The organism is Pseudomonas sp. JL2, assembly GCF_031570495.1.
Lineage (GTDB): Bacteria > Pseudomonadota > Gammaproteobacteria > Pseudomonadales > Pseudomonadaceae > Aquipseudomonas > Aquipseudomonas rhizophila.
The window spans coordinates 1-44,540 of record NZ_JAKUDH010000034.1; the positions used below are offsets into that span (position 1 = coordinate 1).

Annotated in this window: 28 protein-coding genes and 1 pseudogene; 8 read left to right on the forward strand and 21 right to left on the reverse strand. The window is 61.0% G+C overall.

Annotation, left to right across the window (positions count from 1 at the left end; all coding sequences use genetic code 11):
- Window positions 1-77 precede the first annotated feature (77 nt).
- The 3 genes from MKS85_RS27070 to MKS85_RS27080 are packed head-to-tail and all read right to left on the reverse strand — an operon-like array spanning window position 78 to window position 5,286.
- Window positions 78-3,125: an efflux RND transporter permease subunit gene (locus MKS85_RS27070; protein WP_160894070.1), complete on the reverse strand. Its 3,048-nt coding sequence runs from the start codon at window positions 3,123-3,125 to the stop codon at window positions 78-80.
- Window positions 3,122-4,186 (reverse strand): efflux RND transporter periplasmic adaptor subunit, encoded by a 1,065-nt coding sequence (locus MKS85_RS27075; protein ID WP_107323104.1) that lies wholly within the window; start codon window positions 4,184-4,186, stop codon window positions 3,122-3,124. Before MKS85_RS27075 ends, MKS85_RS27070 begins: the two co-directional genes overlap by 4 nt.
- Window positions 4,183-5,286, reverse strand: coding sequence for an efflux RND transporter periplasmic adaptor subunit (locus MKS85_RS27080; protein WP_188251749.1), 1,104 nt, complete (start codon window positions 5,284-5,286; stop codon window positions 4,183-4,185). Before MKS85_RS27080 ends, MKS85_RS27075 begins: the two co-directional genes overlap by 4 nt.
- Window positions 5,287-5,428: 142 nt before the next feature.
- On the opposite strand from MKS85_RS27080, the gene MKS85_RS27085 reads away from it, so the two are divergent.
- Complete coding sequence (locus MKS85_RS27085; protein WP_188251748.1) at window positions 5,429-6,589, forward strand: AAA family ATPase; 1,161 nt, start codon at window positions 5,429-5,431, stop codon at window positions 6,587-6,589.
- 328 nt (window positions 6,590-6,917) lie between these two features.
- On the opposite strand, the gene MKS85_RS27090 is transcribed toward MKS85_RS27085, so the two are convergent.
- The 6 genes from MKS85_RS27090 to MKS85_RS27115 all read right to left on the reverse strand — a co-directional run bounded on the left by MKS85_RS27090 (window position 6,918) and on the right by MKS85_RS27115 (window position 15,851).
- Window positions 6,918-7,700 carry a MetQ/NlpA family ABC transporter substrate-binding protein gene (locus MKS85_RS27090; protein ID WP_047226803.1) on the reverse strand — a complete coding sequence of 261 codons (783 nt, stop codon included), beginning with the start codon at window positions 7,698-7,700 and terminating at the stop codon, window positions 6,918-6,920.
- Between the two features lie 177 nt (window positions 7,701-7,877).
- Window positions 7,878-12,608, reverse strand: coding sequence for an RHS repeat-associated core domain-containing protein (locus MKS85_RS27095; RefSeq protein WP_188251747.1), 4,731 nt, complete (start codon window positions 12,606-12,608; stop codon window positions 7,878-7,880).
- 28 nt (window positions 12,609-12,636) lie between these two features.
- A complete protein-coding gene (locus MKS85_RS27100; RefSeq protein WP_188251746.1) occupies window positions 12,637-13,581 on the reverse strand; it encodes a hypothetical protein in 945 nt (314 codons plus the stop codon).
- A 259-nt stretch (window positions 13,582-13,840) separates the two neighbouring features.
- Window positions 13,841-14,764: a sigma 54-interacting transcriptional regulator gene (locus MKS85_RS27105; RefSeq protein ID WP_076383250.1), complete on the reverse strand. Its 924-nt coding sequence runs from the start codon at window positions 14,762-14,764 to the stop codon at window positions 13,841-13,843.
- A 46-nt stretch (window positions 14,765-14,810) separates the two neighbouring features.
- Window positions 14,811-15,392 carry an alpha/beta hydrolase gene (locus MKS85_RS27110; protein ID WP_310663187.1) on the reverse strand — a complete coding sequence of 194 codons (582 nt, stop codon included), beginning with the start codon at window positions 15,390-15,392 and terminating at the stop codon, window positions 14,811-14,813.
- A gap of 213 nt (window positions 15,393-15,605) precedes the next feature.
- A complete protein-coding gene (locus tag MKS85_RS27115) occupies window positions 15,606-15,851 on the reverse strand; it encodes a DUF2789 domain-containing protein (RefSeq protein ID WP_076383248.1) in 246 nt (81 codons plus the stop codon).
- A gap of 144 nt (window positions 15,852-15,995) precedes the next feature.
- Between MKS85_RS27115 and MKS85_RS27120 the strand changes: the two genes are divergently transcribed.
- The 3 genes from MKS85_RS27120 to MKS85_RS27130 all read left to right on the forward strand — a co-directional run bounded on the left by MKS85_RS27120 (window position 15,996) and on the right by MKS85_RS27130 (window position 18,106).
- A complete protein-coding gene (locus MKS85_RS27120) occupies window positions 15,996-16,520 on the forward strand; it encodes an NfeD family protein (protein WP_047226797.1) in 525 nt (174 codons plus the stop codon).
- 1 nt (window position 16,521) lies between these two features.
- Window positions 16,522-17,283 (forward strand): slipin family protein, encoded by a 762-nt coding sequence (locus tag MKS85_RS27125; protein WP_047226796.1) that lies wholly within the window; start codon window positions 16,522-16,524, stop codon window positions 17,281-17,283.
- A gap of 427 nt (window positions 17,284-17,710) precedes the next feature.
- A complete protein-coding gene (locus tag MKS85_RS27130; RefSeq protein ID WP_188251743.1) occupies window positions 17,711-18,106 on the forward strand; it encodes a DUF6124 family protein in 396 nt (131 codons plus the stop codon).
- An 890-nt stretch (window positions 18,107-18,996) separates the two neighbouring features.
- Here the strand turns inward: MKS85_RS27130 and MKS85_RS27135 are convergent.
- Genes MKS85_RS27135 through MKS85_RS27155 form a run of 5 tightly spaced genes read right to left on the reverse strand, consistent with a single transcriptional unit; the run spans window position 18,997 to window position 30,428 of the window.
- The gene (locus MKS85_RS27135) at window positions 18,997-19,953 is read right to left on the reverse strand and encodes a sulfotransferase family protein (RefSeq protein ID WP_188251742.1); all 957 of its coding nucleotides are present in this window, start codon (window positions 19,951-19,953) and stop codon (window positions 18,997-18,999) included.
- Window positions 19,941-20,726 carry an aspartyl/asparaginyl beta-hydroxylase domain-containing protein gene (locus MKS85_RS27140; protein WP_188251741.1) on the reverse strand — a complete coding sequence of 262 codons (786 nt, stop codon included), beginning with the start codon at window positions 20,724-20,726 and terminating at the stop codon, window positions 19,941-19,943. The genes MKS85_RS27135 and MKS85_RS27140 overlap by 13 nt, the downstream gene beginning before the upstream one ends.
- A 12-nt stretch (window positions 20,727-20,738) precedes the next feature.
- Window positions 20,739-22,250, reverse strand: coding sequence for a TolC family protein (locus MKS85_RS27145; protein ID WP_076383244.1), 1,512 nt, complete (start codon window positions 22,248-22,250; stop codon window positions 20,739-20,741).
- Window positions 22,251-22,290: 40 nt separating this feature from the next.
- Window positions 22,291-29,529, reverse strand: a complete 7,239-nt coding sequence (locus MKS85_RS27150; RefSeq protein WP_188251740.1) for an Ig-like domain-containing protein — start codon at window positions 29,527-29,529, stop codon at window positions 22,291-22,293.
- Between the two features lie 53 nt (window positions 29,530-29,582).
- On the reverse strand, window positions 29,583-30,428 hold the full coding sequence (locus MKS85_RS27155; RefSeq protein ID WP_107321355.1) for a sulfotransferase: 846 nt from the start codon (window positions 30,426-30,428) through the stop codon (window positions 29,583-29,585).
- A gap of 307 nt (window positions 30,429-30,735) precedes the next feature.
- Between MKS85_RS27155 and MKS85_RS27160 the strand changes: the two genes are divergently transcribed.
- Entirely contained in the window at window positions 30,736-31,323 is a 588-nt protein-coding gene (locus MKS85_RS27160; RefSeq protein WP_139048783.1) for a phage tail protein, read from the forward strand.
- A gap of 45 nt (window positions 31,324-31,368) precedes the next feature.
- Complete coding sequence (locus MKS85_RS27165; protein WP_139048782.1) at window positions 31,369-31,680, forward strand: DUF6916 family protein; 312 nt, start codon at window positions 31,369-31,371, stop codon at window positions 31,678-31,680.
- Window positions 31,681-31,800: 120 nt separating this feature from the next.
- Here MKS85_RS27165 and MKS85_RS27170 read toward each other — a convergent pair whose 3' ends face one another.
- From MKS85_RS27170 to MKS85_RS27185, 4 genes are read right to left on the reverse strand one after another with little or no spacing between them, the layout of a single operon-like run.
- Window positions 31,801-32,292 (reverse strand): GNAT family N-acetyltransferase, encoded by a 492-nt coding sequence (locus MKS85_RS27170; RefSeq protein WP_139048781.1) that lies wholly within the window; start codon window positions 32,290-32,292, stop codon window positions 31,801-31,803.
- Between the two features lie 9 nt (window positions 32,293-32,301).
- Window positions 32,302-34,398 (reverse strand): biotin/lipoyl-binding protein, encoded by a 2,097-nt coding sequence (locus MKS85_RS27175; protein WP_188251739.1) that lies wholly within the window; start codon window positions 34,396-34,398, stop codon window positions 32,302-32,304.
- A 1-nt stretch (window position 34,399) separates the two neighbouring features.
- A complete protein-coding gene (locus MKS85_RS27180) occupies window positions 34,400-35,719 on the reverse strand; it encodes an efflux RND transporter periplasmic adaptor subunit (protein ID WP_047230439.1) in 1,320 nt (439 codons plus the stop codon).
- The gene (locus MKS85_RS27185) at window positions 35,716-36,495 is read right to left on the reverse strand and encodes an efflux RND transporter periplasmic adaptor subunit (RefSeq protein WP_047230440.1); all 780 of its coding nucleotides are present in this window, start codon (window positions 36,493-36,495) and stop codon (window positions 35,716-35,718) included. The genes MKS85_RS27180 and MKS85_RS27185 overlap by 4 nt, the downstream gene beginning before the upstream one ends.
- 465 nt (window positions 36,496-36,960) lie before the next feature.
- Between MKS85_RS27185 and MKS85_RS27190 the strand changes: the two are divergent.
- A pseudogene (locus MKS85_RS27190) lies at window positions 36,961-37,649 on the forward strand (NYN domain-containing protein).
- A 162-nt stretch (window positions 37,650-37,811) separates the two neighbouring features.
- Here MKS85_RS27190 and MKS85_RS27195 read toward each other — a convergent pair.
- From MKS85_RS27195 to MKS85_RS27205, 3 genes are read right to left on the reverse strand one after another with little or no spacing between them, the layout of a single operon-like run.
- A complete protein-coding gene (locus MKS85_RS27195; RefSeq protein WP_047230443.1) occupies window positions 37,812-39,179 on the reverse strand; it encodes an HlyD family type I secretion periplasmic adaptor subunit in 1,368 nt (455 codons plus the stop codon).
- Window positions 39,169-41,325, reverse strand: coding sequence for a type I secretion system permease/ATPase (locus MKS85_RS27200; protein ID WP_188251736.1), 2,157 nt, complete (start codon window positions 41,323-41,325; stop codon window positions 39,169-39,171). The genes MKS85_RS27195 and MKS85_RS27200 overlap by 11 nt, the downstream gene beginning before the upstream one ends.
- Before the next feature lie 38 nt (window positions 41,326-41,363).
- Window positions 41,364-42,713, reverse strand: coding sequence for a TolC family outer membrane protein (locus MKS85_RS27205; protein ID WP_139048780.1), 1,350 nt, complete (start codon window positions 42,711-42,713; stop codon window positions 41,364-41,366).
- Window positions 42,714-43,071: 358 nt separating this feature from the next.
- On the opposite strand from MKS85_RS27205, the gene MKS85_RS27210 reads away from it, so the two are divergent.
- Window positions 43,072-44,540: retention module-containing protein (locus MKS85_RS27210; RefSeq protein ID WP_310663188.1), on the forward strand; the 1,469-nt coding region annotated here is incomplete at its 3' end.

Genomic DNA, 44,540 nt, shown 5'->3' on the forward strand with positions numbered 1-44,540 from the left:
AAGTGTCCAAAATCATTAGGCCAGTTCAGCCTGCTCGCGATGGGGCTGCACCGCAGCCCCAATGATTCAACGCCTGTTCAGTCGCGCTTGGGCTCGCGAATCTTGTACCAGGCCACATACAGCGCCGGCAGGAACAACAACGTCAGCAGGGTGGCGATGATGATCCCGCCGATCATCGCGTAGGCCATCGGCCCCCAGAACACTTCCCGGGCAATCGGGATCATCCCCAGGCTCGCGGCGGCCGCGGTGAGCAGAATCGGCCGACGCCGATGTTCGGTGGCTTGCACCACCGCATCCCAGGGCTCGTACCCGTCACGTTCATACTCATCGATCTGGGTCACCAGGATCACCGAGTTGCGGATGATGATGCCGATCAGTGCCAGTATCCCGAGGATCGCCACAAAACCCATGGGCGTGCCCGTCGGCACCAGCGCCAGCACCACGCCGATCAACCCAAGGGGCGCGACGCTGGCCACCAGGAACATCTTCTGCACACTGTGCAGCTGGATCATCAGGAAGGTCGCCATCAAAAACAGCATCAGCGGCACGACGCTGGCGATCGGCCCTTGGGCTTTGCTGCTTTCTTCCACCGTCCCCCCGGTGGCGACCTTGTAGCCCGCCGGCAGACCGGCAGCGAATTGATCGATGGCCGGTTGCAGTTGCTTCACCAGATCGGTGGGCTGGATTTCATCGCGCACCGCGGCCTTGATGGTAATGGTGGGCTTGCGGTCGCGACGCCACACCAGGGGTTGTTCCAGTTCATAGCGCACTGTGGCGAACGCCAGCAGCGGAATGGAGGTGCCGCTCGGCGTGACGATCTGCAAGTTCTGCAGGGTCTGCGGCGAACCGCGCTCGGCGTCTTCGGCACGACCGACCACGTTGATCAGGTAGATGTCGTCATTGACCTGGGTCACCGGCGAACCGCTGACGATACTGTTCATCAGCCTGGCCACGTCCTCCGAAGACAAGCCCAGTTGCCGCGCCCGGTCTTGGGCAATGTCGATACGCAGCACCTTGCCCGGCTCGTTCCAGTCATAAATGATTTCGCCGATGTGGGTGTTCTTGTCCAGTTCGCTGGCAAGTTCGATGGCGTGCTTGCGCACCTGGTCGATGTCCTTGCCGCTGACCCGGTACTGGATCGGCCGCCCCACCGGCGGGCCCATTTCCAGGGCCTGCACGTAGCTGCCAATGCCGACGAAGTCCTCGCGCAGACGCTTTTGCAGGCGTTCGGTGAGGGCCGTGCGCGATTCCAGGCCTTTGCTGACGATCACCAGTTGCGCGTAGTACGGATTCTGCAACTGCTGGTCCAGCGGCAGGTAGAAACGAATCGCGCCCTCACCGATGTAGGTGCTCCAGCGCTCGATGTCCGGGTCGCCCTTGAGCGTCGCCTCCAGGCGATCGACCGCCTTGCGGGTCTCGTCCATCGAAGCGTTCTGCGGCAGGTTCAAGTCCACCAGGATCTCTGGGCGGTCCGAAGACGGGAAGAACTGGTTCTGCACAAAACGCATGCAAAACACCGACAACGCAAACAGCAGCACGGTGATGCCGATGGCCCACCAGCGATTGCGCATCGCCCACAGCAAGCCGCCATTGAATGCCCGGCCGATCCGTCCTGGCTCGTTGCTGTGGGGTTTCACATGGGTACTGAGGATGTGCACGCCGATCACCGGGGCGAACAGCACCGCGACGATCCACGACACCAGCATCGCCACGGCAATGACTGCAAACAGGGTAAAGGTGTACTCGCCGGCGGAGCTGGCGTTCAGGCCGATGGGCACGAACCCGGCCACGGTCACCAGGGTCCCGGTGAGCATCGGGAAGGCCGTTGAGGTGTAGGCGAAGGTCGCGGCCTGCTCCTTGGTTTCACCTTTCTCCAGGCGCGTGACCATCATTTCCACGGTGATCATCGCGTCGTCCACCAGCAGACCGAGGGCGATGATCAGCGCACCAAGGGAAATCCGCTGCATGGTGATGCCGCTGTATTCCATGAACACAAAGACCATCGCCAATACCAGCGGAATCGAGCAGGCCACCACCAGCCCGGCCCGTAAGCCAAGGCTGATAAAGCTGACCACCAGCACGATAATCACCGCCTCGAACAACGCGCTGGTGAAACCGCCGACCGCTTCCTCCACCACTTCGGCCTGGTCCGACACGGTATGCACGTCGACGCCCACTGGCAGATCGGCGGTCAGTTCGTTCATGCGCGCGTGCAGTGCCTTGCCGAATTCCTGGATGTTGCCGCCCTTCTTCATCGCAATCGCCAGGCCAATGGCCGGCGTGCCATTGAAGCGAAACATTGGGGTCGCGGGGTCGACATAACCGCGACTGATGTCAGCGATGTCGGCCAGGCGATAAAAACGATCATTGAGCCGCAGATTGACGTTGGCCAGGTCCTTTTCCGACTGGAACTGCCCGGAAGTGCGTACGGAAATCCGCTCCGGCCCGGCGTCGATCACCCCGGCGGGAGTCACAGCGTTCTGGGATTGCAGGCTCTGCACCACCTGGCGCTGATCAATACCCAGCGCGGCGAGCTTGCGGGTCGAAAAATTCAGGTACAGGACTTCATCCTGCTCGCCCACCATCTCGACCTTGCCCAGGCCCGGTACCTCACGGATTTCGGCGCGCACTTGCTCCACATAATCGCGCAACTGACGCATCGAAAGCCCGTCGCCGGTGAAGGCATAGACCGACCCGTACACATCGCCGAATTCGTCGTTGAATCCCGGGCCCTGCAGGCCCTGGGGGAAGTCACCACGGATGTCGTCGATCTTCTTGCGAACCTGATACCAGATCCCGGGGATTTCCTCGGCGTCGGTGGTATCGCGCAGGTACACGAACACCGTCGACTCCCCTGGTCGGGTATAGCTTTTGACATAGTCGAGAGAGTCGAGCTCTTCGAGTTTTTTCTCGATGCGGTCGGTGACCTGCTTGAGGGTTTCCTCCTGGGTCGCGCCAGGCCAACGAGTCTGGATGACCATGGTCTTGATGGTGAACGAGGGGTCTTCTTCGCGCCCCAGGTTCATGTAGGAAAACACCCCCATCAACAGGGCGACGAACATTAAGTACCAAACAAACGACTGATGCCGCAGGGCCCATTCGGATAAGTTGAAAGGCCCTTTCATCGTGCGTCCTCGTCGAGTTTCACTTTCTGCCCCGGCTGGAGGCTGTTCACACCGGCGCTGACCACACGGTCGCCGGGCTTGATGCCATTGGCCACCAGCACCGAGTCGGTGGAGCGGCTGAGAATCCTCACCTCTCGGGGGGAAACGGTCTGACTCTGCGGATCGACAAGCCAGATCCGCGTTGTGCCATCAACCTCTTGCAAGGCACTGAGCGGCAGCTCGATGCGCGGCTCGATGGTTGAGCTCAGGGTCACGCTGATGGCCGTGCCCAGGCGAAAGCCTGGCGGTGTATCGCCCAGGGTCAGCCGTGCGCGGCGCGTGCGGGTGGCGCTTTGGGCCTGGGGTTCGATCTCGCGCACGGTGGCGGTCGTGCGGATGCTCGGGTCCAGTTCCCCGGCAACCTCGAACACGACATCGGCGGGCAGGCGCTCAGCCAGGCCGGCCGGCAGGTCGATCACCGCTTCCTTGATGTCCGGGCGCGCCAGGGTCACCACTTGCTGGCCGGCAGTGACCACCTGCCCGGCCTCGGCATTCCAGGCCGTGACGACGGCATCGTGGTCGGTGTGCAACTGGCTGTAGTTGAGTTGGTCGCGAGCCTGCTCCACCGATGCACGGGCCTGTTCCAGGGAGGCCGCGGTGGTTTTCAGGTCGGTCTGGGCAATGTCCAGTTGCGCCTGGGCGCCGACACCACGGTCGAACAACTGCTGCTGGCGACGGGCATTGGCCTGGGCGTTGATGTACTGCGCCTCGATCCGCGCCAGGTCGCCCTGGGCGGCGCGCAACTGGTTCTGTTGATCGGTGGGGTCGAGGGTAGCGAGCAAATCACCCTTCTTCACTTCGGCGCCGACATCGACGTTGCGGCTGGCGATCCGTCCCGGCACGCGGAACCCCACATTGGTCTCGTAACGGGCCTGGATGCTGCCCGCGAAGCGCCCAAGGGCTTGCTGGTCGAGCGCGCGAACCTCGATGGACAACACCGGGCGCACCGGCTCAGGTGGCGGCTCTTCCTTCGAGCACGCCGCCAGCAACAGGCCAGCCGAGACCATCCATAAACGCTTCATGGCTGGACTCCCGTCGGGGATTTCTCATGGGTATTTTCAGCGATCTCTACGCGCACGCCGGGATGCAGCAATTGCCCACCTGCAGTGACCACTGTCTCACCCCCCTTGAGCCCGTCGCTGATGATGACCTTACCGGTGAGATACCGGCCGACGGTGACATTGTGCAACTGCGCCTTGCCTGCATCGTCCACCAGCCACACCGCTGGATCGTGAAGGTTCTTGGTCAGCGCCGACCAGGGCAGTTCCACGGCGGTCTTGCCGGCAGACTTGGCGGTGGCACTGACCACCGAACCCAGGCGCATGCCTTCGGGTAACTCACTGAGCGTCACCTTGACCTGCACGGTGCCGGTTTCAGCGGAAACCGCCGGGGTGATCTCGCGCACCGTACCGGTGGTCTTGATGGCCGGGTTGTCCAGCAGGCTGATGACGATGGCGGGATCCGAGGGCGGTTCGCGCAACAGTGACTCGTAGATATTGAACACGGCGTCGCGCTCTCCGTCCTGGGCCAGGCTGAAGATCGGTTCCGTGGCCTGCACCACCTGGCCGACCTCCGCCTGCCGTGCCGTGATGATGCCCGGAGCCTCGGCGATCAGCGCGGTATAGCTCAGTTGTTCGCGGGCGTTGGCCAACTGGGCCTGGGCAGCGGTCAGCGCACTCTGGCTGCTGCGCAGTTGCGCCTGGGCCGTGTCATATTCGCTCTGGCTGGTATAACCCTTGGGCAAAAGTTTTTGCTGGCGCACAAACGCCGCCGCACTTTGCTTGACCCGCGCCTGTTCGGCAGCCACCTGAGCCTGGGCGGAGTGGACACGAGTCTGCAGATCCTGGGGGTCGAGCCGGGCGAGCACCTGTCGAGCCGAAACCCGGTCACCGACATCCACCTTGCGCTCGACGATCTTGCCGGCCACGCGGAACGACAGATCGGTCTGCACCCGAGCCTGGACGTCACCGGTGAGGGTCACCGAGGCGGCATATTCGGTGGGCACGGCCTGTTGCACGAAAACCCTCGGCAGGGCCTTTTCCTCGGTTTTTTCATCACCGCATCCGGCCAACACCACACACAAGCCAAGGCCAACCAGAACTTTACTTCGAGGACCAGCCATGCAGACTCCTTTGCGTTGTACGGACGTACCAGTGACGATACGACTGTGAGCTTAGAACAGGGTTCAACACCTGCCACAGGATCACAATGGATACACCCATCAGGCAGACTAGTGCCTTTGCGGCAGCGGGAAAAATTTGCACATGCTCAAGACACTGGCGGTGGCCAACTACCGCTCGATCAACAAACTGGTGATCCCCCTGGGCCGGCTGAACCTGATCACCGGCCCCAACGGCAGTGGCAAATCCAATCTGTATCGTGCCCTGCGCCTGTTGGCGGAGACCGCCCAGGGTGGCGTGGTCAACGCCCTGGCCCGCGAAGGCGGGCTGGACTCGACCTTCTGGGCCGGGCCGGAAGTGATCAGCCGGCGTATGCGCAACGGCGAGGTGCCCATCGGAGCTACGGTGCGGCTCAGCACGAAACGTCTGCGCCTGGGTTTTGCCGGGGAAGATTTCAGCTATTCGATTTCCCTCGGCCTGCCGGAACCGAGTTTGTCCGCGTTTTCGCTGGACCCTGAAATCAAGCGCGAATGCATCTGGGCCGGCCCGGTGTTTCGTCCCGCCAGCATGCTGGTGGATCGCAACGGGCCCATGATCCGTGCCCGGGACGGTCGCACCTGGGACGTCCTGGCTCAGTACACGCCCACCTTTGACAGTTTGTTCGACCAGGTCGGCAGCCTGCGCACCTCACCGGAGGTGCTGCAGATGCGCGAGTTCATTCGTCGCTGGCGCTTCTATGACCACTTTCGCAGCGACGCCGACGCCCCGGCGCGCCAGCCGCAACTGGGCACCCGCACGCCGGTGCTGCACCACGACGGGCGTGACCTGGCCGCTGCCCTGCAAACCATTCTTGAGATCGGCGACGATCAAGCCCTGCACTCGTCCATCAGCGACGCATTCCCCGGTGCCCGGCTGCATATCGAGAAACTGCAAGGCGGGCGTTTCGGCATCGAGTTTCATCAGCATGGCTTGCTGCGCCCGCTGTCGGCTGCCGAACTTTCCGACGGGACCCTGCGCTATCTGCTGCTGATAGCCGCACTGCTCACCCCGCGCCCACCCTCGCTGATGGTGCTCAACGAACCGGAAACCAGCCTGCACCCGGACCTGTTGCCAGCCCTGGCACGGTTGATCATCCGCGCTTCAGCGCACTGTCAGGTCTGGGTGGTTTCCCACGCCCGGCGCTTGATCACCGCCTTGCAGCAGGACGGCGACTGCAATTGCATCGTGCTGGAGAAAGATCTGGGCCAGACCGGGATCGTCGGCCAGGGAATACTGGATGCGCCGGCCTGGAGCTGGCCGGATTGATCGACGGTATTTGCAGGGGCCAAGTAAGAAGGCTATTTTTCCACTGGCTGTAGGACGGGTCTATTTCTCGACGGACCTCTCCAAGGAACCGCAGCTTATGGCCAGACTGCCTGGCCCCCATCACAAGGAAGATCACAATGGCTGACGTGAAAGCCCCGCAACACCTCGACCCACGCGACATCGTCAAACTGCTCGTGGCCCTGCGCCGCGCATTAAAAAAGCCGCCTGCATAGCTACATCGATCAAGACGGGTTCTGAGCGTCGGCACAAAAAAACGCCGACGCTGGCAAAGCCGTCGGCGTTGAAACTTCAAATCCTTGCTGTTCGATCAGAACGCCGGCAGTACCGCGCCGCTGTATTTCTTCTCGATAAATGCCTTCACTTCCGGGCTGGTCAGGGCCTTGGCCAGTTTCTGCATGGCCGGGCTGTCCTTGTTGTCCGGGCGGGCCACCAGGAAGTTCACGTAGGGCGAATCCGAACCTTCGATCACCAGCGCATCCTTGGCCGGGTTAAGACCCGCTTCCAGGGCGTAGTTGGTGTTGATCATGTCCAGGTCGACCTGATCCAGCACACGCGGCAGCATGGCCGATTCCAGCTCCTTGAACTGAAAGTTTTTCGGGTTCTTGGCGATGTCCTTGGGCGTGGCCAGGGCGTTTTTCGGGTCCTTGAGCTCGATCAGGCCCGCCTTCTGCAACAGGATCAGGGCGCGACCACTGTTGCTGCCTTCGTTGGGGATGGCGATGGTCGCGCCGTCCTTGAGTTCGGCCAGGCTTTTGACTTTCTTCGAGTAACCACCGAACGGTTCCACATGCACGCCGATCACGGTCACCAGATCGGTGCCTTTGCCTTCGTTGAAGCTCTTGAGATACGGCAGGGTCTGGAAGTAGTTGGCGTCCAGGCGCTTCTGATCAACCTGTACGTTGGGTTGAACGTAGTCGGTGAACACCTTGATTTGCAGGTCCACGCCTTCTTTGGCCAGGGCCGGCTTGATCAGCTCAAGGATTTCAGCGTGGGGCACCGGGGTGGCCGCCACGACCAGTTTCTCCGCCGCCTGGGCCAGACCCGAGGTCAGGGCTGCTGCCAACGCGGTGAATAACAGAACCTTTTTCATGCAGTGTCCTTATCGAAGATCACCGTCGTCATGGACCACGGTCAAACAATGGAAGTGCCAGCGAAGTGCTATCGCTGGCGTGATGTGGACGATACCGATATTTTTTATGCCTTAACAATATCTTTTATTGAGGTGCTTATACCCAAAATCCATAAATGAGCAGGCGTAATTTCCTCGTCAGGCAAATCGGATATCGGCGCTTCGCTTCCTGACGTCACCATAGATTTCGTCCTGTGCCTGCCCAAGCGACTGGCTGCCGAAAAAATCGTCCGCGCGCTGGAGATACTCTTTGGCTTTTTCGATGTACCGATCTCTATCGATCGTGTACCTGACGCCGTCAACCGGATATTTGACATAACCGACCACATCCTTGGCTGTCAGTACATTCCTCAGGTCGTTTTGCACAGCGATGAAGTTACGCCGACCGCCTTCAGGAACCAGACGGCTCGCGGCCTTGGCATATTCACCAACACGTACCGCACGCAAGGCATTGCCACGATTCAATGTCACGGTATCACCGAGTGCCTCTACGGTTTTCTGCAACGCCACGCTTGTGCCTTTGCCCAATACCTTGCCCGCCAGGGAAGCCCCGCCGGACACAACACCCAGCGCAATACTGGTGTAACTGAGAATCTGCGTGGCGACGGCATCCGGGGCTGCCTCCGTCAACACCACCGATGCAATCGATGCCGCGCCTGACACCACTTCCAGCGTCAACGCCGTCGCGGCCGAAAATGACACCCCGACCAAAGGTGCGGATGCGCCAAGGGTCGCAAGGGTCAATGCGACGGAAGCCACAGCAAAAGCAGCCGTAAGACCTATCTTGACCCAACCCCAGGCAGAAATATGGCCTGTCGGATCACTGAGATTGATCGGGTCTCCCAGACAATAGGCATAAGGATTGAGGCCACCGCCATCGAACGGGCTCCAACTGTCGGGCCGGTGGAATCGCATCAGTACCGGATCGTAAGCCCGGTAGCCATTACCCAGCAGGTAACATCCCGTCACGGGGTCCAGCGGCTCGCCATTGAAACCGAACAGGCTACCCAACCCGTCGGACACCGGGCGTTGCCCATAAGGTGAATAAGCCTGCGTGGTGGTGTCTGCACCGGAAAGTGCCTGCAGGACGTTGCCATAAGCGTCGGTGCAAAACAGCGCCGTCTCCTGGCCTTGCAACAGGGCCAGCAACTGCCGCCCTTCGCGCACGATGCTGCGCCTCTCGTCACCCGCCACTTCGCTGCACAACTGCTCTTGATGGTGGAAACGCCGGTATGCCTTCTCCCCCGTCAGCTCAAAGGCATGGAGCCAATCCGAGGCGTCATACCGATAGCGGGCCAACGTCGATCTGGAGTCCGCCGACGTCACGCTTTCCAGGCGGCCCAACTCGTCATACAGCAGCCTGCGCCCTTGCCCATCGTTGAGCAGATTGCCGTCCGCGTCATAACTGAAGGTTGTATTGCCCGCCACATAGTCGGGATGACTGTGGATGACGGCACTGAGTTGCGTTTTGTCAGCCAGGTCATACCGATAGTTCGCAACGTTCTCGCCACCGACGAAACGGGTGGTGACCTGACGAATGTTATCGAGATAGTCGTAAGTGAAATCCTGGGAAACGATAACTTTTCCCTGCGTATCCACGGGCGCCTGCTCACCCTTGCAGGCGTAACGCTCCAAGCGGCCACGCAGATCATAGGTGAACGATTCCAGGCGCAGGAGGACGTTCCCGACCTTGAGCGTGCGCTGGCTGAGCTTATCGCCGGGGCCGAACGACTGGGCCAACTCCAGGACGTCTTTTTCCTGGGAGGAGGAACGTCGAAGAACCTCGCGGCCAAACTCGTCGTACACCAGGTCGGTGACCATCGACAGGCCCGATTGAGCGTCGGTGACGGTGATACAACTGAGGTGCTCTTGAGCGTTGTACGAGTAGGCGACGCGGACTCGGCCTTGGGTGATGCACGACAACCGTCCCGTTTCGTCATAAAGACAGGTGCGATCCGCGCCGTTGACGTCTGTATGGCAAATCGGCTTTCCCATCAACGAGTGGGTTTGCGAACTTTCGAACCGGTCGAGCGCGGTTACCCATTTTTCCTGCTTGAGCCGACCGGACGCAGAATATTCCATGCGTCGCTGCACCAGCGCGTTGGCCGACTCCTGGAGCAGGCCGGTGCGCGGATCAAAACGATGCCTTGTCGAAACCGGCGCCTGGCTGCCTGCGCGCTCGGTGACACAATCATCGAGCAACGGATCAAGGGTGAACCGCAGGACTTTGCCGGCCGCAGTGATCCTCTGTGAAGCGTTCCTGCTGGAGCCTTCATAGACCAATCGTTCAGTGCGACCACCTGAGCGATTGAGCGTAATACGCATCAGCCCATCGTAGGTTCGGCTACCCACCACGTAGTCATTGGCGCTGATTTGCGTGGGATGGTCACCCTGGCTGTGTACCGCGTACTGCTTCTTGATGACCGTACCGTCGGGCAAAACCGTACTCAGGACCCTCCCCGCCAGATCGTAGCTGTAGCGAGTCACCGCCCCGTCAGAAGCCCTTTGCCTGATGCACCGTCCCAGCCCATCGTATTCGTAGGCGGTGACCTCTCGAACAACGCCTGACAGGTCCACCCGTTCGATGCGCGACGGTTTGCCAAAAACGTTCGTGAACGTACGCGTCTTGCCGGCGCCTTCCACCCACTGTGTGCGAGTGAGCGCTACCGGGTCGACCTCATCATGCACGATCACCTGTCCACGGCGACGGACGCGGCTCTGATGTCCCCACGGGTCATACTCGTACAGGGTCTTCAGTGATTTCGCCTGGCCCTCGAACCAGTCGGTTTCTTCATCCGCCTTCAGGCGCCCGAGGCTGTCGTATTCGGCCTGATAGATCAGGCGCATGGGCGCGCCAGGCATATCGACATCCTGCTTCTGGACGCTGATGGTGCGGCCGACGCCGTCACTGCGGGTCGCTGTCTGGACACCCCGCGAATCCGTGACAATGACCGTGACAAACGGATCTTCGGGTGTGAACGGTTGATAGGTGAATTGACGCGACGCTGCGCTGTCGGTGCCTGGCATCACCGTTTCACGGATCAGTTGCCCCAGCGAATCGTATTCCATGCTGACGCTGCTGCCCCCGGATTCACGGGTCTTGATCAGCCAGTCACACTCGTCATGCCAGCTCTGTCGCAAGTGCCTCACGCCTTCGGCGCTAAAGGTCTGGTCGGTGCGGACATGCCCGTTTTCACGCTGGTAGGCATAATGGTATTCAGTCCGCACACCGCCTACCGTTTCAACCTTGCTTTGCAGCCTCGCATGGAAGACGTCATTGACGTCATTGACGTACTTTAATCGACAGTCCACCCGTGGCTCGCTGACGCCGTCTTCGTACAGTGTTTCACTGGCGAGCTGCACACAACGGCCGCCACCGGGACGTAACGAAGGCAGCTCAGCGTAGGTGTAACGGACCACCGTTGTAGGCGCGGCAGCGAAGTCAGGGGAAGCGAAAATCGACTTCTGTTTGAGCAAGGACGGCACGCCCAATGGACTGGCAGGACAGTCAGCATCCCCTTGTGCGGGGAAGTATTCATAGACTTCACGCACTCCGCTCGGACTGGTCTTTTCCAGCAGATTCCCATGTTCATCATAGGACGTGCGGGTGACCTCGCTTCTGATTCTGCTGCGCCCCGCATCCGCGGCATCGCTGCTGTCAAAGAAGCTGTCGCGCACCACGCGTTGCATCTGGAACTGTGGGGGCTGATCCTCGAAAGCCCTATTGGGGACATCGTGGTATTCGATCTCCCGCAGTTGCATCTTGCCGCCACTGATCGTTCTTTGCGAAATCATCGAATGAAAGCGGTTGTAGGTACGCGTGACGCGAGACGCCTCACGCTGACCACCTTCATCAAGGGCGATCTGTATCTGGGTGCAAGCGTACTCGTACTGCCCGCTCAAGCCATAAAGCACGTCACTGTCAGCGGTCCAGAACGCGCGCGAATCGAACCCGAGAAAGTTTCTGCGCGAGTATTCATATTTGCTCATCATGGCCGGCTGCCCCCCGCCGGGGGACATGACCGACTGGACGACAACCGGCAACGAAGAGACCGGCGCCCCCGTAGGCAAGCGATGTCCCTCAGGCCTGTAACTGAGCGTTTCCTGCGCGCCGCTTGGCTGTTGGACGTTGGTCATCAGCAAAAAACCATTGATTCGCCGATAACCAAAGGACCACATCAACTGATTATTTTCGGCCGTGACCAGAATGATGCGCTGGAGTAGTTCATTGTTGAGCGCGAACCGGTATTGGAGTCTTTTTGAAGGCATATCCGGCCACAAGGTAATGGTCGGTGGCGTTCCTCCGTTCTGGGCATAGTCGATACTCAACAGGCGGTGATGTTGGTGATAAACCTCCGTCAGCCGTCGCTGTCCGGAAATGAGCCTGTAGGCATAGCGCGTTTGCGTGCCATTGGGGCAATACGCATGCGTCAGCAGCCACTCGTCAGCCGTTGCAGAGGGGCGCGAGAGTATTTCGGTCCGCCCATCGATATGCTCAATGACAAGTTCATCGCCTTGCACCGTAACGTTCAGGTTATCGAGCTTTTTATCCTTGAACGTGGCCTGGCCTTCGCTGACCAGAAGCTGATAGGTCACGCCGTTCGACAGTGTCAGCTTGCGTCGGCGTTGCTCATAGCTGCAGGTGCGCAGGGACCAGCCGGTGCCTAAACCCATGTTTTGATTATTGAAGGAATCATATGAAAGGGTAAGCGGTAGCTTCGACCCGCCGGCTGCGTCAGTGGGCGCTGCATCCAGCGCCACGCTGCAACTATAACTACCGGTACGAGGATCAACACCCGAACGAATGAAACTATCAAACCTGAAGGCAGCCGAAGTTAACTGCTCTTTGAATGAAACTGAGCGACTCATCTATTCTTCCTTGAACATGGTTTCTGATTTACCGGGCGACCCAGACCGCCAACGTCTCTTCAGTTATCCCGACGCGCAGTTGATGGAAATTTCCAAATACATCACGCATTTCCAGTGCAGCACTGTTTCTATTCTCTCGGACCCACACCGGCCCACCCTTTTTTCCGAACGCCAGAACGAATGCAACCGCGCCCTTTTCGCTTAAATTCCTTCCTACCGCATCCGGCCGTTCCCAACTCAAATAGGCTGACGTTCGTATTGCGCGACCAGCGCCATAGCCCACCACGTAATAACCCGAGTATCGATTGTCCGAGCTTCCTATCTGAAGATGCGTCCTCATAAAAAAGTCCGCCACAAATTCCATTCGCTGCTGGTCAACGATCAACTCCAGGACAAAACCCTCGACTTTCGCGATATCAGGCGATTGGCTGGAATAGTAGGCGGGGATGGCGCGAACAGAGTACTGCTCACTTCGGTAAACAGCGGGCGCCAGTGGAATCAATACCAGAGAGCCAAACTCGCTGGCCTTGGAAGATAGAAATTTTTTGCCATCGGCCCGCGTGATGCACAGCTGTAAATCTATCGGTGTGTCGGAACGGGTCGTGACATAAAAATCTTTGGTGTAAACAAACTCACCCGACGGCACCGAGCCTTGGATAGGGCCATTCGGAGGAAGCTGGCGAAAACGGCTGTCCTCCCGCTCGGTGTACCTCCAGTCTTTGATGTCTTCGCGGTGCCGGTCTTTGGTCAATGCCAATCCGGTCAATGCATCGACCAGAACAATGGAGTCCAGCTCGGACTGGCTTAGAGCGACACTGCCCCAGAGCCAGTCTTCGACCTCGACAACCACTTTAACCTTCAATTGCTGATAACCGTTGCGGTACAACTGATTACCGCCCGAGACTGAAAAAATCTTAAAGGTCTTCAGGTCAGACCAGGTCGCCACACCAGGCTCATTATTATTAAGTTCCATTTTCAAATCCTTAGTCCGTTACTTGATTGATAAGTGGCAGCCTTCCAGTTTGGCAGCCACATTGCTTGCGCCATTTAATTAACCATCACCACGGCGCCATCAATCAAGATCAAAACCCAGACAAATTATTTGAATGACAACTTATAACTGGCCACACAATGAAACAGCCCCAACACTTACGGGATCCGCACAACAACAACGCCAACAATATAAAAATCATCAGCGCTCAAATGATTCAGTAACATTATTGACGCAGGCATCAGATCCCGGCGATCCACGTCTTTAGTCGCTCAAGTTGTTGCCGGTCACCTTGCCTGATCAACTCAAGAACCATTTGCTCAATCACCGTTGCGGGTGTCGGTTGATGCGGTAAATTGAGATGTTCCGGCAATATTTGATCGCCGGTGCTCACCAGCAACGCAAAATGAATGACGTTCTCCAACTCGCGGGTATTGCCCGGCCAGTCGTGCCGTTCCAGCGCGTGCTGCGCGGCTTCGCTGATCAGCGGCACCGCCAGGCCGAGGCGCTGGCTGTAGATGCCCAGGAAGTACTCGGCCAGGGACAGGATATCGCCCACCCGCTCGCGCAAAGCCGGCAACTCGAGTTGACCTTCACTGAGATAGTCATAGAGCCGTTGGTGGAATTTACCGGCAGCCACTGCTTGCGCCAGATCGATGCTGGTGGCCGCAACCAGGCGCACATCCACAGGGCTGGGCTGGTGGGCGCCGACGCGGATGACTTCGTGGTTCTCCAGAGCCGCCAACAATTTTAGCTGGATCGGCAGCGGTAAATCGCCGATCTCATCCAGATAAAGGGTGCCGCCATTGGCCGAGCCGAACCAGCCGGCGCGGCTACTGGCCGAGCCGTTGTGGCTGCCGACGGCATAACCGAACAATTCGGCGTCGGCGTAAGTCGGGCTGATCGCAGCGCAATTGACCGAAACGAACAGCCCACCGCGAGCGCTTTCACGATGCAGGTAACGGGCAAGCAACTCCTTGCCCGTACCGGTTTGGCCGCGAATCAGTACCGCGATCGAGCGCGGCGCCAGTTGCTCCAATGCGTGGCGTAGTTGCCGCGAACGCGGGTCGACGAACACCAACGCCTTGGCGCGAATGCTCAGGGGGCTTTTTTGTGCGTCGGGAAACGTCAGCAACGGCTGACCCAGTGTTTCATGCAGGCTCATGGCAGACTCCCGCCCCAACCGCCGGGAGACGGGAGGGCAAAAAAATTCAGGCGCGACGCAGGGCGTGGTGCTCCATGCGGGTTTGCAGACGATAGAGATAGGCGAAACCCTGCTCCCAACGCTGATGGCCAGACTTGACATTGATATGCGCCGCCCCGGCCAGAATCCCGGCCTCGGCGCCCCAATGACGCGCCAGTTCAAGCGCGCGCTCAACGCTTACGGCGGGGTCATTGTCGGAACTGACCACTTGGCTCGCAAATGGCAGCAGATCGGTGGGAATCGGCGCGAAATTGCGCAACGCAGGCGCGCAGGCCGGCCGTTCGACATCCGCCGGCGCCACCAGTAACGCCCCGCGCACCTGCTGCAGAAACTGCACCGGCGCGCTGGCCGCCCAATGGGCAACCGTGATGCAACCCAGGCTATGGGCAATGAGGATCACCGGCCTGCTGTCGGCGGCAATGGCTTCGGCCAGCGCTGCCACCCAGTCTTCACGCCGGGGGGTCAACCAGTCGGCCTGCTCGACCCGGGCACTGTTGGGCAGGCTGCTCTGCCAATGGGTTTGCCAGTGGTTTTGCGGCGATCCTTGCCAGCCCGGCACAATTAGGTAGCGAATCGATTCGTTGCGCATGGGTGCTCTCCCGCGTGTCTGTTGCAGGCGAGTATAGGGAGGTGAGCCAGATTGATTAAGGAATAAGAAGCTATTTATTAATAACAGTTAAGAATAAGTACTTTTCTCTGTGGGAGCGGGCTTGCTCGCGAAAGCGCTGGGCCAGTTGTCGGTGACGCTGGCTGATACGACGCATTCGCGAGCAAGCCCGCTCCCACAGGTTCCGCTTCCGTGTCACTCGTTGCGTCCCTTGCGCAGCAACACATTCAACTGGTCCACCACTTCCGCCCAGTCCGCGTCCTCGAGGATTTCTTCACGCAGTAACTGCTGCTGGCTTGTGCTCCAGAAAAACGCGTCAGCCAAGTGCAGTTCAGGCTTGAGGGGTGAATGGGTCGTGATGAATTTGTCGATATCAACGGGGTCGTCAGACAGGCCCAATTGTTTGAACAGCGCGGGCAGGCTGTGGATCGGGGATTCCATGCGGGACTCCTGAGCATAGATCGGATGGCTGGGTTACTCCCCGCAGTCTAGCCTCTTGACGACCGCCAGACTGATCAAAATTCGATCAAACCACGCGTGAACTAGACTCTAGATAGAGTTCCCAATCACATCGCGGAGGATCCAGTGAACATTCGCTGTTTGATGGTCGCATTGCTGGCCATGAGCGGGCCCGCATTGGCGGCCGACGGACTCGCGCTACTGACGGCCAATCCCTTGGGTTTCTGGCTGATTGCTGCGGGCGTGGCCTTGCTGATCGCCGAGGCCGCCTTGCCCAACTACGGAGTCGCCGGGTTGGGCGGCATCATTCTGTGCGTCATTGGCGCGATCATCCTGACCAACGCCGATATACCGGTCCCACTGATGATCGTCCTGGGTCTGATCAGTGGCTTTTTGCTGATAGCCCTCCTGGTCCGCGCATTGAAAACCCGACCGCGCCAACCCGTCAGCGGCGATGCCGCGTTGTTGGGCAGCGTCACGGCGGTGACAGCGTTACAGGCCGGCAATAACCATCATGGCTGGATCCAGCTGGAAGGCGAACGCTGGCAGGTGACAAGCGCGATGCCGCTGCGGCCTGGCCAGGCCGTGCGGGTCATCGCACGCAAGGGTCTGCTACTGGAAGTGGCCGCCGCTGATTCACAAGGAGCCTGATATGGGTATGCAAATCGGTTTCACGATGCTGTTGTTGCTATTGATAGCACTGGCGGCTTCAACGTTCCGGATCCTGCGCGAATACGAACGCGGGGTGGTTTTTCAGCTCGGCCGGTTCTGGCAGGTCAAAGGGCCCGGGCTGATCCTGCTGATTCCCGTGGTGCAGCAGATGATCCGCGTCGACTTGCGCACCATTGTCCTCGACGTACCGGCGCAGGACGTGATCACCCGCGACAACGTCTCGGTGAAGGTCAACGCGGTGTTGTACTTTCGCGTGCTCGATCCACAGAAGGCGATTATCCAGGTCGAAAACTTCCTCATGGCGACCAGCCAACTGGCCCAGACCACCTTGCGCGCCGTTCTCGGCAAACATGACTTGGACCAATTGCTGGCCGAGCGCGAGCAACTGAACAGCGACATCCAGCAAGTGCTGGACGCCCAGACCGACGCCTGGGGTATCAAAGTGGCCAACGTGGAAATCAAGCACGTGGATCTCAATGAATCGATGATCCGCGCCATCGCCCGGCAAGCCGAAGCCGAGCGGGAACGACGGGCCAAGGTGATCCACGCCGAAGGCGAGTTGCAAGCCTCGGAAAAACTCATGCAAGCCGCCGAAATGCTCGGTCGCCAGCCTGGCGCCATGCAACTGCGCTACATGCAGACACTGGGCTCCATTGCCGGGGACAAGACCTCCACCATCGTTTTTCCGCTGCCGATCGAGTTGCTCAAGGGGATGGCGGAGTTGTCGCCCAACAAGTCTTGATCAATTGCGCAGGGCATGGAATTCCAAGCGAAAGATCAAAGGATCGCAGTCTTCGGTAGCTCCTACACCCACTTCTGTAGGAGCTACCGAAGACTGCGATCCTTTGATCTTTTCCCCCGCCAAACCCTCGGACATTTCCTTCAATACGCAGCGTTGTTCATGAACTAGGCAGCGATCTCGAGCGCCGCTAACCTTTGTCCGTCATCGCAAAAAACGGTGACACGGACGTGCAAGTCCGATCTAGGAACGCATTCGTTATGGCTATTCGCCGAGTATTTTTCTATGCTCGCCGACTGTTATGGCGGCTGCGCGTGGGAGACTTTCGGGTCTGCCGGGTTCCTGGACCGGTCTTGCACACCTACGTACAGCTGCCACCTTTTTCGAAGTGCAATCGATGGGTGTCGGCTCCACCTCCAGGGAAATCATTATGTTCAAAGCAACACCGAATCCGCCGCAAAGCGGCCATAAATCCCGCGTCGAAGCCCTCGAAGAAAAAAAGCTCGAAGACGCCGCCACCCGCGCCCTCGATTACTACCTCAAACCCCAACCTTCCTCACCGCCCGAACCCGATAAAAACCAGCTTTTCATCGTCGCCCCCCACATTGACACCGAAACCCTGCTCGCCAATGCCTCCGAAGACCTGCTGTCCATCAGCACCATCGCCGCCGACCTGGCTGACGATGTCGATGACTCACGCCGCTGCGTCGCCCTGGCGATCAGCCGCATGGCCGATGGGGTTCAGTTGTTGGTTGAGCGGGCGTTGGATCATTTGGAAACGAAGGAGATGGCGGCGCCTGGGACCAAGGGTAGCGCTTTGCTTTGATGCAAACTGTGCCGACGCCATCGCGAGCAGCCTCGCTCCCACAATTGGATTGGAGTACGACCGGGAGAAACCAGGTCGGCTGTCAGGCCGCCTTCGCGAGCAAGCTCGCTCCCACAATTGGATTGGAGTACACCCGCAAGAGCCAGGTCGGCTATAAGGCCGCCTTCGCGAGCAAGCTCGCTCCCACAATTGGATTGGAGTACACCCGCAAGAGCCAGGCCGGCTATAAGGCCGCCTCGCGAGCAAGCTTTGCTCCCACAGGTCCTGCTCAAACAAGTCTGATGGGTGTACACCCGCTAAAGCCAGGCCGGCTGTCAGGCCGCCTCGTTTCGGCTTTTGATCTAGGGGCCCCGTTAACCACGCTGGCCGAACGCTGGTATTGCGTAGTGGGCAGCCCGGCATGGATGCCGGGATAGCCGCGCTGGGCCTTGGATGGCCCTGCGGGGGGGGCCCACGGAGCAATGCCGGAGTGAGGGCACACCGAGCCTAAGCGAGGTGCCGAGTGGTGGGGCAGAAGCGCTGTGGTTACTTTCGCGCTTTTCGAAAGTGACCCGCCGTAAGGGCGGAACCATAAGCCGCCATTACCACAGCAACGGATATGTACCCAGTCAACCAAATCCTGGCCGGCTATCGGGCCGCCATCGCGAGCAGGCTCGCTCCCACAGTTTGATCGACGTACAACCGAGAGAGCCAGGTCGGCTGTCAGGCCGCCTTCGCGAGCAAGCTCGCTCCCACAGTTTGATCGACGTACAACCGGGAGAGCCAGGCCGGCTGTCAGGCCGCCTCGCGAGCAAGCTTTGCTCCCACAGGGAATTGAGGGTAGTCGCGGATACTCAAACCAGCACAAAACAAATGTGGGAGCGAGCCTGCTCGCGATTGCGCAGGGTCAGTCAACATTGATGCCGGCCAACGCGCCAGGTTTCGAGCGCCTCATAGGCCCCCTGCGCCCAATGCATCACCTGATTGCGCAGCCGTGACGAAGCCTCCCGACGCTTGTCCTCGCTATCACCGGCAAACGCCTGCCCCGGCTGCTTGGCATGCTGCCCCGTCATGGCAAACACTTGCCGGCGCTGGGCGTCATTCAGCCCGAAAAACACCGCCAGCCGCCCTGCCATCGCATCAGGCAACTCAGCGTAATTAACCGCCAGCCCGGCAAACTCATGGCAGTGCTCCAACCCCGCCTGCAACAACCGCCCCAGTCGGCGCGCGATGAAATCTTCCTGGCCGTCGAAGGGCAATCCGTCGTCCAACACGCTTGTCCCGATCATCCCCGGCACCATGTGCATGCCGGGACGACGCCAATGGGAAACGGCGATTTCCAAAGGGTCGCGGTACACGAACAACCAAGGCGTGTCGGGAAAACATTCGCGCAGCAGCGCCAGTTCACCGATGTTCCAGGCGTCAAGCTTGATCACCAGCCGCTGTTCCACGCCTCGGCGGCGCTGCCCATAGGCCGACATCAGCCCCCTGAGTGCCACACAACGGTCAGCGTGCGCCATATCACTGCGCAGCAGAGTATCCAAAGGCGGCGGTTCTGAAATGACGAGGTGGTCGTCCAGTTGTGCCAGCATCTGGCTGATCAATGTCGAGCCACAGCGGGAGGCATGGAAGATGAATGCACTCGGGGGCAGGCCTGGGCTTTGTTGCCTCCACTGGTCCAGGGCGCTCAAGGCTGTCTGGCGGCGGAACGCCTGATTGAAGGGCAACCGCAGGGCGTGTTCCACCGCGTCGCCGAAGAACGGTTGCGACAATCGCGCCTCTCCGAACCAGCACCAGTCAACCCGCCACTGCCCCGCCGCTTGCCACACGCGGATCGGCAGCCAGCCGTTCAGGTTCAGGCCTTCCACTGATCACTCCACTGCCGGCGACCGTTGCGCATGGCCGCCTGCAATTGCTCCCGGGTAACGTGCAAATCGCGTGCGGCAGCCATGGCGATTGCGCACTCAATGAAAGCGTCTACGTCATGCAGGCTCTGCAAAGTCCGGGCAAGTTGAGGGTCGGTTTCAACGAGCTGCTCAAAGCACACCAGATCACTTCGCTCAGCCACGATTGCCGGTGTGCTGAGCAGCCCGGCGGCGACCTGCCGTTGCAGCCATGGGCTGGGGCGGCAATCGAGCACCAGATGAATCCGCGGCTGACTGCTGTGGTTATCGACGCGATGAGGCAGCGACAGATCAAGAAACCAGCATTCGCCCGCCGTCATCGGAATGCGTTGCCCATCCAGCCAGAAATCCACGCCAGACGGGCTGAGCAGCGGCACATGCAGGCGCAGATCGGCGTTCGCGCCACCCAGGTCATAATCGCGATGCTCGTGGATACACCCGCCGGGACCGAGTCGCAGCAACCGGGCCGAGACGATCTCCAACGGCCAGTCGCGCAACGCCTCGTGCCAACGGTCATCCTCTGACCAGAGCGCGCGCTGCACGGGCTGACCGCGCCCGGGAGACAACGAGGTCAAGGCATCGACCGCCGAAATCAGCGCCACGCCACTCCAGTCACCACTGTAGTACGCGCTGTTGAAGTGGCCTTGCCAATGATCGTCCTCAACGGCTGCCAGTGCCTGCAACAGCAAAGGCAGGTTCACCGTTACCGGCAGCCGGGAAAACGCCGGGCGCACCATGCGTACGGCCTGTTACTGGGTCACCGCCGCGGTCGGCACCGCGATATCGCCCTGGGCCCACGCCGCTTCGCGGTTGGCCAACGCCGTGGCAATGGACTGCACTTGGGTCGATTGCACTTCATCGGGCAACGGGTCGAGGCCAGCGCTGGCAAAGATCTGGCCATAGGCGTTGCGCAGGTCGGCATAGGCCAGATCCCGCCGCAAGTCAGCCTGCAGCGTATTGAGTTCGCCCTGGATCAGGTCCAGCTCACCCAAGCCGGCGGCCTGATGGCGGTTGCGCAGTTGACCCACGATCTGCCCATCGATCTCCGACAGCTGCTGGCTGGTCTTGAACTGGCGCAGCGCCTCGCGGTAATTGGCATTGGCCACGTACAGCTGCGCCAGCACGGCGATCGACATCGCCTGGCGCCGCGCCGCCGCGACCTCTTCACCGGCCTTGGCCACGTTGATGGCCGCCGGGGCGGAGATCACGTTGAACAGATTCCAGGTGACCTTCACGCCATAGTCAGCCCAGCCCTGCTCCACCAGGAACGAGTTGCTGTCGTAATGCCCCCCAGCGGAGAACTCCAGCCCAGGTAACAGGCGCAGCATGGCCTTGCGGGTTTCAGCGGCGGTAATGCGCGTCTGGTAGTCCTGCTCGCGCAGTTCCGGGCGACTGGTCAGGGCTTCCTGTTCCAGGCGCGCGAGGTCGACCTTGAGTTCCGGGATGACGTACTCATCCTGGGTGGCCAAGGTCAGCTCGGTGCCCAGGGGCAGGTTGATCAGCGTCGCCAGTTCCGTCTTGGCCAGGGACAACGCCCGGCGCTGCTCTTCGAGCTGGCGGGTGGCCTGGATCAGCGAACGCTGGTAACCCAGTGCCTGCACCGGATCGCCAATGCGTTGCTCGCTCATGCTCTGACTGTTGCCGCGGGCCGTATCGACTCGGACCATCAGGCTGTCGATCTGCTTGAGCAGGCGCTCGGCGGCCATGGCTCGCCAGTAAGCCGAACGCACATCCTGGACGATGGTGTTGATGACTTTGCGCCGACGCTCCTGCACGATCAGCCGCTGGTCCCCGGCCTGCTTGGCGCTGATGTAGCTCACGCCGAAATCGAGCACGTTCCAGACCATGGTCAGGTCGGCTACTTCGCGATCGCGGTCCTGGGAGGTCGACGGTTCCAGAGACTGGGTACCGGTTTCCACGCTCTGGCTACTGGAAGCGCTGACGTTGTTGCGGCCCACGTAGCCGGCGTCCAGGGCCATGCGCGGCAGCATGTCGAAACTGGCCAGGTCCAGCTGACGCTTGGCCAGGGCTTCTTCCATGATCTTCAAACGGCCTTCAAGGTTGTACTTCACCGCACGGGCCATGGCCTGGTGCAGGGTCAGCGGGCCGCTGAGGGGCTCCTGATCCTTGTACATATTCTGCAGGTCGGTCCGGGCGCGCTGTTCGCTGACGCTACGCTCGATCGGCTCGCTGGTGACCGCACATCCGCTGACCGTCAACGCCAGCACACTCATTGCGAATAACTTCTGACTTCTATTCATTCCCTGGATTGCCCCTGGCTGCCCCAATTTTTTTAGTTGTTCAGGCCTGCGCCTGGCTCATGCCGACCTGTTGCAATGCCATTGCCAGGCTGTCGACCTGACGCTGCTCGGTGTCTTTGAGTTGTTGCAGTTGCTGGCCCAGGGTTGGTGCGCCGAACACCCCGCGTACCCCTTGGGACACATCACCGCCCTGCATCGACTGGCTGTCGAAGGCGTCCAGCGATTCACCATCGGAACCGGCATCCTGGCTGAACAGACCGGCGATCGTGCTGCTGCCGAACACCCCGCCATCGCCACCACCGAAGCCCAGGAAGCCCTGGCCGGAGCCATCGCCCGCAGCATCGGAGCTGAATACCTGGGCGATATAGCTCGGCGCCAATGCGCCACGGTTGATGAAGATGTCGCCAATCGGCCGAATGCCGCCGCCCACGTCGCGTTGTTCAAACAGCGGTGGAAAGCCCAGCGGCGAGCCGAGGTCACCGGTTGGCGGCGTAAAGACAATCGGCTGCAACGGCACCTCGGAAGGCGGCACGACCGTGACAGGGTCGGACGTCAGGAACTCCGGCGGTGGCTTCACATCGTTGGCCACCACGGTGTCGATGGCGTAGTTGTTGGACACCGCCACGCTTGCCCCGGCGTTGCCCGTCAGGTCGCTGACGTTACTGGTGTCCAGGGCGATGAAATTGCTCGGGTCCGTGAGGTTCACCGTAGGCGTGAACGTTGCCGTCCAGGTCAGGCCGCCGTCGCTGGTGGTCAGGTTGGTCAGTTCACCGTTGGTGACGCTGAGGTCTGACAGATCGAAATCAGTCACCGGTTCGCTGAAGGTGAACGTCACCTGGGTCGTCTCACCCACCGTCAGGTTCGGGTCGGCGACCACAATGGTTGCCGTCGGCCGGGTGGCGTCGAGTGCGTAGTTGCTGGAAATGGCGATGCCCACGCCGGCGTTGCCGGCCAGGTCCTGCACATTGCTGGCATCGAGCAGGATCAGGTTGGTGGCATCGTTGACGCCCGCGGTAGGCGTCAGGGTCGCTGTCCAGGTCAGGCCGCCGTCATTGCTGGCGAGGTTGGACAACACACCATTGGCAACACTGAGATCCGACAAGTCAAAACCGGACACCGCCTCGGTGAAACTGATGGTCACGGTGGTGCTCTGGCCAATGCCCAGGCTGGTGTCGCCCACTGTGATGGTGGCGCCGGGGCGAACCGTGTCGATGGCGTAGTTGTTGGAGTCCACCATGCCGACACCGCTGTTACCCGAGGCGTTGACCACACCGCTGGTGTCCAGGCTGATCAGGTTGCTGGTGTCGTTGATGTTGGTCGTCGGGGTGAACGTGGCCGTCCAGGTAACGCCGCCGTCGGAAGAAGAAACGTTGCTCAGCGTGCCGTTGCTGATGGTCAAGTCGCTGTTGTCGAAACCGCTCACCGCTTCCGAGAACGTAATAGTGACCTGCGAGGTTTCCCCTATCCGCAGCGCACTGTCGGCCACCACAATCGTGGCCGTAGGAACCCGTGTCTCGACCGCGTAGTTGGCCGAATCGGTGGAGCCCGTCCCGGTGTTGCCGGCCGCATCGCTGACCCCGGTGTTGTCCAGGCTGATCAGGTTGGTGGCGTCAGTCACACCCAGGGTCGGCGTGAAAGTCGCGGTCCAGGTCAGGCCGCCATCGTTGCTGCTGACAGCACTCAAGGTGCCGTTGGCAACGCTCAGGTCCGCGTTGCTGAAGCCGGTCACCGCCTCGCTGAAGGTGATGGTCACCTGCGCGGTTTCACCCGGTTTCAACACCGAATCGCTCAGCACAATGGTGGCGGTCGGACGCTGGCTGTCGATGCTGTAGTTATTGGAATCGGTCGTGCCGCTGCCGGCGTTACCCGCCAAATCGGCGACGCCGCCGTTGGCAAGGGTGATGACATTGCTGGTGTCGGTGATGCCAGCGGCAGGCGTAAAGGTCGCGGTCCAGGTGATGCCGCCGTCGCTGCTGCTCAACCCGCTGAGCGTACCGTTGGCAACGGTAAGGTCGGCGTCGGTGAAGCCGGTCACGGCCTCGCTGAAGGTGATGGTCACCAGCGAAGTCTCGCCGGCGGCAATGGCGGTGTCGGCCACGACGATGGTCGCCGTTGGGCGCACGGTGTCGATGGCATAGTTGTTCGAATCGGTGGTGCCGACGCCGGCGTTGCCTGAGACGTTGATGACGCCGGTATTGTCCAGGGTAATCAGGTTGCTGGTATCGGTAATGCTCGCGCTCGGCGTGAACGTGGCCGTCCAGGTAACGCCACCGTCGGTACTGCTCACGTTGCTCAACGTGCCGTTGCTGACGGTCAGGTCGCTGTTATCGAAACCGCTCACCGCCTCGTTGAAGGTGATGGTCACCTGGCTGGTTTCACCGATGCTCAAGGACGTATCGGCCACCACGATGGTTGCCGTCGGCACCTGCGTGTCGATGGCGTAGTTGGCCGAGTTGGTCGTGCCGGTTCCGCTGTTGCCCGCCGCGTCACTCACACCGGTGTTGTCCAGGATGATCAGGTTGGACGTATCCCGCACGCCGAGGGTCGGGGTGAAGACCGCGGTCCAGGTCAGGCCGCCGTCGCTGCTGCTGACGGCGCTCAGGGTGCCGTTGGCAACACTCAGGTCAGCGTTGGTGAAACCGGTCACCGCCTCGCTGAAGGTGATGGTCACCAACGAGGTTTCGCCAACACTGAGGCTGGAATCGGCCAGCACGATCGTTGCGCTTGGACGTTCGGTGTCCAGCGCGTAGTTGTTGGAGTCGGTGGCGCCAACGTTGACGTTGCCCGCCAAGTCAACGATGCCACCGCTGTTGAGCGAAATGACGTTGCTGGTGTCGGTGACGCCAGCGGTCGGCGTGAAGGTCGCGGTCCAGGTGATGCCGCCGTCGCTGCTGCTCAGGCCGGAAATAACGCCGTTGGCAACCGTCAGGTCGGCACTGGTGAACGCGGTCACCGCCTCGCTGAAGGTGATGGTTACCAGCGAGGTCTCGCCGGCGGCAATGGCGGTGTCGGCCACGACGATGGTCGCCGTTGGTCGCACCGTGTCGACGGCGTAGTTGTTGGAGTCGGTAGTACCGACACCGGCGTTGCCCGCGCCATTGATCAGGCCGGTATTGTCCAACGTGATCACGTTGCTGGTGTCGGAAATACTGGCGCTCGGCGTGAAGGTGGCCGTCCAGGTGACGCCACCGTCGGTGCTGCTCATGGTGCTGAGCGTGCCGTTGCTGACGGTCAGGTCCGAATTGTCGAACCCGCTGACCGCCGAGTTGAAGGTCACGGTGACCAATGACGTCTCGCCGATGCTCAGGGTGGTATCGGCAATCACGATGGTCGCCGTCGGTACGTTGGTGTCGACCTGGTAATTGTTGGAGTTGGTAGTGCCGGTGCCGGAGTTGCCCGCCGCGTCACTGACCCCGGTGTTGTTCAGGGTGATGACGTTGGAGGTATCGGTGACGCCGAGGGCCGGAGTGAAGGTGGCGGTCCAGGTGAGGCCACCGTCGCTGCTGCTGACCGCGCTCAGCGTACCGTTGGCGACGCTCAGGTCCGAGTTGTCGAACCCGCTGACCGCCTCGCTGAAGGTAATGGTCACCAGCGAGGTTTCGCCGACGCTCAACGCGGTGTCGGCGACCACGATGGTGGCGGTCGGGCGCAGGGTGTCGACGGCGTAGTTGTTCGAATCGGTGGTGCCGCTGCCGGTGTTGCCCGCGCCGTCCACCACGCCCGTGTTATTGAGCGTGACCAGGTTGGTGCTATCGCTGACGCCCACGCTCGGCGTGAAAGTCGCGGTGTAGGTGATGTTATCGCTGGTGCTCAGCCCGCTCAGGCTGCCGTTGGCAACGGTAAGGTCGGCCAGGGTGAAACCGGTCACCGCCTCGCTGAAGGTAATTGTCACCAGCGAGGTTTCGCCGACGCCAAGGGTCGAGTCGGCGACCACGATGGTCGCGGTCGGACGCGCGGTGTCGATGGCGTAGTTGTTCGAATCAGTGGTGCCCGTACCGACGTTGCCCGCCGCATCCGCCACACCAGTGTTATCCAGGGTGATGAGGTTGCTGGTGTCGCTGACGCTAGCGCTTGGTGTCAACGTGCCGGTCCAGGTGATGCCGCCGTCGCCACTGCTCAGGCCGGTGATCGTACCGTTGGCGACCGTCAGGTCGGCGGCGGTAAAGCCTGTTACCGCTTCGTTGAAGGTGATGGTCACCAGGGATGTTTCGCCAACGCTCAGCGCGGTGTCGGCCACAACGATGCTAGCGGTGGGTCGCTGGGTGTCGACTGCGTAGTTGTTGGAGCTGGTGGTGCCGCTGCCGGTGTTACCGGCCGCATCCGCCACACCGGTATTGGCCAGGATGATCAGATTGGTGGCGTCGCTGATGCTGGCGCTCGGGGTGAGCGTCGCGGTCCAGGTGATGCCGCCGTCACTGCTGCTCAGGCCGCTCAGTGAACCGTTGGCGACGGTCAGGTCGGCCAGGGTAAAGCCCGTTACAGCTTCGCTGAAAGTGATCGTCACCAGCGATGTTTCGCCGACATTCAGCGCGGTATCGGCCACCACGATGGTGGCGGTGGGACGCAGCGTGTCGATTGCATAGTTGTTCGAATCGGTGGTGCCGGTGCCAACGTTCCCGGATAGATCGGCAATGCCGGTGTTGTTCAGTGTGATCAGGTTGGTGGTGTCGCTGATGCTGGCGCTCGGGGTCAGTGTCCCGGTCCAGGTGATACCGCCGTCGCTGCTGCTCAGCCCGGTGACCGAGCCGTTGGCAACCGTCAGGTCAGCGGTGGTAAAACCGCTCACCGCCTCGTTGAAGGTGATGGTCACCACCGAGGTTTCACCGACCCTGAGGGCGGTGTCGCTGACCACGATGGTCGCTGTCGGACGCAGGGTGTCGATAGCGTAGTTGTTGGAGTTGGTCGTCCCCACGCCGGCGTTGCCATTGAGGTCCGCCACGCCGGTGTTATTCAGGACAATGAGATTGGAAGTGTCGGTGATCGCAGCGTCCGGTGTGAAGGTGGCCGTCCAGGTGATGCCACCGTCGCTGGAGCTCAGGCCGCTGATCGAGCCGTTGGCCACCGTCAGGTCCGCTGCGGTAAAACCACTGACCGCTTCGGAGAAAGTGATGGTCACCAACGAGGTTTCACCGACCCGAAGGGCAGTATCGCTGACCACGATGGACGCCGTGGGCGCCACGGTGTCGTTGACCACGTAATTGTTCGAGTCGGTGGTGCCCACGCCGGCATTGCCGGCCAGGTCGGCAACCCCGGTGTTGTTCAGGGTGATGATGTTGGTGGTGTCGGCGATGTTGCTTGCCGCGGTCAGGGTGCCGGTCCAGGTGATGCCACCGTCGCCGCTGGTCAAGGTGCCGATGGTGCCGTTCTGCACCGTCAGGTCGGCCGCAGTGAGGCCGGTGACAGCTTCGGAGAAGGTGATGGTCACCAGCGACGTGCCACCGGAGTTCAGGTTGGTATTGGCCACCACGACGGTCGCGGTGGGCGGCGTCTCGTCCGGCACATAGTTGGTGTTGATGGTGCCGCCATCGCCGTAGACGTTGGCCACCGACGCCGGCGAAACACCCGCGGTGCCGGCACTGGTCCCACCCACGCCGCTGCCACCGACGTTGCCGGCCAGGGCGGCGAAGTTGGCGGCGGTAATCAGGATCGAGCCTTTGTTCCAGATGGCCCCGACACCGACGCCGCCGGCACCGCCCGTGTGGTTGTAACCACCACCAGCGCCACCGCCACCACCGCCGCCGCCCGCGCCGACGTTGTTGGAAATGACCGAGTTGCCGATGATTCGCAGGGTCGCGCCGGTGTCGTTGTAGATACCACCGACCGCTCCGCCACCGGCGCCGCCAATATCGTTATAGCCGTCGCCACCGCCACCGCCACCGATGGATAGCCCACCGCTGACGGCTGTACCGCCTGCGGAGCCCGTGCTGTAGCCCGGATACGCGGAACCGCCAGCCCCGCCGGTGGAGGAACCACCACGCCCGCCCATGTTGAAGAAGCCACCCCCGGCGCCGCCCTGGCCGGCCGAGCCGTTGGAGCCAGTGGCGTTGAGGGTATCGCCGCCCTTGCCACCGGTACCGCCAGTGATCGCGCCACCGCCGCCGCCACCGCCGCCGGCGTATTGCGGCGTGACACCACCACCGCCGCCGCCACCCGAAGCGGCGTTCGCGGTGACGGTGACGTTCCTCAGGGTCAGGGTGCCGGCGTTATAGATCCCGCCCCCCTTTGACACCAGCGCATCGTCGCCGCCATTACCGCCGTTACCCGCCACCATACCGCGAGTAATCACCAGACCATCGAGGGTCGCCGTGGTGCCGGCCGTCACGTTGATAATCTGGGTGCGGTACTGCCCGTCGAGGGTGACGTCGGCCACGTTGTCATTGTTGAGATCGCCATCGATGGTGACGTTGCTGTCGACCACCAGCACCTGGGTCAATGCGACAGTCATGCCGGCATTGAACGTAACAATGTCACCATTCTGCGCAGAATCCAAAGCGGCGCGCAGAGAACCAATACCGGAATTGAGGTTGTTGGTAGCGGTCCAGGTGGCCAGGCCCCATTGGTACTCGCTCATGGCAGTGGCCGAGAGCACGTTGGCACTTTCGATGTTGCCGGTGGCGATTTCCAGGTCCCAGTCGCCGCCAAGGCCCGTGCGATCGATGGACGCCGCCACGTCGCGGCCGGTCAACTGCGCCAGTGAATTGACCAGGCTCAGGCCACGGTCACCTTCAGCGGTGTAGCAGCCATAGATCAGAATATCGCCACCGGCGTTCATGTCCTGGCCGATCTGCGCCAGCACCTCGCTGCGGGCCTCAACGTTGTCCGCCGACAGGTAGCTGTTGCCCAACCAGAGATCGCCGGCGTTGCCGTGGGCGATGATCTGCACCGAGCTGATGCCTTGGTGGGTGTCCAGGTAATCGGCGATCTGTTGCAGGCCGTCCTTGGTGGCGTCCAGTTGCACCACCTGAGTACCGGGCGCGACGCCTTCGAGCAGGCTGGCCGAGTCTTTGACCCGGGAATCGACAAACACCACGGCCTTGCCGGGCACAGCGGCCTGGGTGGCATCGGTCTGGCCTTGAGGCGCGTGGCTGTCTGAAGCCTGGTCAGCCGCAGGCGTCTTGGCCGCGTCTGCAGTGGGTTGGGCGTCCGCCTGTGCGGCATCGGCCACGGTCGCCGCCACCGCGCCGTCGAACAGCATTCGCGGCTCCAGGGACATGATCATTGGCGATGCCAGGGCCTGTGCGCCCTCGGTTACCCGCGATTTGCCTTTGCTCCACCACATGACGTTCACCTGGACTCGAACTTTTTAAACACGCAAATGAAAAAAACCGCGAATCAGTTGACCGCGGCGTCGGTTTTCATACGAATGACATTGGCAGCGCTGGCGGACCCATCGCGCCAGAACGACAACTCGGCATACTTTTCAAACAGATCCGGCGGCAACAAGGTCCGCCGGGCTTGCGGCGCGACCTTGGGCTTGACCTTGTGCAGGCCGGCAACGCCCAAGGCCTGGTCGAAGGCCGGTGCGTCGTAGGTCAAGTGATTGAAGTCGTGTTCGAACCAGGGCTCACCGATGAACTCGTACACCAGGCGCATCACCCGCTCCGGGGCCTGGCTCAACAGGTCGTAGTCGACGATCAACATGGACTCGGCGTTTTCGCCGTAATACGCCTCTTTGAGCGCTGTCCAGGCAAAGCCAACCAGGCGGTTGCGCTGGGCCAGGGTTTCGCAGCGGCTGTAGACGGTGTTGCGCTCGTCATCGTCATTGAACAGCTTGGTGTTCTCGAACGGATTGGCGCGGTAAAGCCGCTCCAGGCTGTCCAGCACCCAGGCGACGTTGCGCACGCAGGCGATGGTCTTGGCCTGGGGGAACAGGTCCTGCAACGCAGGCAAGCGGGCGCACCACTGGCGATTTGTATCGAAGATGACGGGTTTGTCGGCCTTGTCGGCGTAGTAGGAGTCGAACAGCCCGCGCAACAGGCGACGGCGCAGGTCGGTGTCGATCACCGAGCCAAACTCACTGCCGGCGCTGCATTGCTGCAGGACGCTGCTGAACAGCGAACCGACGGGGCTGGTCATGCCGGCATGAAAGCGCGGGTTCTGCAGCAAAATGGCAGAAAGCAGGGTCGAGCCCGAGCGCGGTAAACCGGAGATAAAGTGAAACTGCGGCAATCCCTTCACCTTGTTTGTATTCCATTTGTAGCGCAAAGCGTAGCTGAGGAAATAATCCGCGACTAGTACTACTTTGATATCAAACCCAGCCAGATCTGTAAAAAAGATGGACGGTATAGGCGCCATGCGAACCTGAATCGATTAAGCCACTGGACAACATTTTTCCTCCCTTCCAGCCCAGCAGAATGAAATATCTCGGTCTACGCTCAGCCGTGCGTGACCAGGCCAGGGAGTGAAGAAGTCGGGCTGATCGCAATCCTCTCCCTTGGTCCCTGTCGGCATTGCCAAACCAACAATCTGAAGGGATGAGGAATCTATGGAAGTCTTTATGGGCACCATCCAGCCGTTCGCCTTTAACTTCGCCCCCAATGGGTGGGCGCTGTGCAACGGGCAGACACTCGGCATTTCCCAATACCAGGCGTTGTTCTCCCTGCTCGGCACGTACTACGGAGGCAACGGCACCACCAACTTCATGCTCCCCAATTTGCAAGGCCGCACGCTCTTGGGACAAGGCAACGGCCTGGGCCTGACGCCGCGGGTCATCGGCGAAGTCGCCGGCACCGAAAACGTCACCCCGACGCTCAACAACCTGCCCACCCACACTCACACTATGGCGGGACTCACCGCCTCCACCACCCTGCAACTGGCGAACCCGGCCAGCAACCCGGTGAACACACCAACGGCCACCAATTCGTTCATCGGCACCTCGGGCACTGGCCCGGGCGCGGCGAATATCTATTCCGACCAGATAGGTGCCTCGCCGATCCCGGTCAAGGGCGTGAGCACCACCATCGACGGCACGATTTCCCCGACGGGCAGCGGCATGCCGATGGCGATCATGAACCCGTTCCTGGCGATCAACTTCAGTGTCGCCTTGAACGGTCTCTTCCCGTCCCGTAACTGATGAACAGTCGGAGGGCTGCGGCCCTCCGGCTTTTGGAGTGTCGACATGTTGCAACAGGTTCATAGCCGCCATTTTCAACCGCTGCTGGGCCAGACCAGCAGCCTGACCCTGCCCGACGGCAGCTGCCTGCCCGTGCGGTTCGAGTTCCTTGAGGAAACACCACGGGCGAAGATGCCGAACGCTGAGCGCATGCCGTTCAGCGTTGAATTCAACAGCCTGGAAAGCACCGACTTCGTGGATGGGCTGTGCGCGCTGGAAGTGCCCGATCTGGGGCGGATTGAGGAGGTGTTCGTGTCGCGGATACCGCCCATGGGACGGGATCCGGCGCTGGGGTATTTCTACATTGCGTTTAACTGAAGACTGATGATCCCTTGTGGGAGCGAGCCTGCTCGCGATGACGGTGGCATAGCCAACATCACTTCAAACTGACCCACCGCTATCGCGAGCAGGCTCGCTCCCACACGAGCCAGAAGCAGCTCAGTTCCCCTTCGGATACCAAACCAGCCGCTCCGCCGCCGGGTTGCGCTCCTGCACTTCAAAGCCCAATGCCAGGTAATGCTGGCGTGCGTGCGGGTTACTGCTCCAGACCACGGTCGCCACCGGGCAGCGGATCTGTTGTGCGGCTTTTTGTACCCCTTGCAACACGGCCCGACCGTAACCTTGCCCGCGCGCCTGGGGAATGAACGCCAGGTACAACACACGGATTTCATTGGGGCCAAAATCAGTACTCAAGGCGCCAATGGCGGTACCGAGCTTTTCCACGACGTAATGCATGGCGTTGGGGAAGTTATCCCCAAGCCCTTGCTCCTGCACCTGAAATTGCTGAGCAACCACCTGCTGTACTTGCTCGTGCTCGCCGTCGATCCATTGCAGATCCGCTCGCGCCGTCTGGTAAAGACTCTGCAAAAACGGCCCATCGCTGACCTGCGATGGCCGTACCACCAACCCCTCCGCCGCCACTGAATTCATGCTCGCTCCTTAAAACCCGCTTTCCCTGACACCCAGCGCCGCCAGCCGACGCCAGGTCGCTCCCAACACCGACTCACCGTGCCCCTGCAACACCACTACGCCACGCAGCGGTTGCGCCGGCGCAGGCGTGTTATCAACAGCGCTCAAACGCACGCCATATTGCGCCTGCACCGGCTCCGCCCGCTGCTGCGAGTCACGCCGTACCGCGATCGGCCCGTGGTGATCGGACGTCAACGCCTGTTGCTCGACCCAGGCCACGCCATTGGTGTCGATCTCGTTCAATTGCACGGCAATCGAGGGGTGCATCGGATCGTCAGCAATGAAACGGCCCGTGGCCCCGGGCTCGACCCGCCAAAGCTCGGCTTCGGTCAGGTAGCCGCGTAAGCGGGAGTCGGCCTGTACCACCCGCGCCAGCGGCTGTGTGGGCGACAACCAGCGCCCCACCGACAACTGTGGTAACAGATCACGCACCTGTCCGGCATGGGGCGCGCGTAACAGCAGGCGCTCACGCTGGGCGACCAGGCCCCGGTATTCGGCCACCGCTTCGGCCAGTTGTTGTTCGACGATACCGGCATCGGCGGCGGTTTCGCTGCGGCCGGCCTGGCGACGCATCTGTAACTGCTGGATCTCGATTTCCCGACGCACAATCGCCAGGCGCGAGGCCATGTCAGGCGACTCCAGCTCGATCAACACATCGCCCTGGGCCACGGTCTGGCCGTCATGCACATTCACCTGTTTGATCCGCGCCGCCACCGGCGCATGCAAGGCACTGGCGCGACCGGCCTCGAGCATGACCGGTACCTCCACGGCGCTACGCCAGGGCAACAGCAGCACCAACGCCAACGCCAGTAACACCAGGCCACTGAGCAGCACTCGCGGACCATTGGCCTGCTCGCGCCGGCTCCACCACTGCCGCCATTCGTTCACGATGGGCATAAAAATGAACCACACCAATTCCACCAACATCAGGAAAATGCCCAGCACCTTGAAGAACAGGTGATAGACCGCCAGGGCAATACCCAAAAACAACGCCGCGCGCCATAACCAGGCGCCGTATCCCCACACCAGCAAGCGACGACGCATTGTCGGCGTCCAGGGTTCCGGAACCGGCGCGCCATAACCGAACAAGGCTTCACGCAAACGCCAGCGGCACAACGCAAATGCTCGCCCCTGGAGGTTATCCACTGCCCAGAAATCACTGAGCAAAAAATAACCGTCGAAGCGCATGAAGGGGTTAAGGTTGATGATCAACGTGGTGATCCAGGTGGCGCTGGCCAACATGAACGCTGCGGTGCGGGCCGGTCCGTCGGGCAACAGCGACCAGGCCAGCAACGCGATGCACGCCAGCAGCAATTCGGCCAGCACACCGCCGGCGCCGATCAGCAGCCGGGCACGACGATCATTGACCCGCCAGGCGTCGCTGACGTCGGTGTAGAACATCGGCAACAGCACCATGAATGCCACGCCCATGCTCTGCACACGGCAACCGGCGCGCTTGGCCATGAAGGCATGACCGAACTCGTGGCACAACTTGGCGAAGAACAACGCCACCGCGAACGCCAGCGCGCCACCCAGGCTGAACAGGTGCGGAAACGTCGCCACGAAGCGCTGCCAGTCCCGCGACACCAGAAAAATACCCACGCCCAGGGTCAGCGGCATGCCATACCGCAGGATGGCGGGCCCGTACCGCGCGAGAAAAGGCCAGGCGCGGTTGAGAAAAGCATCCGGGCGCCACAACGGAATGCGAAAAAACAGATACTGGTGCAGCAGGATCTGCCACAGGCTCTGGCGCTGGGCGGCCGTCTTGAACTGATAGCTGTCGCGCTGTTGCGGGTCCATGGCGCTGATCAGATCGTGACCTCGCAAAAAGCCCAGCAATTGCTCCAGCGACTCATTATTGAGCGGAAGGCCCGGCTCACGGTTCGCGGCTTGCAGCACCTGTTCCGGCTCACCAAGGGACCAGTGCCGCAGCATGCGCATCGCCGCCGCGCCAAGCTTGAAATAGCGCCCGCGTACCGGATCGGCCAGGGTCCATTGAGGGGAGCCGTCCGGGTCCGGGGCCGCCGGGGACAATTGCAGGTCTGGCCGCAGGCTCGGCAGTCCCATGCTACAGACCCACGCTCTGGCGCAAGCCGGCCAGTGGTCGACGCAACAGGTACAGCGCCAGCGGGGCGCGATCGCCGAAAATTTTCGCCGTGCCCCGCAGGCCGATGCGCGGCGCCGCGTCATCGAAACGCGCGTCCAGGCGATACGCCAGTTGCCCGGCAGCTGTGGGTTGCGCCTCGTAGGCCGAACGTTCGAGCCTGGCCAGGTGTCGCTGCAACGGGTCGCTGTCGAGGAACAACGCCACCTGGGCACCGGGGGCCAGGTCAATCGCGTCGCCCACCGCCAGCTCAATACGCAATTCGGCCTGGTTCGGGTCGGCGATTTCCATCAACCGCTCCCCCGTCTGCACCGGCTTGCCGAGCCAACGCTCTGCATCGGCAAATACCGCAATACCGTCCCGTTCGGCGCGCACTTCACTGCGCTTGAGCAACTCGATTGCATAGTCGCGTTCGGCGCGTTTCTGCTCGACGCGAGCGGCCAACAGATCAATCTTCGAACTGGATTCAGCGTCGGCAAACGAGCGCTGGGAATTGGCCTTGAGTTCCGCCTCGGCCACGCCCAACACGCGCTCGGCCACATCGGCCTGGGCCTTGAGACTGGTGCTTTCGAAGCGCAACAGCAAGTCGCCGCTCTTGACGCTCTGGTTGGGTTTGACCAGGAATTGGGCGATCACCCCGTCCAAAGGCGCCGCCACCACCTGCCCGCCCAGCGGCACCACTTCGGCCGGGGCCAATACCGACTGACGGACAGGAACCAGCAAGCCCAACAGCAGCACCGCCACCAAGGCGACCTGACGTTTGCGGGTCCAGCGCAAGCGCCACGGTTTGCGCGGTTGCAGCGCCAGCCAGGCGTGGCTATAGGTGTCGCCCAGTTGCGACAGCAGCACTTGTTCAGAGGGGGGCCATGGCAGGTCACGGGCCAGCCACAAACCGCCGAACACCTGCCCCTGATGATCGATCAACGGCAGCCAGAATACCTGCCCCGCCGACAGGCTTCGCCAGTCCGCCTGAATGGAGTCGCTCACCCCATCGGCGGCAATTACCCGGGCCTGGTTCAGCAAGCCTTTTTTGAACAGCTGCGCCACCGCCTGCTCGACAAACGCCACGAACGGTGCGTTCGGATCCACGGCACTGACGCCGGTCACCGCCTGGACCTTGCCGGCGATCAACAGCGCAGCATGGCGAAACCCGAACAGGGCCTGACCATCGTTGACCAGGCTGTAGCTCAGTTGCGCCGGGGTACGCGCGGCCCGCGTCTGGCGCTCCAGGTCGAGGAAACGGGCAAATACCTGTTCGGCGCTGCCCGTGATCGGCGCGTTCACTTGAACTCCGCGAAACGCGCCGTACCGCTCATGCCGGACAACAGCCCCTTGGCGTCAGGCAGCGTCGCCACCAGCAGCAAAGTCTGGCTGCCCTCGTCGATGCGCGCGCCAAGGCGTTTGACCGTCGCTTGCAGCGGCTGGCCGGTTTCATCGGGGACAAAGGTGAAGGACTGGCCCGGCTTGAGCCTGCCCATCCAGCGCGAAGGCACCAGCAGATGGATTTCCAGGGTGCGGTTGTCCACCACGTCCAGCAACGGCGCGCCGGCGGCCACGCTTTCATAGCGCTGGACCTCGCGCGCCACCACCTGTCCATCGAACGGCGCGATCACGCTGCAGCGCTTGACCTGGACCTGATAAACCTGGGACTGCGCCTGCGCTTCGCTGAGCCTGGCCTCGGCGCGTGCCACTTCGAAACGCCCGACCGATTTCAACGCCGCCAATTGCTTGTTATGGGCCAGTTCTTCACTGGCACCACGGCTCGCGGCCCGAGCTGCATTGAGCTGAGCCTGGTACGCTGAACAATCGAAACGCGCCAGGGTATCGCCCTGCTTGAACGACTCCCCCTCACTGAACGGCAACTCGACAATTCGTCCAGCCAACTCACTGGCAAGCACCGCCTGATCCCGTGCCCGAAGCACGCCACGCGCCTCATTGCCGCTCGGTGCACTGGCCCTGACGCCGCTCTCGAGCAGCGGATCATCGGAAACAGGCGTCTGCGCCTGCACCCAGCACGTTACAAAGACCAACCCCCAAACCCAACTACCTGAACGCCGCATAACCGTTACTCCCTGACGGATGGGCGGAGTCTACGACAGCGGTGGGGGGCGTCAAGGGAGTAGCAGGGAGGAGGAAGCAATCTCTTGTTTCAAAAAGACCAAAGAGGAGATCAAAAAGCGCTCGGTTTTTGCTGAGATGAGTCGGTATCAAATCCCACAGAATCTTGAGAGCTTCCACTCATACAAAACGGCTTTCGGTGATGGATCTCTCGTATTCTCCGCAGGAGCCCTCAATTTCGTAACAAACGCTGACAGATCAAACAAAGAATGAGTTTGACCTCCCACCGCGCATACGCTCAACACTGATCTGCCGGTGAAAAAAGGTAAACCAAACAGCAGTTGACGCCATGTCACGCTCAACTTAGGATGGCTTTACTCAACCCCGTACGCAGAGATTCAATTTTCTGGCCGTTGGGGTGAAAAAACCGGCTTAGGCCGGTTTTTTCGTTTCTGGGGATTGAGCTTGTGCGAACCGCATTTTTTGTAGATGGCTACAACCTGTTCTATGGGCTGCTCGCGGACACACCTTACAAGTGGCTGGATCTGCGAAGTCTGTTGTCGCATATCGCGCATATCGAAAATCCGCAGAGCACCACTTCCTCGGTTGATTACTTCACCTCCTCGGTCAAACCGTCATTGGCCACCCGGGGTCAAGCATCAAAAGAAGCGCAAGACACTTATATTCGCGCCTTGAAAAGCACCCATATCTGTGTCCATTACGGTCACCATCAACTTGAACCTGCCAAGGCCCTCGCTTTATTGATAGAAAGACGAAAGCGTCTCGCAACGACAAAGTCGACATCTGGAAGCTGGAGGAGAAAGAAACGGACGTTCACATGGCAATCAGCATGTATCGAACCGCTGCCAAGCAAACGAAACTGAAGCATCATGAACGGTTGGAGCAGTTGGTGCTTGTATCCAGCGACACCGACATGACGCCGGCCTTGAGAGCCGTACGAGAAGACTTTCCTGAAATAACCGTCGGCGTCATTCTTCCCCACAGAGCCGAGCTGAATCGCCCGTCTCCAGGTTCGCTAAAGCAGCACGCCCACTGGACACGCCGCGTTGTCACCTGCGAGGAACTCCAATCCCACCAGTTCCCCACCCGAGTACCCACCCACAAAGCCCCCGCTATCAAACCGGATTACTGGTAACCCCCTGCAGCCGGATATACCGACGCCCAGCTCCGATACCTCTAGTCCTACCGTGGCAAAGCACTATCGCGACACAGCCAGTCACCCTGTGGGAGCGAGCCTGCTCGCGACGACGTCAGCCCAGACAACTCAGCAATTGTGACGAGGAGGCCCGCTCAAACACTACCGCTCGTGCAACGCCTCGGCCCGGGCCTTGATGATGGGTTTGAGCAGGTAACTGAGTACGGTTTTCTTGCCGGTGATGATGTCCACCGAGGCCACCATGCCCGGGATGATCAACAGGGGTTTTTCAGGGGTACCCAGATGACTGCGCTCGGTGCGCAGCTTGATGATGTAGTAAGTGGTTTTCTTGTCTTCGTCGGTGATGGTGTCGGCGCCGATCTGCTCCAGCTTGGCTTTCAGCCCACCGTAAATGGTGTAGTCGTACGCGGTGAATTTCACCGTGGCGTCCTGGCCGGGGTGCAGGAAGGCGATGTCCTGGGGACGGATTTTCGCTTCCACCAGAAGGGTGTCGTCCAGGGGCACGATTTCCACCAGGTCACTGCCGGGCTGGATGACCCCGCCGATGGTGTTCACCAGCAACTTGTTGACGATACCCCGCACCGGCGAGGTGACCAGTGTACGGCTTACCCGATCCTCCAAAGCCTTGCCGGTGGCCTGGGCCTTGTTCAGGTCGGTACGCGCCTCATTGAGTTGGGTCAGGGCTTCGCTGCGGAACTTGCCACGCGTCTCATCGATCTTGCGCTGCACTTCCTTGATCGCCGATTCAGCGCGGGGAATCGCCAGTGTCGTGGCGTCGAGTTGTCCACGGGTTTCGACTTCAGCCCGCTTGAGCCGCAGCACTTCCACCGGTGACACCGCGCCCTGGGCTACCAGCGGCTCGGACATGTTGATCTCCTGGCGTTGCAACGACAGGGCGGAGCGGTACTGCGACTGCTTGGAAACAAACTCGCGCAACTCCTGCTGACGCTGGATCAACTGCTCCTGCAACCCGCCGATTTCATCGTGCAGTTGCTGGCGGCGGCTGATGTACAGCGACTCTTCGCTGGCGGCCTGGCGCGGAACCGCCTTGAGCACGTCCTCCGGGAAGTTCAGCGGCCGGTCATCGACTTCGGCACTCAGCCGCTCGACCCGCAACAACATGGACAAGCGATCAGCCTCGGTCTCCCCCACATTAGAGACAAACCGAGTGTCATCCAGGCGAATCAACGGCGCGCCGGCCTCGACGATCTGCCCTTCGCTGACAAACAGCTCGGCAACGATCCCGCCTTCCAGGTTCTGGATCTTCTGGATCTTGGACGACGGAATCGCCTTGCCGTCGCCCTTGGTCACTTCGTCGACCTGCGCGAAGTTGGCCCACAGCAACAGGAAGACAAAGAAGCCGATGATCCCCCAGATCGTCAGCCGCACCACTCGCGGAGCGTCTTCGATCAGGGCTTTGTTGACCTCAGGCAGAGGCTGGCCATGCAGCGAATCCGAGCCCTTGAAATAGCGGCCCACGGCATTTTTCAAACCCGACTTAAGCAACACTGATCTGCCCCTTCTTCAACGCTTCCATCACCGCGGCTTTCGGGCCGTCGGCGAGGATCTGCCCACGGTCGATCACCAACAGGCGGTCCACCAGCGACAGCAAGGATGCCCGATGCGTCACCAGCAGCACGGTCTTGTTTTCCACCACAGCGGCCAGGCGCTGTTTCAAGCGTTCCTCACCGGTGTTGTCCATGGCGCTGGTGGGTTCATCCAACAGCAGGATGGGCGGGTTGAGCAGCAGCGCGCGGGCCAGGGCGACGTTCTGTCGCTGGCCGCCGGACAGGTTCTGCCCGCGCTCGCCAACTTGTAGCTCATAGCCTTGCGGATGCAGGCGTGCGAACTCATGCACACCGGCAAGTTCGGCGGCTTGGAGCACCAGTTCGTCCTCGACGTAACGGGCGCCGGAGGTCAGGTTGTCCCGCAAGGTGCCGGCCAGCAGCTGGATATCCTGTGGCACGTAACCGATGTTATGGCGCAGCTCACTGACGTCGATCTGGCGAATGTCCACGCCATCCACCAACAGTGCCCCGTCGTCCGGTTGATACAGGCCCACCAGCAACTTGGCCAGGGAACTCTTGCCCGAGCCGCTACGACCGATGATGCCGATTTTTTCCCCGGGCTTGATCACCAGGTTGATGTTCTTCAGCGCAGCGTTCTGCTGGTTGGGGTAGGTGAAATTCAACTGACGGCATTCAATGGCACCCTGCAAGACCTTGCGGCTCAACGGGCGCTCTTCGAAATTGCGTTCCTGAGGCAGCTCCATCATCTGATCGACCGAAACCATGGTCACCCGCGCCTGCTGGTAGCGAGTCAGCAGCCCCGACAGCGACGCCAGCGGGCTGAGGGCGCGGCCACTGAGCATGTAGCAAGCGATCAACCCACCCATGCTCAGGTTGCCGGCAATGATCTGATAGACGCCGAAGACAATCATGATCACCCCGGCCAACTGCTGGATCAGCAAGGTGATGTTCATCGCCAGGCCGGACAGCATCTTGACCCGCAGCTCGAGGCGGCTGAGGGTGCCAATGGTTTGTTCCCACTGATACTGGCGCTCGCTCTCGGCGTTGTTGACCTTCACCGCATCCAGGCCGGCCAGGGTTTCGATCAGGCTGGATTGACGCTCGGCACCCAGGGCCATGGTTCGCTCCATGGTCGCCACCAGGGGCTTTTGCAAGGCGTAGCCGATCAGCAGGGCAATCGGAAAGGCCAGCACCGGAATCCATACCAGATGCCCGCCGAGGATCGCGATGACCATGAAAATCAGCAAGGTGAACGGCAGGTCGATCAGGCTGGTAAGGGTCAGCGAGGCGAGAAAGTCCCGCAGGCTTTGGAATTCATGGATGTTCTGGGCAAAGCTGCCCACCCGTGCCGGGCGATACTTCATGGCCATGCCAACGATGCGCTCGAACAACGTAGCCGAAATGATCAGGTCGGTTTTCTTGCCGGCCAGGTCCAGGCACAGGCTGCGCAACATCTTGAGGATCAGGTCGAACACATAGGCGCCGGTAATACCGATCGCCAGCACCCACAGGGTGGACTCGGCCTGGTTCGGTACCACGCGATCGTAAACGTTCATCACGAACAGCGGCGCCGCCATGGCGATAATATTGATCAGCAAGCTGGCAGCGATGGCGTCGGCGTACAGCCAGCGCGACCGCTTGAGCGTGTCGCGAAACCACGAACGCGCCCGAGGAATGAGCGTGCCGTGGTTCACGTCGAATTTGTGTTGCGGTTGAGCGAAGAACACTTTACCGCTGTAGTCGTCGGCCAGCAGTTCACGGCTGACCGTCACTTCGCCGCCATCGCTTTCGCTGAGCAGCAGACGCGCCTGGTCATCGCCGACCCAGCCGAGCAACACCGCGCTACGACCATCCTTGAGCAACAGCAGGGCCGGCATGGCGATGGTCGGTATCTGCTCGAGCTTGCGTTGCAGCACCCGGCCTTGCAGACCGGCACGTGCTGCCGCTCGCGACAATAATTCGACGCTCAGCCGTTGCTTGGGCAACGGCAGGCCGGTGGTGAGCATCGCCGCGCTGGCCGGCTTCTGATGGAGCATGCAAAGCGCCAGCAAGCCGTCCAGCAATGGGTCGTCGTGCAGCGTGCGTGGATCATGGATGAGTTCGGCTCGACTGACTTCTGATTCCACGCTGGGCACTCTTTGCTGATCAAAACGGGATGGATGACTCAATTCATCCCAGGCAACTGGACCCTGGGCTTGACGTCATTCTGCACAACGGATGCCAACGGCGCGACAACCCCCTGACTTTTGAGCAACTGCCCCATGGTTGCCTTGATCCGGTATTGGCTGAACAACTGCACGTTCTTGATCTCCGCCAGGCGGCGGGAGGCGCTGAACAGCTCGTTTTCGCTGTCGAGCAAGTCGAGCAGGGTCCGCTCGCCGAGACCGAACTGCCGCTGGTAGGCGGTGCGTACGTTGGCGCTGTGATCGACGTACTGCTGGGCAATCGGTACCTGGGCGTTGGCGTTGTTGAGGGCGTTCCAGGCCAGGCCCAACTCTTCAGTCAGTTGACGCAGGGCGTTGTTGCGGATGTCCAGGGCCTGGCTCGACAGATACGACTTGGACTCCAGATCCGCCTTGTTGCTACCACCGGCGTACAGATTGAAACGCATGCGCAGCATGGCTTGCCATTCGTTGTTGTGACCGTTCTGACCATCCAGATCGTTGTCGGCGGTACGGCCCAACTCGGCGTCGAAGCGGGGGTAGAAGCTCGACTTGGCGGCTTCGTACTGTTGCTCGGCGGCCGCGATGTCGGCTTCGGCGGAACGCAACACCGGGCTGTTCTCCAGCATCTGGGCACGGGCTTCGTTCAGGTTGGCCGGCAACAGCGCCAGAAAATCGGCGGGACGTTCCAGCTGGTCGGGCATCTGGCCCACGGCGCTGAGGTAGTTGGTCTCGGCGTCGGCCAGGTTGGTCTGCTCGGTGATCAGGTTGTTGCGGGCCTGGGCCATGCGCGCCTCAGCCTGATCCAGATCGGCGCCGCTGCCCACGCCACGGTCGGTGCGCAGCTTGATTTGATCGAAGATGCGCTCGTGACTCTTGAGGTTTTCCTCAGCCAGACGTACGAACTCGCGTCGGGTCAGCACGTCCAGATAAACCTGGGCCACGGTCAATCCGGTGCGCTCGGACGCGTCCAGCAAGGAATAGGCACGGGCATTCACGGTGGCTTGTTGACGCCCCACTTCGCTGGACGTCGCAAAACCGTCAAAAACCATTTGCGTCAGGCGCAGGCTGGACTCGCTACGGTTCAAGGTTTCCCAATGATTATTGCTGCCCGAGCGGGTCGTCACACTGTCAGTACCTTCGCGACCGTACCCCGCCGCAAGGTCCACTCTAGGCAGGTAGCCGCCTTTAGCGGCCTTGAGTTGGTAGTCCGCCGCCAGCCGGCTGTTCACACCGGCCTGAATCTCAGGATGGACATCCAGCGCCTGTTGCATAGCCTGCGGCAAGGTTTGTGCTTGTACGAAACTGGCGGCGAGGGCGAAAGGTAAAGCCTTGAACAGGTGCAAACGCATGGTTGGATTATTCCCGAAACTCTTGTCTTGAATCACAGCGAAAGGTGGCGCTGCATCGGATGATGGCAACCGGGATGACCGTATGTCGGAAAGTTCGAAACAGGCAGTGAATCATGCACCGAAAGAACAGGTCGCCGCTTAAATATCAATGTGACATTACTGAAGCGATTGTTTAGGATGGCCAGCAGAAGGTCAATAGTTTGGCATAAACAAAAAAATCAAAAAAACAAGCCAAAATATTGACGTCATGAAGCGTCAAAACAACCTTATTTAGCGAAGCAAGAGCGTCCAGACCGGCGCAGCCAGAGGCTGTTCGGTACATGGAAGTCTACTGAACGTGGCACCCGGAGAGTCTTCAATGAGCAGTGTTATTGCCGTCGTCAAAAGCATTGTTGGTCAGGTTTTCGTCGTATCCCCCGAAGGCATCCGGCGTGTGCTCATTGAAGGTGACCGCCTGTCCACAGGCGATCAATTGGACACCGGCGCTGCTGGCGCCGTTACATTGGAACTGGCCGATGGGCGCACGCTGGACCTGGGTCGCGACACCCAGTGGAGCGCCAATGCCCCGGACTCCTCCACCGATCTCGCCCAGGCCACAGCCCAGGCTGCGCCGTCGGTAGAAGAACTGCAGCAGGCCATTGCCGCCGGCGTCGACCCGACGACCGCCCTTGAAGCCACCGCCGCTGGCGCCACTGCTGCAGGTACGGGTGGGGCCGCCGGTGGCGGCCACAGCGTTGTGATGCTGGATGCCACCGCTGGCAGCGTCGACCCGACCATCGGGTTCCCGACTGAGGGTTTGAGCGCAGCCGCGGCCGCTGACGATGACATCACCGGCGGCGACACCGACGCCGATACCACTGCCAACGCGGTGCTTGATTCGACGTTGACCCTGAGCGCCACCCCGACCCTGACCGAGGCCGGCGGCGTGCTGGTCTACACCGCGACCGTCACCCAGGCGCCTCAGACCAACCTGACCGTAACCTTGTCCAACGGCGCAGTGATCGTGATTCCCGCCGGGCAACTGACCGGCAGCGTCAACGTCCCCCTGGCGCCGAACGACACCGTCTATAACGACCCTAGCCAGATCAGCGTCACGGTCACCGGCACTACCGGCGGCACCGGCATTGCCGTGACCTTGCCCACCACACCGGCAGTGACCCAGATCACCGACACTGTGGACACCACCACCGTCACTTTGACGGCCGGCAACACCGTCACCGAAGGCGGCCAGATCACCTACACCGCCACCCTGACCAACCCGGCCCAGACGCCAGTGACCGTAACCTTGAGCAATGGCTCGGTCATCACCATCGCTGCGGGCCAGACCACCGGCACCGTCAACGTCGACACCCCGGCCAATGACGTCTACAACAACGGCAGCACCGTCAGCACCACTATTACCGGTGCAACGGGTGGCAACTTTGAGAACCTGGTGCCGAGCACCACGCCTGCCGTGACGACGATCACCGATTCGGTGGACGCCACTGGCCTGACCTTGACCGCCAGCGACACCATCACTGAAGGCGGTCAGATCACCTACACCGCGACTCTGACCAACCCGGCCCAGACGCCGGTAACCGTGACCTTGAGCAATGGCTCGGTCATCACCATCGCCGCCGGACAAACCACCGGCACCGTCAACGTCGATACCCCGGCCAACGACGTCTACAACAATGGCAGCACCGTCAGCACCACTATTACCGGTGCCACGGGTGGCAACTTTGAAAACCTGGTGCCGAGCACTACACCTGCCGTGACGACGATTACCGACTCGGTGGACGCCACCGGCCTGACCTTGACCGCCAGCAACACCGTTACCGAAGGCGG

Excerpts from the sequence above, each read along its gene's own strand:
- MKS85_RS27205 (WP_139048780.1), bottom strand. The coding sequence starts at position 42,713 with ATGCGTTTGCACCTGTTCAAGGCTTTACCTTTCGCCCTCGCCGCCAGT.
- MKS85_RS27115 (WP_076383248.1), bottom strand. The coding sequence starts at position 15,851 with ATGGAATCCCCGATCCACAGCCTGCCCGCGCTGTTCAAACAATTGGGC.
- MKS85_RS27150 (WP_188251740.1), bottom strand. The coding sequence starts at position 29,529 with ATGTGGTGGAGCAAAGGCAAATCGCGGGTAACCGAGGGCGCACAGGCC.
- MKS85_RS27085 (WP_188251748.1), top strand. The coding sequence starts at position 5,429 with ATGCTCAAGACACTGGCGGTGGCCAACTACCGCTCGATCAACAAACTG.
- MKS85_RS27170 (WP_139048781.1), bottom strand. The coding sequence starts at position 32,292 with ATGAATTCAGTGGCGGCGGAGGGGTTGGTGGTACGGCCATCGCAGGTC.
- MKS85_RS27095 (WP_188251747.1), bottom strand. The coding sequence starts at position 12,608 with ATGAGTCGCTCAGTTTCATTCAAAGAGCAGTTAACTTCGGCTGCCTTC.
- MKS85_RS27100 (WP_188251746.1), bottom strand. The coding sequence starts at position 13,581 with ATGGAACTTAATAATAATGAGCCTGGTGTGGCGACCTGGTCTGACCTG.
- MKS85_RS27185 (WP_047230440.1), bottom strand. The coding sequence starts at position 36,495 with ATGCGGCGTTCAGGTAGTTGGGTTTGGGGGTTGGTCTTTGTAACGTGC.
- MKS85_RS27080 (WP_188251749.1), bottom strand. The coding sequence starts at position 5,286 with ATGGCTGGTCCTCGAAGTAAAGTTCTGGTTGGCCTTGGCTTGTGTGTG.
- MKS85_RS27165 (WP_139048782.1), top strand. The coding sequence starts at position 31,369 with ATGTTGCAACAGGTTCATAGCCGCCATTTTCAACCGCTGCTGGGCCAG.
- MKS85_RS27070 (WP_160894070.1), bottom strand. The coding sequence starts at position 3,125 with ATGAAAGGGCCTTTCAACTTATCCGAATGGGCCCTGCGGCATCAGTCG.
- MKS85_RS27125 (WP_047226796.1), top strand. The coding sequence starts at position 16,522 with ATGGGTATGCAAATCGGTTTCACGATGCTGTTGTTGCTATTGATAGCA.
- MKS85_RS27160 (WP_139048783.1), top strand. The coding sequence starts at position 30,736 with ATGGAAGTCTTTATGGGCACCATCCAGCCGTTCGCCTTTAACTTCGCC.
- MKS85_RS27175 (WP_188251739.1), bottom strand. The coding sequence starts at position 34,398 with ATGGGACTGCCGAGCCTGCGGCCAGACCTGCAATTGTCCCCGGCGGCC.
- MKS85_RS27105 (WP_076383250.1), bottom strand. The coding sequence starts at position 14,764 with ATGAGCCTGCATGAAACACTGGGTCAGCCGTTGCTGACGTTTCCCGAC.
- MKS85_RS27140 (WP_188251741.1), bottom strand. The coding sequence starts at position 20,726 with ATGGTGCGCCCGGCGTTTTCCCGGCTGCCGGTAACGGTGAACCTGCCT.
- MKS85_RS27130 (WP_188251743.1), top strand. The coding sequence starts at position 17,711 with ATGTTCAAAGCAACACCGAATCCGCCGCAAAGCGGCCATAAATCCCGC.
- MKS85_RS27145 (WP_076383244.1), bottom strand. The coding sequence starts at position 22,250 with ATGAATAGAAGTCAGAAGTTATTCGCAATGAGTGTGCTGGCGTTGACG.
- MKS85_RS27110 (WP_310663187.1), bottom strand. The coding sequence starts at position 15,392 with ATGCGCAACGAATCGATTCGCTACCTAATTGTGCCGGGCTGGCAAGGA.
- MKS85_RS27075 (WP_107323104.1), bottom strand. The coding sequence starts at position 4,186 with ATGAAGCGTTTATGGATGGTCTCGGCTGGCCTGTTGCTGGCGGCGTGC.
- MKS85_RS27090 (WP_047226803.1), bottom strand. The coding sequence starts at position 7,700 with ATGAAAAAGGTTCTGTTATTCACCGCGTTGGCAGCAGCCCTGACCTCG.